Raw genomic sequence first — 57,097 nt, forward strand, 5'->3', positions numbered from 1 at the left:
GCTGGTCCCCCGCGGGGGTGGGCGACCCCCGCCCTGTCTTGCGCCCCCCCCCCCCCCCCCCCCCCCCCCACCCCCCCCCGCCACAGCAAGCTCCTCTCCACAGCAAGCTCCCTGCTACAGCAGCTCCCTGCCACAGCAAGCCCCCTGCCACAGGTGATTCGGTTGTCTGTTCCATTTGCTGACCATCAAGCACCAACGGTGCCATTTTTGCCTGAAAGCTGCGCGGCCACAGGCGTCATTCAGGAATGCCATAGGCCATGAGCTCGTCTTTTTCATCGTTTCGCACCTGGGATGTCCAGCACTTGCCGTCGACCCCGGCGGCCTTTGTGCGGCATTTCATCGGTCATTTCAAAGGGTGGTACCTGGCGATTCTGCTGCTGCAGATTGCCGCCGTGGTGTGTTCGATCCTGATTCCCTGGGGCCTCGGGCAGATCACCCGCACCGTCAGCAACGGGCTGGACGCGGAGCGGGCGTTTGAGGTGCTGCGCTGGCCGTTGACACTGTTTGCGGTGCTGCTGGTGTGCGAGGTGTTATTCACCCGTGCGGCGGCGGGCTGCCACATCCATGTGTTGCCGTTGCAGCGGCGCACAGTCACCCACGTGGTCTTCGCCTATCTGCAACAGCACTCCCACCGTTTTATCAGCAACGAGTTCGCCGGCGCCCTGGCGCACCGGGTGTCCGAGGTGACGCTTGGAGTAAACCAGACCCTGAGCATCCTGCTGTTCGACCTGATCCCGCTGCTGGTAACGCTGAGCCTGGCCACAGCGCTGCTGTGGACGGCTTCGCCGCTGTTGGCACTGTTCATGGCCGGCTGGTCGCTGGTGTTTATCGCCATCTGTTACCTGCTGGCGCGGCGCAGTCATCCCCTCGCTCAACAGTATTCGGCCGCCCGCAGCACCAGCACCGGCAAGGTGGTGGATGCAGTGTCCAACCTGGCCAATATCCGTCTGTTTGCCCGGCATGCGTTCGAGCACAGTTACCTGGGCACCTTCCTCGACAAAGAGGTGACCGCCGCCTACCGATCACTCGGCTACATGGAGCGCATCCGCTGGTTCCAGACCAGTTGTGGCGTGGTGCTCAAGCTGGGGCTGTTGCTGCTTGCCCTGTACCTGTGGCGCAGTCACCGCATCGATATCGCCGCGTTTGTGATGTCCACCAGCCTGTCGCTGTTGATCATCAGTGACGTGGGCAACCTGTCGCGGCGCTTTCTTGAATTCTTCGAAGCCACCGGCAATATCGCCAACGGTGTGCGCACCCTGATTCGCCCCCATGAAGTCATCGACCAACCCGGTGCCAAGGCGTTGCAGGTCAAGCGCGGGGATATCGAGTTTCGCGACGTGGGCTTCAGCTATGGCACTGGCCGGCCGATTTTCGAGCAGTTGAATATCGTGATCCCCGCCGGCCAGAAAGTCGGCCTGGTGGGCGCTTCGGGCTCCGGCAAGTCGACGCTGCTGAGCCTGCTGCTGCGCCTCTACGACGTGCAGCAAGGCCAGGTGCTGGTGGATGGCAAGGACGTGCGCGATGTGACCCAGCATTCGCTGCACCAGCAGATCGGCCTGATTCCCCAGGAGCCCGGCCTGTTCCACCGCAGCATTCGCGAAAATATTCATTACGGCCGCCTGGATGCCTCGATGGACGAAGTTGCCGAGGCCATTCACCGCGCCGGCGCCAGTGAATTTATCGACAGCATGGAACACGGCTACGAGTCCTTGGTGGGCGAGCGCGGGGTCAAGTTGTCCGGCGGCCAGCGCCAGCGCATTGCGATCGCCCGGGTGTTGCTGAAGAACGCGCCGATTCTGGTGATGGATGAAGCCACCTCGAGCCTGGACTCCATCACCGAGCGCTTTATCCAGGACAAACTCGACGAAATCATGGAAGACAAGACCGTGCTGGTGGTCGCCCACCGGCTGTCCACCGTGGCCCATCTGGACCGGATCCTGGTGTTCGACAATGGTCGGGTGGTCGAGGACGGCAGCCACGAACAACTGCTGCGCCAGGGCGGGCAATACGCGCGGTTGTGGAGTCGCCAGTTCAGCGATGCCCTGGACGAAGCGGTGCTGTGATCAGGCGGCGTACCGAGTACGCCGCCTGTGGGGTTCAGATCGACAGGTGCAGCACCCGGTCATCCTTGGTGTTGGCCAGGGGCCGGCGCTTGTTGACCTTCAGCTCACCCAGATTGATCAGTAAGGTGCGGGTCACGTTGCGGCTCAACCCCAGCAACTCGGCGGTGTGCACCTGGTTGTGGTGGCACAGCCGGTAGGCGGCGGTCAGCAGGCTGCGCTCGACCTGTTCGTGGAGGTTGTCGATCTGCTCCTCGAACAGCCGCTGGAAGGCCTGCTCGAGCAGGTCATGGGCGGTGGTGCTGTCTTCCTGGCGTTCGATACGCAGGTTGGACATGCGCAGGTCATCGGCCTGGATCACGCCGTCCCGGCAGATCAGCAAGGTGTGGTGGATGACGTTTTCCAGTTCGCGGATATTCCCCGGCCAGCTGTAGGTGGCCAGCCGCTGCTCGGCGTCCTTGCTCAGGATGACCTCGCCATACCCCAGGCGGCGGGTGTAGGTGTCGATGAAGTACTGCACCAGCGGCAGGATATCGCCGGGGCGGTCCCGCAATGGGCTGAGTTCCAGGTTGACCACGTTCAGGCGGTAGAACAGGTCCTCGCGAAAATGCCCGGCGTTGATGGCTTTTTCCAGCTGCACGTTGGTGGCGGCCAACACCCGCACATTGATCGGAATGCTCTTGCGCGACCCCAGGCGCACCACTTCACGTTCCTGCAATACCCGCAGCAGCTTGACCTGGATCGACATCGGCAGGTCGCCGATTTCATCGAGGAACAGCGTGCCGCCGTTGGCCTCTTCAAACCAGCCGGCCTTGGCGCCGAGGGCGCCGGTGAACGCGCCTTTCTCGTGGCCGAACAGTTCGGCCTCCACCAGGGATTCGGAGAACGCGCCGCAATTCACCGCTACGAACGGCTGTTCCTTGCGGCCGCTGAGGTTGTGGATATGCCGCGCCACCAGCTCTTTGCCGGTGCCGGTTTCGCCGATGATCAGCACGCTGGCTTCGCTCGGCGCGACTTGTTGCACATGCTTGAGCAGGGCCTTGGACCTGGGGTCTTCAAACACCTGTGCGGTGGCACGGATGGAGGTTGCAAGGGCGGGCGAGGGCGGTAAGGTCAGCAGTTGCATGGTAATCCCTATGAATAAAAAGTCGGGATGGGCGGGGTACCGTTCAGTGCCCATTCGCCCAGTTCATGAAGCTTGTAGTCCAGCGGGTCATGCAGGCTCTGGGTGCGCAGGTTGCGCCAGTGCCTGTCGAGGGCCACCGAGGCGTTGGTCGCCCGTGCACCGGTAACCTCGAAGACCTTGCTACACAACTCCAGGCCGTTGCGGCTGGCAGCGACTTTGGCGGTGGCGATGGCAATGGCCGCTTCCCCGCGTTCCTCGCTGGTCAGTGCCGGCCCCTTGGCCCATGCCGCGTCCAGCACCTGGCCGGCGCGCTCCACCAACAGGCGGGTGCTTTGCAGCGCCACCCAGAAGTCGCCGTAATGGCTGAGGATGTAAGGGTCCTGGGTGCTGTGGCTGGCACTGGAGCGGAACCACGGGCGGGCTTCTTCCAGGGTGTATTGGCGCGCCTCTTCGAACGCGCCTTCGGCGATGCCGAGGAAGATATTCGCGAAGTGCAGTTGCGCAATCAGCGGGCGCAGGCAGGCAAATGGTGTGCTCAGCGGGCCCGGGTCCAGCAGCAGGTCGGACTCTTCCACACGTACGCGCTTGAAGGTCACGCTGCCGCTGTCGGTCTGGCGCTGGCCCATGTTGTTCCAGTCGTTGTGCAGGATGATCCCGCTGCGGGCACTGGGAATGGCCGCGATCAGCAACTTGCCGCCGGCGCTTTCGTCGATGGCCGAGGCGATCAGCATTTCCGAGTCGTTGGCCCCGGAGCAGAAGTTCTTCTGCCCCGAGAATTCCCGCCAGCCGGTGTGGCGCTTGACCACCGTGCGGGTGTCCAGCGGGTTCAGGGTGTTGCCCCAGAACCAGTTGTTGCTGGCCGTCAGGCTGAACCAGGTTTGCCACTGTGCGGGCGTGGCGAACAACCGGACGGTGGCGAGCATCAGGTGATGAAAGCCGAATACGTGGGCGATGGAGCTGTCGACCCGGGCGAATTCGCGCACCACTTCGAAGGTTTCCGACCAGTTGGCGTCCAGCCCGCCGAATTGCCCGGGAATGCTCAGGGACAACAGGCCGCTGCCGCGCAGCTTGTCGCGCTCGGCTTTGGGCGTGCCGCCGCTGGCGTCGCGGTCGACGGCGGTGCGGGCGAATTCGCTCGCCAGGTCACGGGCAATCTCCAGCGGCGTCCTGCGGGTGCAGAGTAAGTTGGCCGTCACGTGAATACCCCATTTAATTAATTTCCCTGAATGTTGGATGGAGCAAGACTCATACCAAGTAATAGTGGGCCGATAACTTGCGCTTTCTTATGGGTGTGCAAGAACGAAGAGTGTCGGATATGCAACTTTTGTTGGTCCGCTGTTGGGATTTGCACAGTTGTGCCCGAGGCTTGTAGGACGGGGCTTTGGTTATGCTTTTATCGATTAAACATATAATTGAATGTGTTTTTTAAGCGTTGTTGTGAATCGAACATTTCACCAGCAAAGTGTTGCGCCAATGGCGGTTAAATTAAGCGCTGGGCCAGCATTTATTGATGTTTTGACGTGGCACGAACCCTGCAAAGTTGAAAACAGAGCGCGACTATACGAATAGATGCTCCAACTAATTAGAGACCCCAGGAGTATTGAGTCCATGCGGCAACTGTTTGAACCACGCGCTCGTCGTTTTGAGTCACTGGCCACCGCGTCCAGCCTTGGCGTGCTGTTGATGCTGATACACGGTGCGGCTGTTGCCGCCCAGACAGACCCCACCCTGGCCACGGTGGTGGTCACCGGCGCCGAAGCCACTGAAGCGCAAAAAGCCGAGAAGCAACTGGCCAAGGTGCCCGGTAAAACCGCGGTGATCGACAACCGCAAGATCGAACAGGGCCGGGCGGCGAATGCCGAAGACGTGCTGGCGTTGCAGCCGGGAGTCTTCGCCCAGGCCACCAGCGGCTCGGGCGCCAACAAGATTTCGATCCGTGGTTCGGGCCTCAATACCTTCTACCAAGGCTATGTGCTGGGGATCAAATTCCTCTATGACGGCCTGCCGTTGACCGGCCCGGGCGGCACCCAGGAAGACATGCTGGACATGGCCTCCGTGGACCACACCGAGGTGCTCTATGGCGCCAACGCCTTCCGTTATTCGGCGTTGTCACTGGGTGGTGCGATCAACTTCGTGAGCAAGACCGGCCGCACCGATCCGGGCAACTACGCACGCTTCGAAGCCGGCAGTTTCGGCTATCGCAAGCAGCAACTGAGCACCGGTGGCGTGGACGGCGACAACGACTACTACGTCAGCATCCAGCACAACGAGCGTGACGGTTATCAGGACAACACGCCGAACAAAGGGCAGGGGATCGTCGCCAACTTCGGCCACGTGTTCAGCCCGCAACTGGAGACGCGCTTCTACATTCGCTACAAGGAAGAAACCCTCAGCCAGGGCAACACCCTGACCAAATACCAGCTCAAGCACGACCCCACGAGCAACCTCGTGCCCATCGGGCGCAAGAAGGACGGCTCGACCCTGCTGGGCAGCACCACCACCTACACCTTTGACGACAACGCCAAGCTCGAAGTCGGCCTGGGCTACAACGACTACCCGCTGGACAACGGCTGGCGTTATTCGCCAACGCCCCAGGAATGGCGCTCCCAGGACGTCAACCTGACCCTGCGCTACCTGCGCACCGCCGACACCTTCTTCGGCCTGCGCAGCGACAGCAGCGTGACCTTCAGCAACACCCTGGCGTACCTGGCCGATGTGAAATCCCACAGCAAGGCCACCGGCATCACCCAGCAGAAAACCAACTACACCGGCTCCCGGGACACGGTGTTTTCCCTCGGCAACGAACTGCAACTTAATGACCGTACGTGGCTGTCCACCGGGCTGTCGCTGATTGATATCAAGCGCAAGGCACAGATCGAATACAGCACCAGCACCAATACCAGCGCGTTCCCCAGTGGCGTGGAATACGACGAGACCGACGTCGCGCCGCGCATCGGCCTGCGTTATCAGCTGACCCCGGAATTCGAAGTGTTCGGCAACGTCAGCCGCTCGGTGGACCCACCGGTGACCTGGCAGTTGGGCAGCACCGGCACGCCGTATATCCGCGATGTGCGGCCACAAAAAGCCAACACCGTGGAGTTCGGGATTCGCGGTAGCCACGGTATTTTCGACGGGAGCCTGACGGTCTACCGTTCGTGGGTGCAGAAAGAATTGCTGTCGGTGGTGGTGCGCCAGGCAACCGCTACCCAGGACCAACTGGTGGCCACCTCCAACGGCAGCGCGACCATTCACCAGGGCATCGAAGCCGGCTTGAATGCGCAGCTGTGGGACGGCGGCAATGGCGACACCGTGACGCTGCGCCAGGCCTACACCTTCAACGACTTCCACTACCGCAATGACTCGGTGTTCGGTGACAACCAACTGCCGGGCCTGCCACGGCAGGTCTACCAGGCTGAATTGGAATATCGCCAGGGCAGCGGTTTCTATGCGCAGCTCAACGCCCGGGCGGCGTCCAGCTATTACGTCGATTTTGCCAACTCGCTGAGTGCGCCGTCTTACACGTTGTGGGGCGCGAAGGTGGGCTATGAGGCACCGAGCAAGAAGTGGGAAGTGTTCGTCGATGCGCGCAACCTGACCAACAAGCGCTATGCCACGGCCACCAACACCGCGTATGACGCCAAGGGCCAGGATTCGGCCAACTTCTATGTGGGGGATGCGTTCAACGTGACCACGGGGGTCGCGTTTCACTTCTGACCGCAGGCCGGCGCTCTAACGAACAAAGGAAATCCTGTGGGAGCTGTCGAGCTTTAGCGAGGCTGCGATGGCGTCAGCACAGTCAACATGGCTGTTGCCTGGCCCACCGCTATCGCAGCCTCGCTAAAGCTCGACAGCTCCCACATTTGATTTTTGTTGCGTCCAGAAACCTAGTTCTGCGGCCGTTGCTTGGTTGAGTCCAGCTCGGCCTTTTTACCGGTGCTGATCTCGGTGATCTGCGCCGACTTGGCAATCGCAAAATCGAAGGTGTCCTGCATCTTGGCGATCGCATCGGTGGCCGTGCCGTTCAGGCCACCGTTGGCCGCCCAGTCGAAGTTCCATACGCCGGAGAGGTTATCGGCACCCGCCACGTCATGGGTTTCGATGGCGGTGAACACGTCGGGGTGGCGCTCCATATACTGGGCCGCAGCGCTCACATCGGCGGGCACCTTGCCCGAGGCATTGCTGGCCAGTTGCGAAAGCTCTTGCTTGGTAATCGCCGACTTGCCCGACTGGCGCATGTAATCAGCGATCACCTTGCTCGACTTGGAAATATTCAACTTGTCGTCGAATACCGACGTCGAGGCTTTTTGAGTAGTCGGTCCGCCACCGGCGGGTGTTACGGTAGTAGACATCGGCGCTGCTCCCTCAATGGAATGGATGACATCGGCGCCGACGTTAGCATGGGCAATTGGCCATTTATCGCCGGCTTCACAACAATTCGCAGCGGCCGGAAAATTTCACAGGGTTTCGCACAGGGAAGCGATGGTGTTCAGGACGAAGCAGGGGACACACCGGTTTGCCGGGTTTTTCATCAGCCGCAATTTTTCATTGTTATGGCTGGGCCAGGCGCTCTCGTCCTTCGGCGAGTTTGTGTTGGAGAGCACGGTCATCGTCTGGCTGGTGACCGACCTGTTCCGTGACAGCGCCTTTGTGCCGAGCGCCGTTGGCCTGGCGGTGGCGGCATCGGCGCTTCCGCGGGTGCTGGTGGCACCCTTGGCGGGCGCCTGGGTCGATCGCCTGCCTGCGCTCTACGTGATGATCACGGCTGATGCGATCCGGGTGATCAACTTCCTGATCTTTATCCTGATCTATTCGCTGTCCGGACCGGACCCGATGCAGGTATTCGCCGGTGTACTGCTGTTGCTGGTGCTGAACAGCAGCGCCGCGCAGTTCTTCAACCCATCCCGCCAGGCGATCATGCAAGTGATCATTCCCGTTGAGCGTCGGGTGGAAGCGTCGGCCAAGACGATGTTTTCCCTGACCGGCATTTCGGTGCTTTCAGCCTCCGTGGGCCCGGCCCTGTTTGTGTGGGTGGGGCCGATCTGGGCGTTGCTGATCAATGTGCTGGCGTTCAGCTGTTCGGCGCTGTGTATCGTGGCCACCCGGGGCTTGCGCGCCGCATTACCGGTCGAGCGCGCCTCATTCTGGCGTGGACTGTTGGACGGCCTGCGGTTTTGCTGGGGGCACCCGTCGATTCGGACCCTGCTGACCGGTGTGGCGTTGTACGGGGTTTCCCTCGGCATCAACAACGTCGTCCTGTCGTTGTATGCCTTCAAAACGTTGGGCCTGAGCCCGCGTGAATATGGCCTGGTGCTCGCCGCGTTCCCCGTCGGCGGGCTGGTGGCGGCCTTGCTGGTGCGGCCGTTGTTGAGGGCCTTGAGCATTCGCCGGGCGTTTACCGTGGCGCTGCTGTGCCTGGGGTTGAGCTACCTGGGCTACGCGTTGCATCCGCCGTTTTACCTGGCCTGGGCGCTGATGTTCTGCTGCGGGCTGTGCTTTTCGGTGTTTGCCATGGTGCAGGGGCCGATGCTGCAAGAGGCCGTGCCGGCGGGGTATATGGGCCGGGTGTCGGCGACGGTGACGCCGGTGCTGGCCATTGCTTCGTTGACCGGCACCCTGGCGTGTTCCCAGACGCTCAACCTCGTGCAAGGCGCGGATGTGTACGGTGACTACATTGTTATCGCGGCGGGCCTACTGCTCACAGGCGGTGGGTTGATGCTGCTCGGTGAGCGGGCCGGGAAACAGCGGGTCACCCTGTCAGAGTGATTCACCCGCATCCAGCTTGGCCAGCAACCTCTGGCCCCGGTTCCAGAGCGCGTCCTGTTTGGATTCAGGCATGCGATCGAGATTTTTATACAGCATGGCCATGCGTTGATTGCCCCGCAGCCGGTCGCCGTGGCGCATCAGGAAGTGCCAGTAAAGCGAATTGAACGGGCAGGCATTCTCAGCGGTGCTTTCAGTGACTTTGTAGGCACAGTCGCGGCAGTAGTCCGACATGCGCTTTATATATTGGCCGCTCGCGCAATACGGTTTGGACCCGAGGTAGCCGCCATCGGCATGCATCACCATGCCCAATGTGTTGGGCAGTTCGACCCAGTCGAAAGCGTCCATGTAGATCGCCAGGTACCACTCGCATATCTGGCTGGGCACGATGCCGGCCAGCAGGGCGAAATTGCCGGTGACCATCAGCCGCTGGATGTGATGGGCGTAGGCGTGTTTCAGGCTTTGGCCGATCGCCTGGCGCATGCAGTTCATTTGCGTCTCGCCCGTCCAGTAGAACTCCGGCAGCGGGCGGCTGTTGCCGAAGGCATTGCCGGCGGCGTAGTCCGGCATCTTCAGCCAGTAGACGCCGCGCACGTATTCACGCCAGCCAATCAGTTGGCGGATAAAACCTTCGGCGGCATTCAGTCCGATGCTGCCCGACCAATAGGCCGCTTCCACATCGCTGCACAGCTGGCGCAGGTCCAGCAGGCCGATGTTCAGCGCCGCGCTGATACGGGCGTGAAACAGAAACGGCTCGTCGCTGGCCATGGCGTCCTGGTAGTCGCCGAAGCCCGCCAGGCCGTAATCCAGGAAGTAATCCCAGAGTGCCTGGGCATCGGCGTGGGTTACCGGGTAATCGAAAGTGTCGAGAGCGCCGTAGTGGCTGCTGAAGTGTTCAGCCACCAGCGCCAACACGTCCTGGGTGATCGAGTCCGAGCTGAAGCGCGCCGGGTAGGGCGCCTTGGTTCCCTTGGGCAGGGCCTTGCGGTTGTCTGCATCAAAGTTCCAGGCGCCGCCGACCGGCGTCCCGTCACCGTTGAGCAACAGCCGGCTCTTGCGGCGCATCTCCCGGTAGAAGAACTCCATGCGCAGCTGTTTTTTGCCGCTTGCCCAGGCAGCGAACTCGTCGCGGCTGCACAGGAACCGGCTGTCGGCGTGCCACTGGAGCGCTAAGCCGCAGTCTTTCAGGGATTGCTCCAGGCGCCAGTCGCCGCATTCGGTCAGGTGCACTTCACGTGCTTGCATCAGCGATTGCCAGCGCCTTAACTCGCCCGGTACCGAGCCGGTGTTTTGCGGGTCATCCAGGGTGACGTACTGCACCCGAATGCCGCGCTGCTGCAACGCCTGGGCAAAGTGGCGCATGGCGCTGAAGATCAGGACGATTTTCTGCGGATGGTGGGGCACATGGCTGGCTTCCTCCATCACCTCGACCATCAAGACCGCGTCGCGCTGATTGTCCAGCCCCTTCAACGAGGCCAGGTCAAACGACAACTGGTCGCCCAGCACCAGGCACAGATTTCGAACTGGAGGGATCACCAGGGCACTTCCAGGGAAAACGGTGTGCGCAGTGGCTCGATTGGCCCTTCACGCCGGCCGCACATTTCATCATGGACGCACTGATGCACCAGGGTGCAGGGGAATGCCGGGACTGATTGCAACACGTCACGCAGGTGATTGACGGAGCGAAAGTGCATGGGCTTTGCGGCGGCGTCCAGCAGCGTGAACTGGCCGTGGTCCAGCCGGACGCGCGCCAGATAGAAACCGCCTTCCAGGGAGAGCAGTTCCATCTCACGTACCTTGCCGTCAGTGGCCAGTTTGGTCAGGGCATGCAGGTTCACGGTTCACTCCAATAGACGGATCATTGCGTTCTCCCTGTACGGGCGTGATACAGCGGACGCTATACCTGATACTTGTACACAAAATTAATTTTGTACAGGTATTTTGAGAAGCCTCCCGGCTGCTCCTGCTACTGACCTGCACATTTATGGCGCGCTCCCTGGGCCATTTGGTAGCAGCTTCCTGCGATGCACCGTTTGCGCATCGTGAAATGGCGCCCTCCAACTCCATCTGAATCAATCACTTAAACCTTTAACCGCCAATCTGGCACGCAAACTGCTTTTTTGCATCCGTGGATAATTGGATACAAAAATTCAAAAGGTGCCGCCCATGCAATTCGCTCCCGCTTATGTTGACCGCCAGCCGCTGACCGCCGAGGAGGAGGCCTACGCCTTTTTGTTGGACGCGATTTGCAGTGGTCGCTACCGCAAGGGCGACCGGTTGATCGCCGAAGACATTGCCAGCGAGATCGGCATGAGCCGCATGCCGGTGCGCGAAGCCTTTCGCCGCCTGGATGCCCAGGGCTTGGTCACCTTGCGGCCCAACCGGGGCGCCATCGTCAGTGGCCTGGATATCGACGAATTACACGAAGTCTTCGAGATGCGCAGCGCGCTCGAGGGCCTCGCGGTGCGCGTGGCGGTCGGGCGCATCGGCGAGCGCCAGTTGGCCGCGCTGGAGCGACTGCTGGACGAGATGGACGACTACCGCGATGAAAGCGCCGAGTGGGTCAGCCGGCACCGTGCCTTTCACGAATACCTGTGCAGCCTCAGCGGCCGCCCGCGCCTGATGAAGCAGATCTCGGCGCTGTACTCCCTGGTAGAGGCGCCAATGCGTCTGTGGCTGCAACACGGCGAGAAACCCCTGAGTGCTCGCCAGGAACACGCGGTGATCCTCGATGCGATCCGTGCCGGTGACGCCGACCGCGCCGAAGCCGTGGTGCGCGAACACATCGAAGGCACCGTGCCGGCGCTGATTCAGTTCCTGCAAACGGAAAAATAGAAGCGGGTTTCAACCCGCCCGTGTTTTGACTTTGAGTCCTGCCCCCGTTGTTCAACGAAGTGGAGTGTCTGGTCATGCATAAACGCCGCGCCTTGCTGGTCGCTGTCTCCCTGGGCCTTTGCACACAATGGGCCACTGCTGCGCCCCAGGTGCCGGAGCGCCTGCAAAAGGTCGACAAACTGGTGTATTGCTCAGGGATGGATTCACCGCCCCTGGTGTCCTTCGACGAAGCCCAGAAACCCCGGGGACTGACCGTCGACCTGGGCCTGGGAATCGCCAAGCGCCTGGGGAACAAGCAGGTGCAGTGGCGGGTGATTCCGTTCTCCGGGCTGGTACCGGCGCTGCTGGCCCAGCAGTGCGACATGATCGTCGACCAGCTGTTCGACAAGCCCGAGCGGCGGCAAGTGATCGACATCGTCAACTACATGTATTCCAGCCAGTCGGTGGTGGTGCCCAAGGGCAACCCCAAGGGCATCCAGGCGCTGGATGACCTGTCCGGGCACAAGGTGGCGGTGCTTAACGGCTCCACCATCAAGACCCTGCTCGACGCCCAGAACGACAGCCTGGCCAAGGCCGGCAAGCCACCGATGAAACTGGTGGTGTACAACACCGACACCGATGCCTTCCAGGCCCTGCGCATCAACCAGGTGGACGCCTATGGCACCACCGTGGAGACCGCCGGTTACTACGCCGCGATGGCCCCGGAGCTGTTCCAGGAAGGCGTGCCGGCGTTCAGCCGGATCCTCACAGGCTTGGGCATCCGCAAGGATGACCCGCAGCTCAGCGCCGCGGTGCAGCAAGTGGTGAGCGACATGCGCAGCGACGGCAGTTACGTCCAGTTGCTGAACAAGTGGCATGTCAGCAGCGACACACTCGACTGAGGCAAACCCGCGATGAACTTCAATTGGGATGTGTTCTGGCAGTACCTGCTGCAGCCCAGCGGGGTGTACCTCACCGGGCTCTGGCTGACCTGCCTGATCGCGGTGTCGGCGATGCTGCTGGGCTGTGCGTTGGGGCTGGCGGCGGCGTTGTTGCGGCTGTCGAAGAACCCGCTGCTGCACCTGCCGGTACGCTTTTATGTGTGGCTGATGCGCGGCACGCCGTTGCTGGTGCAGATCGTGTTTTTGTACACGGCGCTGGCGGCGGGCGGGATTTTCCGTTTCGAGGATATCGACCTGTTCGGCCTGGTCATTCCCGGGAATATCCAGGCGGCGATCATCGCTCTGGGCCTGAACGAAGGCGCCTATATGGCCGAGATCATCCGGGCGGGCATCGGCGCGGTGGACAAGGGCCAGTACGAAGCCGGACGTTCCCTGGGCATGGGCTTCGCCAAGCTGATGCGCCGCATCGTGCTGCCCCAGGCGTTCCGGGTGATCGTCCCGCCGCTGGGCAACGAGTTCAACGTGATGCTCAAGAACACCACTCTGGTGAGTGTGATCGGCGTGCAGGAGTTGTTGCTCAGTACCCAGATGGTCACCTCGGCCACCTTCCGGGTGTTCGAGTTGTACCTGGTGGTCGCCATCTACTTCCTGTTGCTGACCACGCTCTGGGGCTTTTTCCAGCGTTGGCTGGAGGCGCGTTTCGGCCAGTCGGATCGGCCCTCATCACCGCCGCCGGCGTCCAGCCGGATGTTCGGTCGCAGCACCCTGAAATTGCTGAGGGGACGCTAACCATGGCGCACAAAAGTGAAGAGTTGATCATCGAGGCGCTGGATGTGCACAAGTCCTTCGGCCGGTTGCAGATCCTCAAGGGCATTTCCCTGCAAGTGCGCCGGGGCGAAGTGGTGGTGCTGATCGGCGCCTCGGGCTCCGGCAAGACCACCTTTATCCGCTGCATCAATCTGCTGGAAGACATCCAGGGCGGGCGCATCCGCGTCAACGGCCGGGCCATGGGCTATCGCGAACGCGCCGACGGCAGCCTGGTGCGGGACTCGGAACGCAACATCGCCCGCCAGCGCCGGGACATCGGCATGGTGCTCCAGCGCTTCAACCTGTTCCCCCATATGACTGCCCTTGAGAACATCATCGAGGCACCGATCCAGGTGCTCGGGGTGCCGCGTGCCGCCGCGCTGGAGCAAGCCCGCGGCCTGCTGGAGCGTGTAGGCCTGGCAGACAAGGCCGACCACTATCCGTCGATGCTCTCGGGTGGGCAGCAGCAACGGGTGGCGATCGCCCGGGCGCTGGCCATGAAGCCCCAGGCCATGTTGTTCGACGAGCCCACCAGCGCCCTCGACCCGGAAACCGTGGGCGAAGTGCTGCAAGTGATGAAAGAGCTGGCCGAGGAGGGCATGACCATGGTGGTCGTGACCCACGAAATGGGCTTTGCCCGTGAAGTGGCCGACCGCGTGGTGGTGCTCGACCAGGGCGAACTCATCGAACAAGGACCGCCGGAACAGATTTTCAGCCGTCCCAGCCATCCCCGTACCCGGGCCTTTCTCAGCCGTGTGCTATGACCCTTCCAAGGAAATTCACCATGCGCTTATCGAGCTTGTTCGCGGCCCTGTGCTGCGCTGCGATTGTCCCTATGACCCAGGCTGCCGACCCGGTGGTGAAGGTCTATAACTGGTCCGACTACATCGGGCCCGATACCTTGAAAAACTTCGAGAAAGACAGCGCCATCAAGGTCCAGTACGACATCTTCGACACCAACGAGATGCTCGAAGCCAAGCTGCTCTCCGGGCACTCGGGGTATGACGTGGTGGTGCCGTCCAGCCAGTTCCTGTCCAAGCAGATTCGCGCCGGGGCCTACCAGCCGCTGCAACGCTCCTTGCTGGATAACTGGAAGCACCTCGACCCGCGGCTGATGCAACGCCTGGAAGCCGCCGACCCCGGCAACCGCTACGCCGTGCCGTATATGTGGGGCACCGTGGGCATCGGCTACAACGAGGAAAAAGTCCGTGCGGTGCTGGGCAAGGATGCGCTGCTGGACTCCTGGTCGATGGTGTTCGAACCCGGCAACCTGGCCAAGCTCAAAAGCTGCGGTGTGGCGTTTCTCGATGCGCCGGTGAAGATCATTCCCCAGGTGATGCTCTACCTCGGCCTGGACCCCAACAGCGTCAAGCCCGACGACTACAAGCAAGCCTCGAAACGCCTGATGGAGCTGCGACCGTCGGTGACCTACTTCAACTCGTCGAAGTACACCGCCGACCTGGCCAACGGTGATATCTGCGTGGCCATCGGTTATTCCGGCGACGTGATGCAGGCCCGGAGCCGGGCCAAGGAAGCGGGCAAGAATATCGACATCCGCTACCTGATTCCCAAGGAAGGCGTGAACCTGTGGTTCGACATGCTGGCGATCCCCAAGGACGCCGGCAACGTGGCCAACGCCCATGCCCTGATCAACTACCTGCTGCGCCCCGACGTGATCGCGCCCATCAGCGACTACGTGGGCTACGCCAACCCCAACAAAGACGCCACTGCGCTGATGGACCCGAAAGTCAGCGGCAACCCGGGCATCTATCCCGGTGACGACGTGATCAGCCACACCTTCGTTTCCGCCGACCTGCCGGAAGCCATCCAGCGCCTGATGACCCGGGAATGGAACCGGGTCAAATCCGGCCAATGAATCCTTGTTTTGAAGAGCCTTTGCCATGTTGAAAATGTCTGCCCATGAATACCCTTATCCCTCCCAGCGCCAGAGCGTATTTGCCCGGCGCGGCATGGTCGCCGCCTCGCAGCCCTTGGCTGCCCAGGCCGGCATCGAGATCATGCAAAAGGGCGGCAATGCCATCGACGCCGCCATCGCCACGGCGGCGGCGCTGACGGTGGTGGAGCCCACCGGCTGCGGCCTGGGGGGCGATGCGTTTGCGCTGGTGTGGTGCAAGGGCCAGTTGCATGGCCTGAACGGAAACGGGCACGCGCCGGCGGCGGTGTCGATCGAGGCGGTCAAGGCCGCCGGCCATGCCCAGATGCCGCTGTATGGCTGGACCCCGGTGACGGTGCCGGGCTGCCCGTCGGCGTGGGCCGAGTTGTCGCAGCGATTTGGCAAACTGCCGTTTGCCGAGTTGCTGCAACCGGCCATCAGCCTGGCGCGGGACGGCTTTCCGTTGTCGCCGGTGGTTGCCCATCAATGGCAGGTCGCTCTGGAGGAATTCACGCCCCACCGCGACCCGGTGCTGGAGGCGTGGTTCGACACCTTCCTGATCGACGGCCGAGCGCCACAGGCCGGCGAGCTTTTCCGCAACCCGGCCCAGGCCAGAACCCTTGAAGAACTGGCCGCCACCCGCTGCGAAAGCCTGTACCGCGGCGCCCTGGCCGAGCGCCTGGATGCACATTCCCGGGCCACCGGCGGCTACCTGCGGGCCAGCGACCTCAGCGGCTACCGCGCACAGTGGGTGGAGCCGATCCATATCAATTATCGCGGCGTGGACGTCTGGGAAATCCCGCCGAGCGGGCAGGGCCTGGTGGCGCTGATGGCCCTGAAGATTCTCGAAGGCTTCAGCTTCGATCACCGTGACAGCCAGCAAACCTGGCACCGCCAACTGGAGGCGATGAAACTCGCCTACAGCGACGGCCTGCACTACATCACCGACCCGGCGCACATGCGCGTGGCGGTGGCCGACCTGCTCAGCGATGACTACAGCACCCGGCGTCGCAGCCAGATCGGCGAACAGGCCCAACCGCCCAAGCCCGGCGACCCCCACGCCAGCGGCACCGTGTACCTGGCCACCGCCGATGCGGAAGGCAACATGGTCTCGTTTATCCAGAGCAACTACCACGGCTTCGGCTCCGGTGTGGTACTGCCCGACAGCGGCATCGCGCTGCAGAACCGTGGGCAGGAGTTCAGCCTTGATCCGACCCACGCCAACTGCCTGGCGCCGGGTAAAAAGACCTTCCATACCATCATCCCTGGGTTCCTTACCCAGAATGGCCAGGCCCTCGGGCCGTTTGGCGTGATGGGCGGCTACATGCAGCCCCAGGGCCATGTGCAAATGGTGATGAACCTGGTGGACTTCGGCCTCAACCCCCAGGCGGCCCTCGACGCACCGCGCTGGCAATGGCTGGGAGACATGAAGGTCGGCATCGAGCAGGGCGCGTCCCGGGACCTGGCCAACGCCCTGGCCCGGCGCGGGCATCAGGTGCAGATCGCCAGCGACCTGACGGACTTTGGACGCGGGCAGATCATCCTGCGGGACCCGGCCAGCGGTGTGCTGTGGGGCGGTACCGAGCCGCGGGCGGATTCGCATATTGCGGTGTGGTAGGCGCATCCGATTTTCTGTGGGCGCTGGCTTGCCTGCGATGGCATCACCTCGGGTTATCTGAAAAACCGAGTTGTCTGCATCGCAGGCAAGCCAGCTCCTACAGGGGATGGTGTTCAGGCCCCAGACGAATGCCGGTCAGTAGCGAATCATCACCGACTTGAGCTCGGTGTAGTCCTCGATAAAGGCCCCGCCAAACTCACGGCCCACTCCCGAAGACTTGTTGCCGCCAAACGGCACCGCCGGGTCGAGCATCGTGTGCATGTTCACCCACACCGTGCCCGCGTTGATCGCCGGTACCATGCGCAGGGCCTTGCTCAAGTCGTTGGTCCAGAGGCTGGCGCTCAGGCCGTAAGGTGTGTTGTTCATCAGTTCCAGCAGTTCTTCCTCGGTGTCGTAGGGGAAGAACGTGGCGATCGGGCCGAAGGTTTCTTCGTTGAGCAGGGTGTCGTTGATAGTGTTGGCGAGAATCACGGTGGGCTCCACATAGCAGCCCGGGCGGTCGATCAGCTTGCCGCCGTGGACAATCGTGTTGTGCTCGGCGCGGGCCTTGGCAAAAAACCATTCGAGTTTCTGTTGGTGCTGGCGGTTGGTCACCGGGCCGAATTCAGTGCGCTCATCCAGGGGCGAGCCGATGTTCAGCTGGCTCAGGCGTTGCGCCAGCTTGTCCATGATCGGCTCGATCTGTGAGCGATGGGCGAAGAAGCGTTCGGCCGCCGCGCAGATTTGGCCGGAGTGCAGGAAGCCGGCTTCGATGATGCCGTTGACCGCCTTGTCCAGGTCCATATCCCGCAGGAACCCGGCGGAATTCTTGCCCCCCAGTTCCAGGGTCGCCCGGGTCAACCCGGAGCCCATGGCGCTGCGGCCCACGGCGATGCCGGTGGGCACCGAGCCGGTAAACGAGACCTTGTCGGTGCCCGCGTGCTCCACCAGGCCTTTGCCCACGTGGCCGCCGCCGGTCAACACGTTCAGCACGCCCGCCGGCAGGCCGGCGTCGATGGCCAGTTCGGCGATGCGCAGGATGGTCAGCGGGGTGAACTCGCTGGGCTTGATGATGATGCTGCAACCGGTCACCAGCGCCGAGGCGAGTTTCCAGATGGCGATCATGGTCGAGAAATTCCACGGCACGATGCCCACCACCACGCCCACCGGTTCGCGCAGGGTGAACGCGGTGTAGCGTTCGCCGGCAAAGGAGGGCAGCGACGGGGTGATGGTCTGGCCGTTGATCTTGGTGGCCCAGCCGGCGTAGTAGCGCAGGAAGTGCGCGGCCTGGTCCACTTCAAAGGCCCGGGAAATCTGGATGATCTTGCCCGACTGGCAGGTTTCGATCTGGGCCAGTTCTTCGCGGTGTTGCTCCAGCAGGTCGGCGAGTTTCAGCAGCACGTTGCCGCGTGTCGCCGGTGCGGCTTGGGACCATTGGCGGAAGCCGCGCCGGGCGGACTCCACCGCCGCGTCGATATCGGCAAGGTCGGCGTCAGCCACCTGGGCGATCACTTCGCCGGTGGCCGGGTTGATCACGTCCAGGGTCTGGCTGGAGTGGCTTGGCACGTAGCCGCCGTCGATAAACAAGGCATGGTTTCGACGGAGGAAGGCGTGGACTTCAGGCAGCAGCGCAATATCGCTCATGGGATGTTCCTGCTCGCAAAAGCCCGAGGTTAACCAGCCTGGGCGAGCCGGGCTTGTCTGTGCCTGCCGGGCGATATGTCTGTGGCTGCCAGGCCTGTGGAAAGTGCAATCTTGGCTGTGGAAGGTGCATTTTCCGCGGGTGTTGCCCGCTCCATACTGGCCCCACATCCAGCGCCGTTCGTTGAGTTTGAACGCCAGCCGGACATCCAATAATAAGCAGGGCCGTCCATGAAAAAGCCAAACCCGCTCCTCGAAGACCTCAAGGCGATTCTGCCGACCATCGCTGCCAACGCCTTCCAGGCCGAGCAGGACCGCAAAGTCCCCGACGAGAACATTGCGCTGCTCAAGAGCATCGGCATGCACCGTGCTTTTCAACCCAAACCCTTTGGCGGCATGGAAATCTCCCTGCCGCAATTTGCCGACTGCATTGCCTTGCTGGCCGGCGCCTGTGCCAGCACCGCCTGGGCCATGAGCCTGTTGTGCACCCACAGCCATCAACTGGCGCTGTTTCCCGCCAAGCTGCAGCAGGAAGTCTGGGGCGATAACCCGAATGCCACCGCCAGCAGCAGCATCGCGCCGTTTGGCCGTACCGAAGAGGTTGAAGGCGGTGTGCTGTTCAGCGGTGAAATGGGCTGGAGCAGCGGTTGCGATCACGCCGAGTGGGCGATTGTCGGCTTCCGTCGCAAAAACGCCGAGGGCACCCAGGACTATTGCTTCGCGGTCCTGCCCCGCAGCGACTATCAGATTCGCGATGACTGGTTCGCTGCCGGCATGAAAGGCAGCGGCACCAAGACCCTGATCATCGACAACGTGCTGGTGCCCGAACACCGCATCCAGAAAGCCCGGGACATGATGGAAGGCAAGTCCGCCGGCTTTGGTTTGTACCCCGACAGCAAGATTTTCTACTCGCCGTACCGGCCGTATTTCGCCAGTGGTTTCTCCACCGTCAGCCTGGGCGTGGCCGAGCGCATGCTTGAGGTGTTCCGCGAAAAAACCAAGACCCGCGTGCGTGCCTACACCGGTGCGGCGGTGGGCGCCGCGACCCCGGCGTTGATGCGCCTGGCCGAGTCGACACACCAGGTGGCCGCTGCCCGGGCGTTCCTGGAAAAGACCTGGCAGGAACACGCCGAACACAGCGAACAGCACCGTTACCCGAGCCGCGAGACCCTGGCGTTCTGGCGCACCAACCAGGCGTACGCCACCAAGATGTGCATCCAGGCGGTGGACCGCTTGTTCGAGGCCGCCGGTGGCAATGCGTGGTTCGAGCACAACGAGATGCAGCGCCTGTTCCGCGATTCCCATATGACCGGCGCCCACGCCTACACCGACTACGACGTGTGCGCGCAGATTCTTGGCCGCGAGCTGATGGGGCTTGAGCCTGATCCGAGCATGATTTGACGCCGACCCGGCCATCACAACAATCAGGACTGCGCGTTGATGCAGTCCGGGAGTCTTGCATGTCTGATAACAGTTTCGACCCACGTGCCTTTCGCCGGGCCCTGGGCAACTTTGCCACTGGCGTCACCGTGGTCACTGCCGCTGATGCCAGCGGGCGCAAGGTCGGCGTTACCGCCAACAGCTTCAACTCGGTGTCCCTGGACCCGCCGCTGGTGTTGTGGAGCATCGACAAACGCTCCAACAGCCACGAGGTGTTCGAGCAGGCCAGCCATTTTGCGGTCAACGTGCTGGCGGCCGACCAGATCCACCTGTCGAACAACTTTGCCCGGCCCAGGGATGATCGTTTTGCCGAAATCGAATTCGAACCGGGGGAGGGCGGTTCGCCGGTCTTCGCCGATTGCTCGGCGCGGTTTCACTGCGAGAAGTACCAGCAGGTGGATGGCGGCGATCACTGGATCATGATCGGCAAGGTGGTGGCGTTTGATGATTTTGGTCGTGCGCCGTTGCTTTATCACCAGGGGGCGTATGCGCGGATCGAAGAGCGGCAACCGTAGGGCGAGCGCCTCTCTAGAGGACTGACGCCGCTTGAATGTGGGAGCTGGCTTGCCTGCGATGCAGACACCTCGGTACATCAGAGACACCGCGGTGATGCCATCGCAGGCAAGCCAGCTCCTACATTTGATCTTCATCAGCCCATTGGATTTGCGCTAGAACGGCACGGCCACGGTGACTTGGCTATAGAGATTGGTGCCATTGCCACCCACCTGATTACCACCGTTGCTCTCATCCTTGTTCGGCTTGTACAACCCCAGCAGCGGCGTGACGATCAGGTGTTCATTCACCGCCCATTCGGCGTACAGGTCCAACTCGCGCCCGTCGAGATTCAGCATTCCGCCCTTGCTCAAGGTCTTGTAGTCGAAGAACAGCGCGCCGACGGTCACGCTGTCCAGCGGCTTGACCTTCAACGCCACGTGTTGCACCTCGGTGTTGGTATTGAACGGCCCCGAGTAATTGCCCGCCACTTCACCCTGCACCCAGGTGCCGTAGCCACGGTTGAAGCCCGAGAACATCGCGTCCCAGTTCTTCGAGTAGCGGCTGTAGCGGTAGGTCAGGTCCGGTGACCAGGGCAGTGCGGCGAAGGTATAACCGCCCTCGGTGTACCAGGCTTTCTCCGGGCCGGCGTCCTTGTCCTGCCAGGCGTATTCAAAGGAAAAGTGCGCGTTCTCGATCCCGGCATTACCGGCGCCCCGCAGGCTGTAGATGTTCATCCCGGCGCGCTGTTTTTGCAGGTCATTGGCATAACGGTCGTCAACGCTGATGCCATGGATATAGGTCAACCCCAGGGTGCCGGGCGCGGCGGTGTAGTCCAGGGTGCCGGCGGCCATTTCGGTGTTGGCCTGGGCGCGGTTGTCGGACTTGATCCACATCACGCTGCCATGCACGCCGTCCTTGCCGCCCAGGCGTAGCACGGCAGTTTGATCGAAGGCATGGCGCGCGGCGATGTAGTAGGCGCCGCCACGGTTGAACTTGCCGTCGTCCACGCCCTTGCCGAGGTTCGGGCCGTCGTCGTTGATGATGAAACCGTCGCCGAGCATGATGACCTGGCGGCCGAACGACAGGTCCACACCCTCCTTGCCCAATGCCGGAAACAGCTCCCCCGAGCGCCAGCCGGCGAAGGCTTCGTCGAACTTGGTGGTGCGCTCGCTGCCGGTGGTCACGCCGGACGCATCGCCGTCGCCCCAGGTACCGGAGCTGACCAGATTGGCGGTGCCATACACGCTGCCCAGGGCGCCGAAGCGCTGGTCGATGCTCAAGCCATACTTGATGAAACCTTCGCGCCAAGTGGAACCGCCGATGGTGCCGTCGTAGTTCTTGCGGCTGTTGAACAGGCCGTACACCGCCAGGAAGTTGCCGGTGACGTGGGTGTCGTCATCGGCATACAGCTCGAAGGCCTGGGCCGATGACTCGATGAGTGTCAGGGCGATGCCCAGGCTGATGGCCCTGTACAGGTGACGGATTTGTTGTGTGTGTTGCATTGTTATAGTCCCCAGCAAGGTGAATTGAGGGAGCATTAGGGCGAGCGCCGCCGGGCCAAGTCTTTCCCCTGCGTGCCAGGCAATTGTCCCAGGCCGCCAGCGGCGGGGCGGTGGCAGGCAGCAACAAAACCGGCGGCAGCCAGGAGCAAGACGATCAGCCAGGGCGGGGCGCAGAGTGCCAATACTTCTAAAAATCCGCTTCTTGAGGATCCGCACCATGTCGATCAACGACCGGCTCACCGAACACCTGAAACGCGGCACGGTGGGCTTTCCCACGGCGCTGGCGAGCACCATCGGCCTGATCATGGCCAGCCCGGTGATCCTCACCGCGACCATGGGGTTTGGCATCGGCGGCAGCGCCTTCGCGGTGGCGATGCTGATCGCGGTGGTAATGATGCTGGCCCAGGCGACCACTTTCGCCGAAGCCGCCTCGATCCTGCCCACCACCGGTTCGGTCTACGACTACATCAACTGCGGCATGGGCCGGTTCTTCGCGATCACCGGCACCTTGTCGGCGTACCTGATCGTGCATGTGTTTGCCGGCACCGCCGAAACCATCCTGTCCGGGGTGATGGCGCTGGTGAACTTCGAGCACCTCAACACCCTGGCGGAATCCGCCGGCGGTTCGTGGTTGCTGGGAGTGGGTTTCGTGATCGTGTTCGGGGTACTGAATGCGTTTGGTGTCAGTGCGTTCGGCCGGGCGGAGATCATCCTCACGTTCGGCATGTGGACCACCTTGATGGTGTTCGGCGTGCTGGGCCTGATCGCGGCCCCGGCGGTGCAACTGGACGGCTGGTTCGGTGAGTCCCTGGTGGGCACCGACCTGATCACCATCCTGTCGCTGGTGGGCATGGCGATGTTCATGTTCGTTGGCTGCGAATTCGTCACGCCGCTGGCGCCGGACCTGCGCAACTCGGCCAAGGTCATGCCCAGGGCGATGGTGCTGGGGCTGCTGGGCGTCGCCACGTGCATGTTCATCTACGGCGCCGCGATGAAGCGCCAGGTGGAAAACGTATTGATCGACGCGGCGGGCGGCGTGCACCTGCTGGACACGCCGATGGCCATCCCGAAATTCGCCGAGCAGGTGATGGGCAGCATCGGCCCGATGTGGCTGGGCATCGGCTTTCTGTTTGCCGGCGCTGCGACCATCAACACCCTGATGGCCGGCGTGCCCCGGATTCTGTATGGCATGGCGGTCGACGGCGCGTTGCCCAAGGTCTTCACCTACCTGCACCCGCGCTTCAAGACGCCGCTGCTGTGCATCCTGGTGGCGATGCTGATCCCGTGCCTGCACGCGCTGTACCTGGGGGGCAACACCGACAACATCATGCACCTGGTGCTGGCGGCGGTGTGTGCCTGGAGTTTTGCTTACCTGCTGGTGACGCTGTCGGTGGTGATTTTGCGGATTCGCCGGCCGGATCTGCCTCGCGCTTATCGTTCGCCGTTCTTCCCGCTGCCGCAGATTCTGTCGAGCATCGGCATCCTGCTGGGCATGTGGTTTATCACCCCGCCGGGCATGAACCCTGCCGACATCTACATCCCCTTTGGCGTGATGCTCGGGTGCACGGCGGCGTACGCGCTGTTCTGGACCCTGGTGGTGCAGAAGGTCAATCCATTCAAGCCCGCCTCGGTGGAGGAGGTGTTGGCCAAGGAGTTCGCCCATGAGCCGGGTCCGTCCCACAACGGGTATGTCAGCCATGCTGCAAAAACTGTCTGAGCTGTTCAGCGCCCGGCGCGCGCCTGCCGGGTATCGGCCCGGGGTTACGCTGGAGCACTTGCGACGTAACCTTGGCCTGGCCGGTTATGAGGTGTGCGGCCCGACCACGGCCCGGGTTGCCCTGGGCGACCTCGGGTTGCAATTGGAGATCGTGGAGCGCACCGAATCCCAGCTGTTGATGCACCTGGTGATGACCGAATTCGTGCTGCGCATCCCTGCCTCGCAGCAGGGCACGGCGAGCTTCGAACTGCACCACACCGGGGCCGTTCGACGCACCGGAATCCGCTGTCGGCAGCGGTCGGGAGACAAGGCGCTACTAAGCATTCTGCAAACTGAATTGCAGGAGGGCAGTGCATTGCATCGCGCCCTGATGCCGCTGGATTTCAAGCGCCTGCGCATCGACCTGCAGGATCACCAGTGGTGCGTGCGGCTTGAGCATATGGGCGGCAGCGAGGTGGTCAACCGCATGCCGGCGTTCCGGCGCTATATCGCCTTGAGCAGCATCCAGCGCGCCTGGTTGCTGGACGCTCTGAGCGGTTTCCAGCGCGCATTACAGGCCCACTGACCGCAGGATTTGGCATCAATAGTGCAACCACCTTGGCAGACACGTACTTGTTGCGCGCATATAGATAACATGTTAACTATTGCCCGACAAAAACAAAAAGCCAAGGTGGAAACAACCATGAGCATGCAACAGATAGGGCAAGACGGGCTGGATCGCTGGACCCGGGATCTGCGCGCGGTTTGCGGTCACTTCGACACAGAGCTGGCCTTCAACCGCTCGCTGTTCATCGGCAGCATCACCACCTTTTCCCGCGGCGGTTTGCCTTTGGCCAACCTGCGCACCAACGCGGGCCTGATCAAACGCCCCAAAACCCGCGCCGACCACGATGACGACCAGAACTGCTTCCTCGTCAGCCAGCGCAGCGGCTACTGCCAGATCAGCCAAAACGGCCAGAGCGTACAACTGGCTCCCGGCGAATTGTTATTGATGGACTCGGTGGGCTCCATCGACATCACCCCGTTCGGGCTGATCGAACACGCGTCCCTGTCGTTGTCTCGCGCGGAGGTGTGCAAACAGCTTGGCAGCCAGCCCAAGACCTTCGGCAAAATCTCCTCGAGCAAAGCCTGCGGGCGCATGTTGCACGTGTTGATGGACCAACTCTGCAAGGACGCGCTGAACGGCGAAGGCGCGGTGGGTGAGGGACAGGCGTTGCAGTCGGCGTTTGTCTCGCTGCTGGGCTCGGCGTTTGAGCAAGAGGATGATGAACGCGATGATTGTGGCGGGTTGCAGGGCAGCAATCTGCGCAGCTATGTGCAGAAAGTGATTGATGAATCGTTGACCCAGCCAGGGCTGAGCCCGGTGGGGTTGGCGAGTCGGTTGAACATCTCGGTGCGGCATTTGTACCGGTTGTTTGAGGAACAGGATGACAGCGTGTGCCGGTACATCCAGCGAGCGCGGTTGAAGCGCAGTGCGGATGATTTGACCAACCCGTTTTTGCGCAGCGAGTCGATTACGTCGATTGCGTATAAGTGGGGGTTTACGGATTCGGCGCACTTTAGCCGGTCGTTCAAGAAGCAGTTTGAAGTGTCGCCGAAGGATTTTCGGGCTGGGCGGTTGCAGCAGGTGGGGTGAAATTTTAGGGGGGATGCGAGAGAGGAAGGGAGTGCTTTATGAAAGTCCCCCCCCTTTGCTGTTGTCCGCGTTAATGGCTTCTGACTATTTAATACTTTCCGTGGCTTCTGCCTGGTATCGGATCAAACACCCGAGTAAAACCCTCATAAATTGGCGCTGGTCGGAAATTTCGTCATCGAAGTATGTGCCAAATAGGTAGAAGACGGAGTCGAAAGTTTCGCCAGTGTTCAGGAAGTAATCGAGTGTGTCGATATACCATTGCCGTTCTTCATTGTCATATAGGATGTATTCAGGTTTGGTTAGCTCGTCAAATAACTCCGCAAGTTGTTTGTCGTCATTGATGTCCTTGGAGACTATTATCTCCTCCCGCTCGAGGTCCTTAGTGTTTTCGATGTTGTAGGTGAATAGTAAGCTTCTAATGATCGAAAGTTTGGGTTTTAATTTCATTTTTAAAAGTCCGTGTAAGCGGTTTAGGGTTCCTGATTTTTTAGCATAAATGATAAATTTTCTTTGTTGTCATTAATGTTACATATCTTTTGTCTTTTCCGATAATTCCCCTGCCTCTGTTGAGTCGTGGGGTATGCCTATGTATAGTTTTCGGCGCATTTAGTCAGCGGTTTGAAGTGCCGCTGAAGAATTTTCTGGAAACGAGGTGGGAGCAGATAGTGTGTGGGCGGTACAGGGGACCATTTATTCTCTCAATCTTTCCTCCTTTTTCCGTTCTTTCAGTCAGTGCCGCGTCGAGCTTTCTTATGACATGCTCAAGCCACAGTTGCCCTGATGTCCACTCGTGGAGGTAGTGGTAGTAACAGTACTGTTCGCAGAACAGGTTTTGTTGAAGGTCTATCTCTGTATTTTGAACGGCTAGGAGTTCAATGATTTCCTGTCTTACTTGACATAATGTCTCGGGGGCTGATTCGTTTATAAAAGAGTCAATTACTTCATCTGCGGAGTCATGCTCGTAGACCCAGTCCTGGTTAAAATAGCCACCTAAAAATTGTTGCAATATAGTTAATGCAGGGCTCATTGTTTGGTCTTGTTCAGTTTTTACCAAGAGGACTAATTTCATAGGGTTGACTTAAGTAGGGCATTCCTCGTTTTTATTGTTGTCAAGATTGAAAGGCGGTTAAGCAGTGGTTTGGACGAGTGAGGTTGCCACTGTTTTTCTACCCCATAGGTTTGTCTGCAATGCCTTATGTAGGTGGTCTTTCAGTAAACTCAACTTGGTAGCGCACAAGGCACTGGAGCAAGGTTCTCATAAACTGTTTTCTGTCAATTATTTCGTCTTCAAAGTAAGTGTCGAAAAGATAGAATACGGAATCGAAGCTATCATTGGTTTTTAAGAAGTATTTGAGTGTGTCTATATGCCACTGCCTTTCATCGACTTTGTATGAAAAAAATACAGGCTTTGTAAGTTTGTCAAAAAGTTCAGAGAGTTCTCCGTCGTCATTGACGTTTTTTGAGACGATGAAGTCTTCTCTTTCTATGTCGTCCGAGTTTTCGATGCAATAGGTAAATAGCAGATTTCTGGTGATTTGGAGGTCTGGTGAAAACTTCATTTAAAACTCCGTGTAAGCAGTGATGGGTTGTCCGTGCGGGTCTAGTATTACTCTTGCTTTTGTCTGTTTTCCATACTCGAAGCCGTCTTTTTTATATCCCTCACCAATAATTTTTTTCATGTCCATCGGTTTGCTGGATGTCGATATGTTAGTGAGTTTGAATATGAGTTGTGCGCGGTGAATTGCATTTAGTTGGTCTCTATGGCTAACAAAATGAGTCGCGGCGCTAGGAAGTCTTGGTTGCCCCCTATTCGAACCTCTAACGTATCTCTCAATGTCACCAGTAGTAGGGTTTCTAGCTGTCATTACACGTTCCAACTGGGAAGCTAGCGACGTCTGCGCCCCATGCTTTTCCAGAAAATGCGCTCCGGGTGTTGCTTGTTCAAGTTCATCAAGACGGCGGTATGCATTCGCCTCGCCAAGCTCATCAATTCGTGCGCGTCGTTCGGCCTGTGTCAGACGAGGTAAAGCAGGCTGGCCTTCGTTAACCGTAGCTTTTTCGGTCGGACCCCCAACCCCGACATCCGGTTTACAACCGTTCGCCCCCGGACATGTATTCAACCCCAACGGATCCACCCACCCCGTTGGGTTGGGCACGTATTGGTATCCGTTCAATCCTCCCGCCAGTTTCACGGGATCAGGCGTCAGATAGCGTCCAACGTCCGGATTGTAGTAGCGATGGCGGTTGTAGTGCAGCCCGCTTTCGGGGTCGAAGTATTGGCCCTGGAAGCGCAACGGGTTGGTGACGGTGTTGACGTCCAGCTTCGCGAGTTGGCCGTAGGCGCGGTAGTGGGCGGACCAAACGATTTCGCCGTCGGGTGCGGTGAGTTCCTGCGGGGTGCCGAGGTGGTCGAGTTGGTAGTGGAAGGGTTTTACGTCTTCCGGGCCGTAGCCTTGTAGCAGTGCTAACGGGCGGAAGCTATTGGGTTCGTAGAGGTAGCTCTGGTGGTGATCGGCGCTGTGCTCGGCGACCAATAGGTCGCCTTGCCAGAAAAACTCGGTGGTTTGGCCTTTTATCGTTTTGGCGATGCGCCGGCCGAACGGGTCGTAGCGGTAGCTGGCGTGGGTGCCGTCGGGTTGGCTGACTGCGATCAGTCGGTGTTGGCAGTCGTAGCGGTATTCGGTGACCAACTGCTGGGCACGGCCCCGACGTTCGCGCAGGAGGTTGCCGAAGGCGTCGTAGTCGTAATGACGGTCGCCTTGCATCAACAGGCGGTTGCCTTTGACCACACTCGGCCCGACGCGGTCTTGCATCAGCAGGTTGCCCGCCGGGTCGTGGACGAAGCGTTCCTGCAGGTCGTGCAAATGGTCGGCGCGGGTCAGACGGTCGAGCGGGTCGTAGTGGTAGTCGTGCTGGCCTTTGCGGGTGTCGAGGATGCGGGTCAGGTTGCCGCGTTTGTCGTAGTCGTATTGGCGGCGTTGGTGGCGTTGTTCCTGTTGGGTGATGGCATGGGCGTGCAGCCGGCCCTGATCGTCGTAGTGGTAGTGGCTGAGGAGCTGACCTTGCTGGCGCTGGTGCTCTCGGCCGGATCTGAACAGGTGTGAAGTGAGCGGGTCGCCATTCAGTTCGACGGTGGCAAGGTCGCCGCCTTTGTCGTGGTGGAAGGCCACGCGGTTGTTATCGGGCAGGCGCAGATAGTTGAGCTGCCCGCATTCGTCATAGCCATAGCGCAAGGTGCCCCAGCCCTGATGTTCGGCGGTGAGGCGGTTTTGCAGGTCGTATTCGTAGTGGAGCGGCCAGTGGCCGTCGTCGACGCTGAGGAGATTGCCGAGGCGGTCGTAGGTGTAATCGACGATGCTCCGGTCGGGCAGGGTTTTTCGTACAAGGCGGCCGGCGCTGTCTCGCTGATAACCGGTAACCAGTTGACTGCCATCGTCGCCGTACTCGGTCTTTTCCAGCAGATACCCGGCGAGGTCGTAGACATAAGCCGTGCGGCGCCCATCAAACCCGGTTTCCTGCTGGATCAATCCGTTGGCGTGGTAGTCGAGCCGATAGGTTTCGCCAACCTCGTTTTCAATCTCGGTCAGTAACAACCGGACATTGTCGTAACGGTATTTGAGCTGTGTGCCGTCGGGATTAATCCGACGGCTGATCAGGTGCAGGCCGTCGGCATACTCGTATCGGGTAACCCGACCCAGTTCATCGCGCTCGGCAGTGATTTTTCCGTACGGGTTGTAGCTGAATTCGCGAGTGGCACCGCCCGGCTGAATCACCTTCAGCAAACGACCTACGGCGTCCCACTGATACTGGGTCAGCGCACCATGCTCATCCTCGCAGGCTACCTGCCGCCCCAGGTCGTCATAGCGATAGCGCCGCACGCCGCCATTCGCCAATTTCTCTTCGGTGAGCTGGCCACGTTCATTCCAGATAAAGCGCTGACTGCTGTTGTCCGGGTGCCAGACGCCGCTGAGCTTGCCGTGTTTGGTGTAGGTGTATTCGGTGTAGTTACCGCCCGGATCGGTCTTGCGGGTGATATCGCCCTGGTCATTACGCTGGTATTTCCAGACCGCGTCGCCGCGACGTACTACGCGAACGAACCCGTTGTCATGCTCGTAGGACGTGGGTGCATCGTCCCCGGGAAACAGCGCAATCAACCGACCGGCTTCGTCGTACTGATACGCCGTCACCGCGCCCAGTGGATCTTGTTCGACCGTCAGCCGGCCTTTTTCATCGTAGGATTTGAAGTGCTCGGCGCCATCTGGATCAATCCGCTGCACCAGCCGTGCGCGCTGGTCGTGGACGTAGACTTCCTGGCTGCCATCGACGTTGTGCACGGTGACGCTGCCGTTGTCATCCCACACATACCGCGTGTCCATCTGCGAAAAACTGGCCCAGTGCCGGACGCAGCGTGCAGCTTTGCCTGACCGTTCCCACTCCCAGAAGAAACTCGCCCCACCGGCCAGTTGCCGCTCCAGAATCACCTGCTGATCGTCGTACCGATAACGTTCGCTTTCGCCTACAGCATTGGTCGCCTCAACCAATCGCCATGCGTCGTCGTACTTGTAGGAAACAACGTTCTGCTCGGTAACCCAGTCCAGTTCCCGCTGCACCTGATAGTCGACCGCAACGATGTGCCCTCGGTCATACCGCAACAGCAATCCTTGGCCGACGTGGTTATCAATCCGCTGAATCCGCCCGGAGTAGTCTCGGGAAATACGCAGCCGGTTGTCATACGCGTCGCTGATCGACGTCAGTACACCGTCACGGAAGTGGTAGAAAAGGGACGCCTGAGCCAGCACCAACTCATCAGGCAAAGCGCCCAGATAAATCGCTGCTTCCGCCAGGCTATTGGTGATGGCTGGCCGCGTAGCAGAGGGCAGGGGAAACGTCGTGCTGCGGTTTTCGTGATCGGTCCAGACCACCGTTTCACCGCTAACCACCAACCGCTGAGCCAGCGAATGGCTCCAGCCAAACCCCAACCCGCAATCCACTTCCACCGCACTGCTGCGATACAACCGCGTCCAGGCAAACGGCAACACACCATCCAACGAGCCGTCGGTGAGAGTCAGCAGTTCCTCACCGGTAACCATCGACACCGGGCAGCCATTGGTTGCGGTTTTGTCTGCGGGAGCGGCCGCATCACCGCCAGGGTTCTTGGCAGAGGCGGGCACATCATCCACAAGCTCCTGCTTCACCAGTGCCGTGCGCGCCGTCTTCGGCTCCCGCACCAGAGCCGCCGGGTTCGAAACCTGATCTGGACCCACCTTCAACGGCACCGCCGCTGCCTTCACTGGCACGGCATGACTCTGAAGCGCTACCGGCTTAAGCACTTCGGCATGCCCATCCATCCGGGCCGTGCCGCCCAGCGTGGCCATCTGCTCCAGCCATTCCCGTGCCCGCTCGGACTTGACCTTGCCCAGCACCTGCGCACCCAGGCGCACGGCCACACCCATGCCGCCGGTGGCCCATAGCAACAGCAGGTTGAGCAAGACTTCGGTGGTGATTTCCCCCAGCAACTCAAACATGTAATGCGGCGGCAGCATGCGCATCCAACTGACCATCGCGGACAGGTAGATAAACAGCAGCGGCTCATCGCTGAGGATCAACAACCCTTTGGCAATCGCCTCGTTACTGAGCTTCAGCAGCGCCGCAAGCTCGGCCTGGGAGATGTACTGCAGCAGCTTTTCGCTGTTGGGCTTGATGTCTGCTAACCATTGGTACAGTTGCGCAATACCGTCCCAAAGACCGTAAAGCACGTTGCCAAACCCTTGCGCATAGGCCACTTGCAGCGAGGTATACCGATCGACATAACCGGCCTTGGAATAGCTCTCCCATATCGGCTTGAACGTGCTCGTCCACTCGCCACGCAGGCGACCTTCCAGCGAGCTGATCTCGGACTGGTAGGAGGCATACAGCGCCTTGACGTGGTCCTTGGAAACGTTGGGATAAAAGCTGACCCGGTACTGCCGGTCGACGGTGCACTCGGTGACTTCGAGAATGCCGCTGGGGCCGATGGTTTTATGGAGGGGGGCGCCGAGCGGGCCGCCGTCTTGCCCGATTTCCTGGAGCATGACCGGCGTATTGCCGATGGGCACGAACCGTGTGCTCTGGAACATGTGCACCAGGGTCAACGGTGAGTTGGCCTTGCAGGTCGCGACGGTGCTGCTGGGGTAAAGAGAACGGGTGATGGGCGCGACCAGCGACACCTCATCGCCGACCTTGAACACCTGCTCGACATCCAGTGCCGAAAAGCTCCAGAAGCTCTCGGCCCATGCGTCGTAGGTGTTCAGGCAGTGTGTGAAGTCGTTGAGAGCCGCATTGACGTCGCGCGTCTTCGGGTCCATCGCCGCCACGACGAAAAAGCCAATGGCGGGAATCAAGAGGCAGCCCCACTGGGCAGAGCAGTAATCGAAAAAGACATCGGCGTTCCCTCGCGCTGTGTGATCAGGCGAGGGACTTTGCAGCGGTTCTCAAGGCGGGGGAGTAGAGGTTATCTGGCCGTTCGGTAGGACGTTTCGTTAAACCTCCGGCAAGGTCGAACCGCCATCCACCACCAAGGTCTGCCCGGTGATATAGCCCGCCAGGTCCGACGCCAGAAACAGCATCGCCCCGGCAATATCCGCCGGCGCACCCAGCCGTCCCAGCGGCACCCGGCTGGCGATCTGTGCGTTCACCTGGTCATCCCCCAGATTGCCCATGGCCGGCGTGGCGATCATGCCGGGCTCCACGCCATTGACCCGCACATTCAGCCCGGCCAGTTCCAGCGCGGCATTGCGGATGAACCCGTTGACCCCGGCCTTCGACGCTGCATAGTGACTCAACCCTGGAAATGCGACCCTCGGCCCGGTGACTGAAGACGTGACCAGCACGCAGCCCCGGCCCTGGCGACGAAACATCGGCAGCGCCGCCTGGGTCAGCCAGAACAGCGCCGATAAATTTACCGCCAGGGTGCGATCGAGTATCGCGGGGGTGATGTCGGCAAAGGGCGTCAGCGGAAAATACCCGGCGTTATGCACCAGAATGTCCAGCCGGCCCCACCCTTGCTCCAACCCCTCAATCAGTTTGAATACCGCTTCGGCCTCCGCCAGATCCACGGCCACCGCTTCCACCTGGCAGCCGCGTCCGCACAGCTCCACTGCCAGCGCTTCGGCCAGTTGCAGGTCGGCGATCATCACTCGCGCACCTCGCAGGGCAAACGCCTCGACGATGGCCCGACCGATGCCCTGGGCGCCCCCCGTTACCACTACGCTGCGGCCAGTGAAATCCAGGTCTTCATCCATGACCCACCTCCATATGCGCATACGCCAGCGTGGGCACATCGACGATGCTCGAACCCCCATCCGCCACCAGCGTCGCCCCGGTAATGATCGACGCCTCACTGGACGCCAAAAAACGGCACACCCTGGCGATTTCCTCGGCGCTGGCCGGGCGGCGCAACGGTACGTCGGCGCACACCCGGTCATAGGCGTGTTGCAGCGTCTCGCCATGAAAGTCCATCAGCGGACGCATCTCCTCATCCGCCATCGGTGTGCGCACCCAGCCCGGGCACACCGCGTTCACCCGCACGCCACGCGGGCCGTAATCCCGAGCCAGTGAGCGGTTGAGGCCAAGCAACGCATGCTTGGCCGTGGTGTAGCCGCACACTTCAGGCCCGGCGGCCAGGGAGGCAATCGACCCCATCAGCACAATATTCCCGGCGCTCTCCAGCAGCAGCGGCAAACACGCCCGGGCACTGTAGAAGGCGCTGTCGAGGTTGCTGCGCATTGCCGCTTCCCAGGTTTGCGGGCTGGTGTCGGTGGCGCTGCCAACCCCATGCCCGCCTGCACAGGCCAGCAGCACGTCGATCCGCCCATAGCGCTGGCGAATCTGTGCGACGAACCCTTCCCACGTTTGCGGGCAGGCCGCATCACCCACCAGCACAAGGCCGCCGGTTTCCCGGGCAACCTGCTCCAGCGGTTCGCGACGACGGCCGATCAGTACCAACTGTGCACCGTCGGCGGCGTACAGCCGGGCGCAGGCGGCGCCGATGCCCGTGCCGGCACCGGTGATCACAAGGGTGCGCGGCTCAGTCATCAGGATGCTCCGTGCGGTTGAGCACCTGGCAGTAGGAGCTGATGGGGAAGTTCGACAACTCATCGAAGGAGGCGTCGGCATAGCCAAAGATCTTGCCGTCGCTGCGGTGCTGCTGCAGGTCGATCAGCACCAGGCCGAGGGTGGGGATGATTTTTTCGCGCCACACGAACAGGTACAGCTGGTCGGCGATCTTGTAGTAGTCGCAGCGGTCGGTGTCGCACAGGCCTTGCTCGACGCCCTTGAGGCACTGCCAGGCGTAGAACTGGTGATTGAGGTAGATGTGCTCGTAGACCTCGCTCGGGCTGTAGCGGTACTGGTTGCGCAGGCCGGTCAGTTCGGTGGTGCGGGCGTGAGGGCATTGACCGGCCTGCCAGGGGCGGTCGAGGCTGCCGTGGAGGAATTCCACTTCCACCGAGGTCAGCGGCTTGCCGGCGAGGGCGCGGCTGTAGAGGCCTTCGCGGGTTTGTTCCTGGGTGGGCATGCGTCCGAGCACGGCGGTGAACGAGGCGCTGGCGGTGTCGAGCACCAGGCTCACCGACCAGGCGTGCGCACCGTCGCGCTTGATGAAATCCACCAGGTACAGGCCGGGGCGCACCGAGGTTGCGCGGTAGCTCGCGCTGCCGCTGGAGTGGCCGTCGGCGGCGACCCAGGCCAGGCTGTCGCGCTCGAAACGGTGCTCGATCTGCCAGCCATTGGCGAAGTACAGCGTGAAGGTTTTGCCGCTCAGGTCGGCCAGGTTCGGCAGGATGAAGGCCTCGGGGGCGAAGCCGTCGGCCAGGGCGCCCACGGTGATCCAGTCAGAAGGGGTGGTCATTGCGATGCTCCGGTTGGGTGGATGAACACCACGGATCATCGCGCCCGGGAGCAGGCCCGACCATCAACCGGATGGTTGAGGCCGGCTACAGGAACAGACTGCCCACCAGCTCGGTACGGCTGCTGACGCCGGTCTTGCGAAACAGGTTGATCAGGTGGGTCTTGATGGTGGGCAGGCCGACGTCCAGCTCCTGGGCCAGCTGTTTATTGCTGGCGCCCTGGCGCAACAACAGGGCGATCTGGCGTTCCTTGGGCGTCAAACCGGCCAGCGCCTCTTCGGAGGGCTGCATGTTGGCGACGGCCAGTTGCAGCAAGGTTTGCAGGGCATTCAACTGGGCCAGTTGCTCGCCGGTAAAGGCGCCTTGATCGGCAGTGCGCAGCAACGAAATGGCGGCCTGGGGCTGGCCGCCACGCTGGGCGAGGATCTCCACCACATCCACCACGCCATAGCGCCGCAGAAAATCCCCATACCGTCGGGTATCCCGCGCCGGCTGGCGGGCCATGGCAAGGCCCAGCGGCACCACGGCCAGGCCACTGGACAGGCAGTTGCGCGGTTGAAGGGGATCGAACTGGCGGTAGTTGTCCAGGTAGTCGCGGTGCATCTCGCCGCTCATGCCGTGCAACTGGAAATCCCGGGCTTGCAGCTGCCGGTCGACGCAATAGAACGCGGCCTGGCTGACCGGAATCAAGCGGGTAAAAGCCTGCAGGCACTGGCCGGCGACTTCGTGGGCGGGGAGGGTGTGCATGGGGGGCACCTGCGCCAAAGGGCTGCCGACGGGGGCCGGCAGCCGGGGCTATCACACCACGGCGAAGTAGTGTTTGACGAAACTTTCGCTGACCACTTCCCACAGTACCGGGGTGCCCTTGGTCACGAACCAGCTGTCACCGGCCTTGTAGCGCGTGCTCTGGCCGGTGGACTCGTCGGTGAGTACCACCTCGCCGGTGACCACGGTGGCCTGTTCGGCGAACGGGTAGACCATGCGGAACTTGCCCTGGGTGGTGCCGAAATAGGCACTGCTGACCGGGTCGGTGGGGGCGCCGAAGGTCATTTTGCCGAAGGCCCGGACTTCGCCTTCGAGGATGGTTGAACCGAGGTCGGCGACGGTGCCCCAGGCGTCGAGTTCGGATAGCTGGATGTCTTTCTTGAGGGTAATGAGGGTCATGGCAGTTGCTCCTGATGAGAAAAAATAGGCGGCAATGTGGGCGCTGGCGTCCTGGATGAACGCGGCGCCCTTAGGTTTTTCGCGAGCAAGCTCGCTCCTACAGGTGTCAGGTGTCAGGTGTTGGGTTTTAGCGGCGGCCGTTCCAGTAACCGGAGAGCTGGTGCCAGGACTTGCCGGCGGTGAGCAGCAGCGGGCGGATCGCGTCTTTGCCGAGGATGGTCGGGCGATGGATCGAGCTGACCAGGTCATACCGCGCCGAGCCTTCGCTCATGCCCTCGGCCAGCACCTTGCAGATGATGTGGCTCGGGGTCACGCCGAAGCCTGAATAGCCCTGCACATAGAACGCGTTGCTGCGCCCGGGCAGGGTGCCGATCTGCGGGAACAGGTTCGGGCTGCAAGCCATCGGGCCGCCCCAGGCCAGGTCGATCTTCACGTCCTTGAGGTACGGGAAAATCTTCAGCATCAGGTTGCGGTTCCAGGCTTTCAGATCGCCGGGAATGTGCTCCACCAAAGGCGTGGCGGCACCGAACAGCAGGCGGTTTTCGTTGGTGACGCGGTAGTAGTCGATCACCGGGCGGATGTCGCTGTAAGCCCCGCGAATCGGGCTGATGCGCTTGATCAGCTCTTCAGACAATGGCTCGGTCATCATCTGGAACGCATAGGTGTTGATGGTCGATCGGTGCAGTTCCGGTTCCAGCTTGTTGAGGAAGCTGTCGCAGGCCCACAGCAGTTTGCTGGCCTTGACCGAACCGCGGCCGGTGCGCACGGTGATGCGTTCGCCATAGCTGACTTCCAGCGCCGGGCTGTTCTCGAAAATCCGCACACCGTGGCCGGCCAGGGCCTTGGCTTCGCCCAGCAGCAGGTTCAACGAGTGCACATGCCCGCCGCCCATGTGCAGCAGGGCGCTGCTGTAGGCGTCGGAGCCGATGATCTGCTTCACATCGGAGCCGCCGAGGAAGCGGATCTCGTGTTGGGTGTTGATGGATTTGAAGTCCTTTTCCCAGGCGCGCAGGGTCTTTTCCTGGCGGGCGTTGAAGCCCATGTAACCGTAGCCGTGGCAGAAGTCGGCATCGATGTCGTACTTGGCGATGCGATTTTTGATGATGTCGGCGCCCAGGTCGCTGATCTCGAAGATCTGGCGCAGGCCGTCTTCACCCACCTCCTTCTTGATCTTCTCCAGGTCGTGGCCGATGCCGGCCATGATCTGCCCACCGTTGCGCCCGGTGCCGCCAAAACCCAGGTAACGCGCTTCCAGCACGACGATGTTGGTGATGCCTTTTTCGGCGAGTTCCAGGGCGGTGTTGATCCCGGAAAACCCGCCGCCGATGATCACCACGTCGGCTTCCACGTCCTGTTCCAGGGTGGGGAAGCTGAGGTTGTATTTCTTGGTCGCCGTGTAATAGGTAGGCGTTTCGATATTGATCATTGCGCTGCCTGACAGTGAAGAGCTAATGAGTGTATTAAGGCCGTTGGCGCGCTGGATGTCTTGATTCTGTGTGCCGGGCTTTTTGATCCTGCGCGCCAGAGCCTTCGCCTGCCTCACAAGTTATAGCGTGAGGCGCGGAGGAGAGTGGTAGAGTTTCGTTAAAACATTAACTAAATCTATCGTGACCCTGAGCCTATGTTGAAACCCAGACAATCCCTGACCTTGACCCTGTTGCAGGCCCGTGAAGCGGCCATGAGTTTTTTCCGGCCTTCGTTGAATGAGCACGGGCTGACCGAACAGCAATGGCGGGTTATCCGAATTCTCAGCCAGCATGACGAGCTGGAGATTTACCAACTGGCGGAACTGGCGTGCATTCTCAAGCCGAGCATGACCGGCGTGCTGGTGCGCATGGAAGCGGCGGGGATGGTGCACCGGCGCAAGGCCGAGCAGGATCAGCGGCGGGTGCTGGTGACGCTGGCGGAGAAGGGCAAGGCGAGTTTCGAGTCGATGAGCCAGTGCATGGAAGAGAATTACCAGCGCTTGCAGGGGCAGTTCGGGGAGGAGAAGTTGCAGGTGTTGCTGGGGTTGCTGGATGAGTTGAAGACCATCAAACGTTGAAACACCGCTTCAGGTACATCGCGTAGCAGCTGTCGAGCCCCAGCGAGGCTGCGTCTGCGGTGTACCTGACACACCGCAGACGCAGCCTCGCTGGGGCTCGACAGCTGCTACGGAGGAAGTCAGTACACGCCGCCGGTAATGGCCGGTGCTGCGGTGTCCTTGAACTTCGCAGCCAACCCCTGCAACCCGCGCATCAACACCGTCGTATCCACCCCGACCGCCACAAACGCCGCCCCCAGCTCGATATACCGCCGCGCCAGCTTTTCATCCGCACTCAAGATCCCCGCCGCCTTGCCGGCTTTTTGAATCCGCACAATCGCGTCCTCAATCGCCGCCTGCACCTGCGGATGCCCGGGATTGCCCCGATGCCCCATGGCCGCACTCAAATCCGCCGGCCCGATAAACACCCCGTCCACCCCTTCAACCGCCGCAATCGCGTCGAGGTTCTCCAGGCCTTCGCGGTTCTCGATCTGCACCAGCAGGCACATCTGCGCATCGGCCTCATCCAGATAACCGGGAATGCTGTTCCAGCGCGACGCTCGCGCCAGCGCACTGCCCACGCCACGTACGCCAAGGGGCGGATAACGCATCGCCCGCACCAGCTGCCGCGCCTGATCAGCCGTCTCCACCATCGGCACCAGCAGCGTCTGCACGCCGATATCCAACACCTGCTTGATCAACGCTGTATCGCCGATCACCGGGCGAATTACCGGCTGGCTGTCATAAGGCGCAACCGCCTGCAGTTGGCCAAGCATGCCGCGCAGGTCGTTGGGCGCGTGCTCGCCGTCGATCAGCAGCCAGTCGAACCCGGCATTCGCCGCCAGTTCGGCGCAGTAGGCGTCGGCCAGACCGAGCCACAGGCCAATCTGGGTTTCGCCCCGTTGCAGGCGCTGCTTGAAGCGGTTGATGGGCATGTCCATGAAACAGTCCTCCAGTATTCAGACAAAGCGGCAGGAGATGGAGCCCAGCATGTCGTAGTCGACATGGAAGGTGTCACCCGGATTCGCCGCCACCGGGCGGGTAAAGGAGCCGCCGAGGATGATCTGGCCGGGTTGCAAGGTGACGTCGTACGGCGCCAGCTTGTTCGCCAGCCAGGCCACGCCCTTGGCCGGGTGGTTGAGCACGGCGGCCGACACCCCGGATTCCTCGATCACGCCGTTGCGGTACAACACCGCCGGCACCTTGCGCAGGTCGATCTCGGTAGGGCGCACGGCGCGGCCGCCCATGACGACACCAGCGTTGGCGGCGTTGTCGGAGATGGTGTCGAACACCTTGCGTGTGGCGTTGGTGTGCGGGTCCACCTGCTGGATGCGGGCGTCGATGATTTCCAGCGCAGGGATCACCCATTCAGTGGCATCGAGCACGTCAAAGATCGTGCAGTTCGGGCCCTTCAGCGGCTTGCCGAGGATGAACGCCAGTTCCACTTCCACCCGGGGCACGATGAAGCGCTCGAACGGGATGTCGGTGCCTTCGTCGAAGAACATGTCATCGAGCAGGGCGCCGTAGTCCGGCTCGGTGATGTTCGACGACACCTGCATCGCCCGCGACGTCAGGCCGATCTTGTGCCCGACCAGCTTGCGCCCGTCCTTGATTTTCTGGGCCACCCAGGCGCGCTGGATGGCATAGGCGTCGTCGATGGTGATGTTCGGGTGCTCCAGGGAAAACTGGCGCACCTGCTCACGGGAGCGTTCGGCCTGGTCGAGGCGGGCGGCGGCTTGCTGGATAAGGGCTTGATCAAGCATCACAAAATCTCTACTGGGGATTGACGATGGCCGCATGGGTGCGCAGCACCAGCAGGCCGCCGAGGGCGATAAGCAGCGCCAGCACGTACAGGGCCAGGCTCGCGCTATGGGTGGTGTCGCGCATCCAGCCGATCAGGTACGGCGCGAGGAACGACGCGATGCTGCCGAACGAGCTGATCAGCGCGATGCCGGCCGCCTGGGTGCTGTTGGACAGGAACGCCGGCGGCAGTTGCCAGAACATCGGCAACGCGGCGCTGGCGCCCATGCCGGCCAGGATCAGGCCGCCGAGCACCAGGGTCGGGTTGGTGGGCGAGAGCCCGGCCACCGCAATACCGATGGCCGACATCAGCAACGGCACGCACAGGTGCCAGCGGCGTTCGCGGTTGCGGTCGGATGAGCGCCCGCAGCCGATCATGAAGAAGCACCCGGCCAGGTACGGCACGGCGCTCAGCAGGCCCACCTGGCTGTCGCGGCCGATGCCGGCGCCGTGGATCAGGGTGGGCATCCAGAACGCCAGGGTGTTTACCGCCAGCATCACCGCGAAGTACACCGCCACCAGCAGCCACACCTGCGGGTCACGCAGGATGCCGCCAAAGGAGGTGATGGATTTGCGCTGTTCTTCAGTGCTCAGTTGCTCGCGCAGTTGCTGCTTTTGCGCGGGCGCCAGCCACTTCACGGTTTCGAAGCTGTCGGGCAGGTATTTCAGGACGACCAGGCCGAGCAGTACTACCGGCGCGCCTTCGATCAGGAACATCCACTGCCAGCCTCGCAGCCCGCCGAAATCATGGAAGTTTTCCAGGATGGCCCCGGACAGCGGGCCGCCGACCACTCCGGCCATCGGCACGGCAATCGCAAACAGCGCGGTGACCTGGGCCCGGCGCCGGGCCGGGTACCAGCGGTTGAGAAACACCAGGATCCCCGGGAAGAAGCCGGCTTCGGCCACCCCCAGCAAAAAGCGCAGCACGTAGAAACCGGTGGAGCTTTCGATCCACAGCATGCTGGTGGACAGCACGCCCCAGACCACCATCAGGCAGGCGATCCAGCGCCGTGGGCCGACCCGGTCCAGGGCCATGTTGCTCGGCACGCCGAACAGCGCGTAGGCGATGAAAAACAGGCCGGCCCCGAGGCCGTACACCGTGTCGCTGAAGTGCAGGTCGGTACTCATCTGCATCTTGGCGAAGCCGATGTTGATCCGGTCCAGGTGGGCAAACAGGTAGCAGATCAGCAACAACGGCATCAGTCGCCAGGTGACGATGCTGTGGGTGCGCTGATGTTCGATCAGGGTGGTGCTGTCGGCGGTATTGGCTGTGCTCATGATGTTGTTCTTTTTGGTTTGAGTGCCATGGGCGGAAAGCGGGCTGTGCTCAGCCCGCCTGGTTCTTCAGGAATGCGTGCACGTTGTTCTGCTTGAAATTCAGCTCGGGGTGCAGCTCGATCATCTCGAACGACAACGCCAGCAGCCGCTGGGATTGCAGCTCGGCGAAGTGCTCGGTGATGACCTTGAACAGGGCTTCGGCGACGGTCTTGCGGGTTTCCAGGTCCCGTCCGTGGCCGACCTTGAGGGTCATGTGGACGAAGGCGTAGTCATGCTTGCCGTCGGCCATGCGCCAGGTGTCCAGGCGCACCGCGCGACTGCGAATGCCCCCCAGGGGAAACACGCCGCTGTCGCCCAGCACGGCGTGAACCCGTTCGAACAGGGCCGGCAGGTTGGCCTGCTGTTCGAGGTTGTCGGTGTATTCGGCGATGAAGTGCGGCATGTGTGTCTCCTTTAGCTTGAGGCGCTGTTGATTCCTGTGGGAGCTGGCTTGCCTGCGATGGCATCAACTTGGTGAGCCAGATACACCGAGGTGCCTGCATCGCAGGCAAGCCAGCTCCCACATTGATCCTCGCCAAGGCTCATAATGGGAAAATGGCATTGATCTGCCCGGTGCCCGAGCTGCCGAACGGCGGGGTGATGATCTCGGCCGGCTGGTTGTAGTCCGGCCCGCCCAGCAGCCCCAGGAGCATCGCGGTGTCGTGCATCTTGCCCTCGCCGAAGCAGTGCTCGGCGTAGTCCGGGAGCATCGCGCAGAACTCCTTGAAGCGGCCTTGCTTCCACATTTCCACCACGTGCAGGTCCATCTGCTTGTCGAATTCACGGGTCCAGTTGTGGATGTTGGCTTCGGCTTCGCGGTCGTCCGAGAAACGGTGGGAGAGGGAGCCCGAAGCGAGTACCAGCACCTTGCGGTCGCTCTTCTCGATGGCCCGGCGCACGGCGGCGCCAAACGCGAAGCTGTCTTCCAGGCGGTGCCAGGCGCACCACGCGGCAATCGAGATCACGTCGAATTTTTGCTCATCCGGTACGCCCATGTGCATGTAGCGCATTGGTACCAGGGTGCCGTATTCCAGTTCCAGGCTCGGGATGTTGTGGGCCATGGTGCGCACGCCGGCCAGGTTGGCCTCGGCGGCGATCAACTCGCCCAGCTCCGGGCAGCCCGGGTACTCGTACTCCATGTTCTTGATGAAGTGCGGCAGCTCGTTGCTGGTGTAGGTGCCCTTGAAATGCTCACCGCAGTTGACGTGATACCCGCTGTTGACCAGCCAGTGCACGTCGAACACCACGGCGGTGTCGGCCCCCAGTTCACGGGCGCGCCGCCCGATTTCCTTGTGCCCGGCGATGGCGGCCTCGCGGCAACCGTGGTGCTTGCCGGGCAGTTCCGACAGGTACATCGAGGGAACGTGGCAGATCTTTGCTGCCAGGACGACTTCGCCCATGATGATTCTCCTGAATAATTGTTTTTGTCTTGGAAGCGTGTTGTCAAAGATCAAATGGGGGCACTCACACACCCCAGCGCGGGATGTGGTGACTGCCCATGGAAATGCACACGTTCTTGATCTCGGCGAACACTTCGAAGCTGTACTGGCCGCCTTCACGGCCGGTGCCGGAACCTTTTACCCCACCGAACGGCTGGCGCAAGTCCCGCACGTTCTGGCTGTTGATGAACACCATGCCGGCTTCGATGCCGTAGGCCAGACGATGCGCCTTGCCGATGTCCTGGGTCCAGATATACGACGCCAGGCCGTACTCAGTATCGTTGGCCAGTTGCAGCGCCTCGGCTTCGTCCTTGAACGGGATCAGGCACACCACCGGGCCAAAGATTTCTTCCTGGGCGATGCGCATCTTGTTGTTCACATCGGCAAACACCGTCGGCTGGATAAACTGCCCGCGGCTCAGGTGCGCCGGCAGGTTGGCCGGGCGTTCCAGGCCGCCGGCCAGCAGGGTGGCGCCTTCTTCCAGGCCAATCTTGATGTAGCCGGTGACCTTGTCATAGTGGGCTTGGGTGATCATCGAGCCGACCTGGGTTTTCGGGTCTTGCGGGTCGCCGACGATCAGGCGCTTGGCGCGGGCCGCGAACTCGGCGACGAACTGCGGGTAGACGCTCTCCTGGATGAAAATCCGGCTGCCGGCGGTGCAGCGTTCGCCGTTCAGCGAGAAGATGGTGAACAACGCCGCGTCGAGGGCGCGGTCCAGGTCGGCATCTTCAAAAATCAGCACCGGCGACTTGCCGCCCAGTTCCATCGAATACTTTTTCAGGCCGGCGGTCTGCATGATTTTCTTGCCGGTGGCGGTGCCGCCGGTGAAGGAAATCGCCCGCACGTCCGGGTGGCGCACCAGTGCGTCACCGGCCGTGGCGCCGTAGCCCTGGATCACGTTCAGAACGCCCTTGGGAATGCCGGCCTCGACCGCCAGGCGCCCCAGTTCATTGGCGGTCAGCGGCGACAGCTCGGACATTTTCAACACGGCGGTATTACCCAGCGCCAGGCACGGCGCGGTCTTCCAGGTGGCGGTCATGAACGGCACGTTCCACGGCGACACCAACGCGCACACACCCACCGGCTGGTACAGGGTGTAGTTGAGCATCTGGTCGTCCACCGGGTAGCTGTGGCCGTCCATGCGGGTGCAGACTTCGGCGAAGAAGTCGAAGTTGTGGGACGCCCGGGGAATCAACACGTTTTTGGTCTGGTGGATCGGCAGGCCGGTGTCGAGGGTTTCCAGTTCGGCCAGGTGCGGCACGTTCTGTTCGATCAGCTCGCCGAGCTTGCGCATCAGGCGGGCACGTTCCTTGGCCGGTGTTCCGGCCCATTTCGGAAAGGCTTCCTTGGCCGCCGCTACCGCCTGCGCCACTTCCTCGGCGCCGCCGCTGGCGACTTCACCGATGGCTTCGCCGGTGGCCGGGTTGTAGTTGATGAAGGTGTCTTTGCTTTCGACCTCACGGCCGTTGATCCAGTGTTTGATCATGTTGCTCAAGCCTCTTTGCGGGCGGCGAAAAAGTCCGCCTCGCTGACAATTCGATTTACCAGGCGACCAACGCCTTCCACTTCCACGACCACTTCATCCCCCGGCACCACATCGGCCAGGCCCTCGGGCGTGCCGGTGGCGATCATGTCGCCGGGTTGCAGGGTCATGAAGCTGGACAGGTATTCGATCAGGTACGGGATGTCGAAAATCATGTCTTTCGTGCTGCCTTCCTGGCGCAGTTCACCGTTGATCCAGGTGCGCAGCTTCAGGTTGCTCGGGTCGGGTACGTCAGCGACATCCACGATCCACGGGCCCACAGGCGTGGTGGCGTCGCGGTTTTTTACCCGCAGGTTGGGGCGGTAGTAGTTTTCCAGGTAGTCGCGGATCGCGTAGTCGTTGCACACTGTGTAGCCGGCCAGATACTCCAGGGCGTTCTCGCGCTTGACGTTGCGCGCCGGCTTGCCGATGACCGCCACCAGTTCGCACTCGTAGTGCATGTAGGCGACGTTGTCCGGGCGCCAGGTCACCTGGTTGTGGCCGGTGTAGGTGCCGGGGGACTTGATGAACGCCAGTGGTTCGGTGGGCGGCTTGAAGGCCAGTTCGGCGGCGTGGTCGGCGTAGTTCAGGCCGAGGGCGAACATGCTGCCGCTGGCCGGTGGCAGCCACTCCACCTGGTCTTCGGCCAGCAGGCGGCCGTCGGCCAGGCGCACGGCATTTTCAGCCTCGACCAGAACCTGGTGGACTTCACCTTCAAAGCGAATACGGGCGTGTTTCATGACAGCTCCTCTGCCTTGATGTGGTTGACCAGGCGGCCCAGGCCGCTGATCTCGACTTCCACCGTGTCGCCGGGTTGCACATCCACCCGGCCTTCGGGCGTGCCGGTGATCAGCACATCGCCTTCGTGCAGGGTCATGAACTCGCTGATCTCGGCGATCAACTGCGGCAGGCTGCGCACGAAATTGGCGGTGGAGTTTTGCTGGCGCAGTTCACCGTTGACGAACAGCTTCACGCTCAGTTGGTGCGGGTTGGCAACCTGGTCACGGGCCACCAGTTCCGGGCCCAATGCGCAGAAGCCGTCCCGGCACTTGGCTTTCACCGCCGGGCGGTAGTAGCTGTCTTCCGGCAGGCTGAACTCGTTGACGATGGTGTAGCCCGCCACATGTTCCAGGGCGTTTTCGACGCTGACCCGGCTGGCGGTCTTGCCAATCACCACGCCGAGGGCCGGGCCCGGTTGCAGGCGTTCACCCTGGGGGTGCAGCACCGCACCGTCGTGGCCATTGCGGGTGTTGGGCGTCTTGATGAACAGCACCGGCTTCACCGGTGGCTTCTGGTAAGGCGCTTGTTCGAATTCGGCGAGACGTTGGTTCAGCAACCCCTGGTAGTTCAGCGCAACGCCGAACAGGGTGCCGTTCGCAACATCATGCAGGGCACGGCTCATGCTTTTCTCCTGGCAGTGGCGGGGCAGATTCGGACCTGCTCCGTGGAATATTCGTTAACCTGTTAACGTTATAATTAAGATGTTAACTATCGTCAAGCGTGGCAATATTTCAGGGCAGTCAAAACAACAAAGAGAATCCAGTGATGAGCGATCGTCAGCCGATCCCCAACATCAACATCGGGCAGGTCTACGACCAGCGTTACAGCGATGCCGAGGTGCACTACGACAGGCTCGGCAACCTGGCGGGTTTTTTTGGTCGCAACATGCCGGTGCACCGCCACGACCGGTTTTTCCAGGTGCATTACGTCAAGACGGGCGCAGTGCGGGTCTATCTGGATGACCAGCAGTACCTCGAATCCGGGCCGATGTTTTTCCTCACACCGCCGACGGTGGCGCATTCCTTCGTCACTGAAGCCGACGCCGACGGCCATGTGCTGACGGTGCGCCAGCAACTGGTGTGGGCGTTGATCGACGCCGACCCGAGCCTGGCGCCCGGCGCGCAATTGCCGGCGGCCTGTGTGGCGCTGGCGCGACTGGCGCCGGAGTTTCATCCCGAGGTGCGCCGCCTGGAATTCCTCTTCGACGAGTTGTGCAGCGAAATCAACGCCCAGGCCAGCGGACGCGGCTCGGCCCTGGACAGCCTGACGCGCCTGATCATGATCAGCCTGCTCAGGCTCTGCGCCAATTCCCTGGAAGCCCGCCCGGCGCGGCACGAAGACCTGCGGATCTTCCACCGCTTCAACGAACTGATCGAAGACCACTACCTGCAACACTGGCCGCTGTCGCGCTACGCCGACGGTGTGGGCGTCACCGAAGCGCGGCTCAACGAGGTATGCCGACGCATCGCCGACCTGCCGTCCAAACGCCTGATCCTCGAACGGCTGATGCAGGAAGCCCGGCGCCTGCTGCTGTTTACCGGCAGTTCGGCGAATGAAATCTGCTACCAGCTGGGGTTCAAGGACCCGGCGTATTTCAGCCGGTTTTTCCAGCGTTATGCGCAGATGACGCCGGGGGAGTACCGCCAGCGCCAATCGGGGTTGCGTTGAGGCGCCCGGCGTTACCACAGGGCCACGGTGTAGCCGATGATCACCCGGCTTTCGTCGATGTCGCTGGTCAGGCCGTTGCTCGAGCGTAGCGTCGCGTTACGCAGCCGCACGTTGACGTTCTTCAGCGGGCCGCTTTGCACGGTGTAGACCAGGTCGGTGTCGCGCTCCCATTCCCGGCCGTTGCGCACCGTGGCGGTTTGCGCGTGGCTGCCGTCGACGTAGCGGGTCATGAAGGTCAGGCCCGGCAGGCCGAGGGCGGCGAAGTTGTAGTCGTAGCGCGCCTGCCACGCATCGGTGTTGGCCTTGGTGAAGATATTGATGGTCACCAGGTTGACCGAGTACGGGTCTTGCCCCGGGAAGGCAAAGTCGCCGTCACCGGAAAGGTTCTGGAAGCCCAGGCCGAATTTGTGCGCGCCCACCGACAGGCTGAACATGCCGTTGAAAAAGCGGTTGTCGATCCGCCCGCCGTCCACCCGGGTAGGGCTGCGCAGCAGGGCGCTGCCTTGCTCGCGGGTGTCGAAGTAGCGCAGGTCGGTGCGCAGGTTCACGCCTTCGGCCAGCGGCAGGTCATGCACCAGGCCGATAAAGTTCTGGCGGTAGATGTCCTGCATCTGGGCGTAGTAATAGGTCGCGGCCAGGTGCGGATTGATTGCGTAGGTGCCGCCGGCCAGGTCCAGGTGGCTGCTGGTGACGCCGCCGTAGCTCATGGATTCGTTGTTGGAGGAGTCCCGCAGGTTTTGCTTTTCCAGGCGGCCGACGTTCAAGGTCAGGCCGTCGATGTCCTGGGAAGTCACCAGCTCGCCGTTGTAGGTCGACGGCAGCAAGCGGGTGTCGTTGTAGGCGGCCACCGGCAATATCGGTTGCAGGGTGCCGAGCTTGAGCACGGTTTTCGACAGGCGCAATTTGGCTGTCAGGCCGAGTTCGCTGTAGCTGTCGGCCGGCTCGCCGCTGGCGTCGGATGGCAACAGCCCAGTGCCCCGGCGGTCGCGGCTGGAGTCGAGCTTCAGGCCCATTTCACCCAGGGCGTCCACGCCAAAACCCACCACGCCTTCGGTGTAGCCCGACTCCAGGCGCAGCACAAAGCCCTGGGCCCACTCATCGGCCTTGTTCTGCGGCGCGTTGGCCTGGCGAAAATCGCGGTTCATGTAGAAGTTGCGCAGGTCCAGGCTGGCTTTACTGTCCTGGATAAAGTCGGCGTGGGCGACCAGAGGGGTAAACGCGGCGCACAGGCCAGCGCTTGCCGCCGTGCGAAAGAGGCACGAATGCATGAGGGGCGTTCCTTTTGTTGTTTTTGTTGGTAGAGCCCGGCACCGGGGCAGGGGCGGGCATATTGTTAACATGTTATCTTTAAGCTGAATAGCCGGATTCAGAGGTTTTTGCTAATTCATTTCGAAATTAACGATTTGCCGCGTGCCTTGGGTTGCGCACCCGGGGCACCGACTCTAAGCTTCGACGCTTCGACCTCTACTGCGCGTGAACCATGCCCACCCCCAGACCGTCCCTTACGCTCACCTTGCTCCAGGCCCGCGAAGCGACCATGGCGTTCTTCCGGCCTTTGCTCAATGAACATGACCTGACCGAACAGCAGTGGCGGGTGATCCGCATCCTGCGCCAGCAAGGTGAACTGGAAAGCCACCAACTGGCGCACCTGGCGTGCATCCTCAAGCCAAGCATGACCGGCGTATTGGGGCGGCTGGAGCGTGACGGCATCGTGCGCCGGCGCAAATCCGCCGAAGACCAGCGCCGGGTGTTCGTCGCCCTGACCGAGCAGGGGCAGCAGTGTTTTGTCGACATGAGCGCCGGGATGGAAAGCAACTACCTGAAGATTCAGGAGCAGTTCGGCGAGGAATCCCTGGAGCAATTGATGGAGCTGCTGCAAAAGCTGAAAGGCATCAAACCCTGATTTCAAAAAATATTGGCTGAAGCCTGTCCCCTTTTTTCACCTGGCTGGTCATTCCAGGTAAGTGAACAAAATCGAGAGCTTTTGCCAATGCCCGCCCTACGTCCGTTGCTGAATTTCAGCCTCATGCTGAGCCTGAGCGCCAGCCCGTTGTTCGTCCCCATCAGTTACGCCGAAGACGGCGCGTCCCGGCGCAGTTACCAGGTGCCGGCCGGCAGCCTGAGTGCCGCGTTGACTCGTTTCGCCGGGCTGGCCGGGGTCAACCTGTCGGTGGACCCGGCGCTGGTCAGCGGCCGCAACAGCAGCGGGTTGTCGGGCGAATACGGCGTCGAAGAAGGTTTCGCGCGCCTGCTGCAAGGCTCCGGCCTGCAGCTGCAGCCCATGGGCGAGCAGGCCTACATGCTGACCCCGATTCCCGAAGGTGGCAGCCTGCAACTGGCGCCCACTTCGATTCTCGGCACCACCAGTGATGCCGGCAGCGAGTCCTACGCCGGTGGCCAGGTGGCGCGCCGTGGTTCCCAGGGTTTGCTGGGCTCGCGGGACTTCATGGACACCCCGTTCAGCATGACCACCTACACCAGCGAGGCGGTCAAGAACCAGCAGGCGCGCACCCTCGGCGACCTGATCGCCAGCGACCCCTCGGTGCGCGCCACCAACCCGGCGGGCGGGCGCTATGAGCAATTCACCATTCGCGGCTTCAGCCTGTTCAACAGTGATGTCGCCTACAACGGTCTCTACGGCGTCCTGCCGACCTACACCATCGACATGGAAATGGCCGAGCGCGTCGACATCATCAAAGGCCCCAGCCAGTTGATCAACGGCATCTCGCCCCGGGGCAGCGTGGGCGGCGGGATCAACGTGGTGCCCAAGCGCGCCACCGACAAACCCATCACCTCGTTCACCGGCAGCTGGGCCTCCGACAGCCAGGCGGGTGGCGCCGTGGATATCGGCCGGCGCTTTGGTGAAGACAACAAGTTCGGCCTGCGTTTCAACGGCGTGAAGCAGTCCGGCGACACCACCTGGGATCACCAGAGCGTCGACCGCGAAATGGCCGTACTCGGCCTGGATTTTCGCGGCGACCGCCTGCGGCTCTCCACCGACATCGGCCGCACCGAGCGCGACACCGACGCCCCGCAAGAGCGCGTGCAGGTCGGCCCCAAGGCCAATGTGCCGAGCGCCAACGACGTGCGTCACAACTACGCGCAGCCCTGGAGCAAGGCCAGCACCAACGACACCTTCGGCACGGTCAACGGTGAGTTCGACCTCAGCGACAACGTGATGCTCTACGGCGGCGTCGGCGCGCGCAAAAGCAATCACGATTTCCTGCGCCATGCGGTATCGGTGACCAACAACGCCGGTGATTTCAGCGTGCAGCCCCGGGACTTCACCCGCGACGAAAACGTGCGCACCGCCACGGCAGGCGTGCGCAACTGGTTCCATACCGGCCCGGTGAGCCATGAGCTCAACCTGGCGGCCAGCTACTTCTACATGGACTTCGAAAACGGTGGGGCGCGGTATGCGTCCGGGACGAGCAATCTCTACAACCCGGTGCAAACCCCCGCACCCGGCATGCCGACGCGACTCGACTCGAAGGTCTACACCGAGAACCGCTTCAGCGGCGTGGCGTTGTCCGACACACTGGGCTTCTTCGACGACCGGCTGCTGCTGACCCTCGGTGCGCGCTGGCAGCGGGTCAAGGTGGATGACTGGACCGATGACGTCAAAGGCAAAACCGCCTACGACGAAGAAAAGATTTCACCCTCGGGCGGCATCCTGTTCAAGGCCACCGACAAGCTGTCGCTGTACGCCAACTACATGGAAGGCCTGAGCCAGGGCAAGGTTGCACCGTCGACCTCGGTCAACGATGACGAAATCTTCCCGCCGTTCATCAGTCGCCAGGTCGAAGTCGGCGCCAAGTACGACGCCGGGGCGTTCGCGGTGACGGCGGCGGTGTTCCGGATCAAGCAGCCGGCCTACGAGACCAATGCCACCACCCTGGTGTTCGGCCCCAATGGCAAGCGCCAGAACGACGGCGTGGAACTCAGCGTGTTCGGCGAGCCGCTCAAGGGCTTCCGCCTGCTGGGCGGGGTGATGTACATCGACAGCGAATTGACCAACACCACCAACGGCACCTACGACGGCAACCGCGCGCCGGCCACGCCCAAGTACAACGTCAACCTCGGCGCCGAGTGGGATGTGCCGACCGTTGAAGGCCTGACCCTCACCAGCCGCGGGATCTATTCCAGCACGCAGTACCTGGACCAGTCCAACGTCAAGGAAATCGACGCCTGGACCCGCCTCGACGTGGGTGCACGCTACGCCTTCAAGGTCGACGACAAGCACATCACCCTGCGGGCCAATGTCGAGAACGTGGCCAACCGGCGCTACTGGAGTTCGGCCGGTGCCTCGGATGACAGCGAGCCGGGGCTGACCTTGTCGACGCCGCGCACTTACTTGCTGTCGGCCACGGTCGACTTCTGATTCGATGCGTCGGCGGCCTGCCACACCGCTTTGCTGACTTGCACCGGCTTGGGCAGCAGGCGGTTCTGGAAAAACAGGTCCGCCGTCTGTTGCTGCGCCTCAATGATGTGCTCGTCAATCGGCAGGATCGGCGATGGCGGCCGGTTGTCGACATACCGCGCAATCACCCCGGCCGGCAAACCCATGAAACGGGTCAGCACCTGCAGGCTGTCTTCGCGCTGGATGCGGGTCAGGGCTTCGGCGGCGCTGAGTTCATCGAGCAGCGCGTGGATGAACGGACCATTGGCCTCGGCGTAGGCACGGCGCGCGGTATAGATCGGCCCGGACAGGTTCAAGCCTTCACCGTTGGCAAGCACGCGGCTGGGGCTCTGGCTCAGGGCCAGTGACGAGTAGGGCTCCCAGATGGCCCAGGCATCGACACTGCCCTGTTCGAAGGCCGCGCGGGCGTCGGCCGGTGGCAGGTAAACCGGCTGGATGTCCTTGTAGCTCAGGCCGGCCTTGTTCAGTGCCCGCAGGATCAGGTTGTGGGAGCTGGAGCCTTTCTGGAAGGCGACTTTCTTGCCCTTGAGATCGGCAATGGTATGCAGCGGGCTGTCGGCCTGCACCAGGATGGTTTCCGCCGTCGGCTTGGGCGGTTCGGCGCCGATGTACACCAGGTCGGCACCTGCCGCCTGGGCGAACAGCGGCGGGATATCACCGGTGGACGCGACGTCCAGCGCGCCCACATTCAAGGCTTCGAGCATCTGCGGGCCGGCGGGGAATTCGATCCATTGCACCTTGGTCTGGTCGAAGCGTTTTTCCAGCAGGCCATGTTCCTTGGCCAGCACCAGGGCGATCGAGCCTTTCTGGTAGCCGATCCTCAGGCTCACCGGGTCGGCGGCCAGCGCGGTTTGCGTCAGGGCAAGCAGCGCCAACAGCAGCGCGGAAATCTTCATGGCTGTTTCTCCGTAAAGCGATTGCCTGGCCGCGCCAGTCCAAGGTGTTCACGCAGCGTGGTGCCGGCGTATTCGGTACGGAACAGGCCGCGCCGTTGCAGTTCCGGTACCACCCATTGGGCGAAATCCTCCAGCCCGCCCGGCAGGTGCGGCACCAGCACATTGAAGCCATCGGCGGCGCCGTTTTCGAACCAGTGTTGCAGCTCATCAGCGATCTGCGCGGGCGTGCCAACCAGGCTGTAGTGCCCGCGTCCACCGGCAATTCGGCGGCCCAGTTGCGCCAGACTCAGGTGTTCGCGGCCCGCCAGTTCGGTCAGCAGTTGCTGGCGGCTGCGCTGGCCGCTGTCGGTCAATGGCAGCTCCGGCAGCGGGCCGTCCAGCGGGTAGCCCGACAAGTCGAAATTGCCCAGCATGCGCCCCAGCAAGGCGACGCCCACTTCGGGTTCGACCAACTGTTGGAAGGCTTCGAACTTTTCCTGCGCCTGCGCTTGCGTTTGCCCGACCACCACAAACACCCCCGGCATGATCTTCAGCGCGTCCGGCTCCCGCCCGTATTGGGCCAGGCGACCCTTGAGGTCGGCATAGAACGCCTGGGCACTGGCCAATGAAGTCTGGGCGGTGAACACCACTTCGGCGGTTTGTGCGGCCAACTCACGGCCTGCCTCCGAAGAACCGGCCTGGACAATCACCGGTTGGCCCTGAGGTGAGCGCGCTACGTTCAACGGGCCCTTGACCCGAAAGTGTTCGCCGACATGGTCGAGCACATGCAGCTTCGCCGGGTCGTAGTAGGCGCCACTGGCCTTGTCGCGCACAAAGGCATCGTCTTCCCAGCTGTCCCACAAGCCCGTCACCACCTGATGAAACTCCCGGGCACGGCTGTAGCGTTCGCCGTGGCCGAGGTGTTCGTCTCGCCCGAAATTCCGGGCTTCGGCGGCGTTGTCCGAGGTCACCAGGTTCCAGCCGGCGCGCCCGCCGGACAAGTGATCCAGGGAGGCGAATTTGCGCGCCACATGGTAAGGCTCGTTGTAGCTGGTGGTGGCCGTGGCGATCAGGCCGATGTGTTCGGTCACCGCGCTCAACGCCGACAGCAACGTCAGTGGCTCGAAATGGTCCGAGCGCGCCATGCGACTGGCGATCTCGCCAGTGGCGGCGGCAATGCTGTCGGCCACGAACACGGCATCGAATTTCGCCGCCTCGGCGATCTGCGCCAGGCGTTTGTAGTGGGCGAAGTCCAGCCCCGCATTGGCCGGCACATCGGGATGGCGCCAGGCGGCCACGTGGTGCCCGGTGGCCATCAGGAACGCGCCGAGTTTCAGTTGACGGGGCATGCTCAGAAATCCTTGCGCAGTTGCACGCCGAAGTAACGTTCATCGTCACGGGGTACGGCGCGGTAGATGTAGTTGCCGCCGCTGGTCAGCAGCGGTGAGTAGGACTTGTCCGCGAGGTTCTTCGCCAGCAGCGCCACGCGCCAGCCGTTGTTGTAGTCGGCGAGGGCGACGCTGGCGTTCCAGATGCCGTAGGCGCCTTGCTTGGTGTCGACGTTCTGGCTGATGTCGTACTGCACTTCGCTCTGCCAGCTGTAGTCGGTGCCCAGTTCGATATCCAGGCCGTTATCCAGCGGGATGCTGTAGTCGGCACGCACGTAGCTTTTCCAGTCGGGGCTGAAGGGCAGCGGCTTGCCGTTGACGTTGCACGACGCCGCCGCGCCCGGCGGGCAGGCGAACTCATCGATACGTGCCCGGGTGTAGGCCAGCGCACCGGAGAGCTTGAGTTGTTGGGTAGCCTGCAAGGTGTAGTCGAGTTCGACCCCTTCGGTGCTGACGCTGCCGGCGTTGATCAGGCGCGTCACCACTTGCCCGGCGACGGTGTCGAAGAAGTTCGCCTGGTAGTTATCGTAGTCGCTGTGGAAGATCGCCAGGTTGGTGGTCAGGCGGTTGTTCCAGCTGGTGGCCTTGATCCCGACTTCCCAGGTGTTGGAAGTTTCCGGCTTCAGCGCGTCGGTGTCCCGTGGCTGCATGTTGAAGAACACGTTGTAGGCCGGGCCCTTGTAGCCGCGCGAGTAGGTCAGGTAGCTGGTGACGGTGTCGCTCAGGTCGTACTGCACTCCCAGCCGGCCGGACCAGCCGTCTTCATCCACTGAGCCGGAACTGCTGGTGGCCGGTTGAATGCCGCTGACGGTGGTGGCCGAGGTGGACACGCGGCGGTGATCGTATTCCAGGTCGTCGTGGGTATAGCGCAGGCCGGCGATGCCGCGAAAATTCGAGGTGAAATTCAGCGTGGTCTCGCCGAACACCGCGTAGCTGTCGCTGGTGGTGCCGTAGTCGGCGATGCCAAGGTCGGTGCGTGTGGTGGTGGTCAGGGTGCGCTGGTAGGTTTCCTGGTCCTTGCCGTGCATGTAGAACAGGCCGCCGACGTATTCGAGGAATTCGCCTTTGGGCGAGGCCAGGCGCAGCTCCTGGGAGTATTGGTCGAACGCCAGTTGGCCCTTGTCGGCGGTGCCGGGGAAGGCGGCGGTCACGGTGCCCAGGCGGTCGCCGTCCTGGTATTGGGTGTTGTCCCAGCCGCGCCAGGCGGTGATCGAGGTCAGGGTGTAGTCGCCCAGGTTCCAGTCCAGTTGGGCAGACAGGCCTTTGTTGGTGTCCTCCACATGGCTGCGGGTGTCGGTGTTGATGTCGCGGTTGTCGCTGGAGCCGCGCACCGGGTTCAATGCATTGGCGAACGCCGGGGTCAGGGATTTGCTCACGACGCCATTCGGCGCGTCGTCGTGGGACTGCATGTAGTCGGCAATCAGGGTCAGTTTCACGTCGTCGTTGGGGGTGAACTCCAGCTTGCCGCGCACGCCCTGGTGGTTGTAGCCGTTGACTTCCTGGCCGTTGTGCTTGTTGTCGACGTTGCCGTCGTAGGTGCCGAACAGCCCGCTGATGGAGCCCTTGAGCGTGCCGGGAATCAGGCTGCCGCCAAGGCCGAAGCGGGTGCGGCTCTCATTGCCGCTGTAGTAGGACTGGTCGATATAGCCGTGGGTCTCGGCCGTCGGCGCCTTGCTGGTGATATTGAGCACGCCGGCCGAAGCATTCTTGCCGAACAGCGTGCCCTGGGGCCCGCGCAGGACTTCGACGCGCTCCAGGTCCAGCAGGTCGAGGGTGGCCTGGCCGGGGCGTGCGTACACCACGCCGTCAATCACCGTCGCCACGGTGGGTTCAACCCCGGGCGAGGTGGAAATGGTGCCCACACCGCGTACGAACAACGAGGTGTCCTTGTTCGACGCACCGGTACGGAAGTTCAGCGACGGCACTTGCTGCACGATACTGGCCACGCCATTGCGATTGTCACGCTCCAGCTGTTCGCCATCGAGCACCGAGACCGCCACCGGGACTTTTTGCAGCGACTCTTCGCGGCGGGTGGCCGTGACCGTGACCGGCTTGAGGGTGGGTTCCTGCTCGTCGGCGGCAAATGCACCGGGCACGGGCAGGGCGGCGAGCCCCGCGAGTAACCAGCCCAGATGGGCGCGGCGCCCGGTGGCGGCGCGTATGGATTGCGATAGTTTTTGAGGTTGCCCCGAATGTGTGTGCATGCTCTGCCCGCTCGAAATATGCCCTGAACCGCTGCCGTTCTGCGACGACAGCGCCGTTGAATCTGTCTTGGGCATTCGCTCGAGCGAGTAGCAGACAAAACGCTTTGGTAGCGCTAACATCGGCATTATTGGTAGGTGTGGCATAGAGCGTCAAATACTAAAAAATTAGTTTTATATTCTTTTCGGTTTTAAACAGGATCGTCCCTTGAGCGAAGACAAACCCCGGAAACGCCGTGGTGCCGGCCGTGTCACCTTGAACACCGTGGCGCGCCAGGCCGGTGTGTCAGCGATTACCGTGTCGCGCTATTTCAACCAGCCGGAGCAGGTTTCGCCTGAACGCCGTGAGCGCATCGCGGCGGTGGTCGCCGAGTTGGGCTACGTGCCCAACCTGGTGGCGGGTGGGTTGGCATCGGCGCGGGGCAGAATCGTCGCCATGGTGATTCCGAACATCTCCGGGCCGATCTTCGCCAATACCATCCAGGGCTTCAGCGACACCCTCAGCCGCCATGGCTATCAACTGCTGCTGGCATCCAGCTACTTCAGCGCCGAGCAGGAAGAAAATGCGGTGCGCGCGTTTCTCGGTTGGTCGCCGGCGGCGCTGGTGCTCACCAGCCGTTTCCATAGTGCGGGCACCGAGAAGATGATCGCCGAGGCCGATATCCCGGTGGTTGAAACCTGGGATTACCAACCCGAGCGCGAGCCGTTGCAGATCGGCTTCTCCCATTACGAGGTGGGCGTGACGGCCGCGCGCTACCTGCATGGCAAGGGGTATCGGCGCATCGCCTTTGTGCAGAACAGCGCGCCGGGGGACTTCAGTGCCCTGGAACGCCGGGACGGCTACAGCGCCACCCTGCTGGAGTTGGGTGTGCAGCCCTGGGTGTTTGCCCCGGACGCCGACCGCGCGCCCTTCGAGGCGGGCAAGCAAGCCATGCAAGCATTGATGAGCGCCGCCGTGCCGCCCGACGCAATCATCTTCGCCAATGACAACCTGGCCGCCGGCGGCTTGCTGGCCGGGCAGCGGGCCGGGCTGAAAATCCCCGAGGAGTGTGCCGTGCTTGGCTTTGGTGATTACCCGTTTGCCGAAATGCTCTTGCCGAGTCTGAGCACCATCAAGCCGCCCGCCCTGGAAATTGGCGTGCTGGCGGCCACGCGGGTCCTGGAAAGCCTGGGCGTGTTGCCGATCGAGGAGGAGGTGCAGCGTTTGAACCTGCTGGCATGCCGCTTGATCGAGCGCGAGAGCGCCTGAGGTTTATTTGCGGCTCCGGGGCATTTTGGATACGGTGCAGGCCTGCCCAAAGGACCTGCCAATGACCGAGCCGCAACCCGCTACCGCGCCCAAATCCCGCCGTGCGCCCAAAGGTGAAAAACGCCGGGAAGAACTGCTGGACGCCGCATTGCAGGTGTTTTCCCTGGAAGGTTACAGCGGTGCCTCGATGGCGCAGGTGGCGGCGATCGTCGGCATCTCGGTGGCCGGCCTGCTGCATCACTTTCCCAGCAAGATTTCGTTGTTGATGGGCGTGCTGCAACGCCGGGACGAGGTCAATCAGCGGATTGCCGATGAGGTCCGGGCCGAGAAGTCATTGTCCGGCTTGCTGGGCAGCCTGCGGGCGATCAACCGCTCCAACGCGACTGCGCCGGGGGTGGTGCGGGCTTTTACGATTCTGAATGCGGAAAGCCTGCTGGACACCCACCCGGCCTGGGGTTGGTTCCAGGAGCGTTATGCGGGCATTCATCGGCGCCTGCACGGGCAGTTTGCCGACCTTGTGGCCATGGGCGAGGTGCGTGCTGACGTGGACATTGCCGGGCTGGTGGAGGAGATCCTGGCCATGATGGACGGCTTGCAGATCCAGTGGCTGCGCTTTCCCGATCAGGTGGACCTGGTGGCGCGTTTCGATACCTACATCGCGCGGGTCGATGCGGCCATACGAGCGTGAATGTAGGAGCGAGCTTGCTCGCGAAGGACGTCAACGATAACGCGGGCATCCTGGATTAACGCGGTGTCTTTGCGTTTTTCGCGAGCAAGCTCGCTCCTACAGGGTTTTATCAGTTGCCAGTCGAGCTGCCCTGGCTGCTGTCATCCGAGGTGTCGTAGCCGTCACCGTCGCTGGTGCCGGTGTCACCCTGGTTCTGATGCAGCACACCACCGGTCTTGACCGTTGGCGACTCACGCAGCGTGGAGTTGAGCGCCGAGCGCGGCAGCGGGTTGCTGGTGGTGGTCGAC

General features: G+C 61.9%; 49 protein-coding genes and 1 pseudogene (1 of these 50 cut by a window edge). 20 read left to right on the forward strand and 30 right to left on the reverse strand.

Features of this window, described 5'->3' with window-relative positions:
- Nucleotides 1–257: 257 nt before the first annotated feature.
- Nucleotides 258–2,063 carry an ABC transporter ATP-binding protein gene (locus tag M2400_RS24690; RefSeq protein WP_177078364.1) on the forward strand — a complete coding sequence of 602 codons (1,806 nt, stop codon included), beginning with the start codon at nt 258–260 and terminating at the stop codon, nt 2,061–2,063.
- Between the two features lie 34 nt (nt 2,064–2,097).
- Here the strand turns inward: M2400_RS24690 and M2400_RS24695 are convergent, their stop codons facing one another.
- A complete protein-coding gene (locus M2400_RS24695) occupies nt 2,098–3,186 on the reverse strand; it encodes a sigma-54-dependent Fis family transcriptional regulator (protein ID WP_177078362.1) in 1,089 nt (362 codons plus the stop codon).
- A gap of 8 nt (nt 3,187–3,194) precedes the next feature.
- Complete coding sequence (locus tag M2400_RS24700; protein WP_177078360.1) at nt 3,195–4,382, reverse strand: acyl-CoA dehydrogenase family protein; 1,188 nt, start codon at nt 4,380–4,382, stop codon at nt 3,195–3,197.
- Between the two features lie 412 nt (nt 4,383–4,794).
- Between M2400_RS24700 and M2400_RS24705 the strand changes: the two genes are divergently transcribed.
- On the forward strand, nt 4,795–6,900 hold the full coding sequence (locus M2400_RS24705) for a TonB-dependent receptor domain-containing protein (protein WP_177048681.1): 2,106 nt from the start codon (nt 4,795–4,797) through the stop codon (nt 6,898–6,900).
- Between the two features lie 170 nt (nt 6,901–7,070).
- On the opposite strand, the gene M2400_RS24710 is transcribed toward M2400_RS24705, so the two are convergent.
- Nucleotides 7,071–7,535, reverse strand: coding sequence for a hypothetical protein (locus M2400_RS24710; RefSeq protein WP_177078356.1), 465 nt, complete (start codon nt 7,533–7,535; stop codon nt 7,071–7,073).
- Between the two features lie 133 nt (nt 7,536–7,668).
- On the opposite strand from M2400_RS24710, the gene M2400_RS24715 reads away from it, so the two are divergent.
- Nucleotides 7,669–8,949, forward strand: coding sequence for an MFS transporter (locus M2400_RS24715; protein ID WP_259198435.1), 1,281 nt, complete (start codon nt 7,669–7,671; stop codon nt 8,947–8,949).
- Here M2400_RS24715 and M2400_RS24720 read toward each other — a convergent pair.
- Together M2400_RS24720 and M2400_RS24725 are read right to left on the reverse strand one after the other, a co-directional pair.
- The gene (locus tag M2400_RS24720) at nt 8,941–10,482 is read right to left on the reverse strand and encodes a cryptochrome/photolyase family protein (protein ID WP_259198436.1); all 1,542 of its coding nucleotides are present in this window, start codon (nt 10,480–10,482) and stop codon (nt 8,941–8,943) included. The two genes, M2400_RS24715 and M2400_RS24720, sit on opposite strands and share 9 nt — an antisense overlap.
- Nucleotides 10,479–10,784 (reverse strand): DUF6482 family protein, encoded by a 306-nt coding sequence (locus tag M2400_RS24725; RefSeq protein WP_177078350.1) that lies wholly within the window; start codon nt 10,782–10,784, stop codon nt 10,479–10,481. Before M2400_RS24725 ends, M2400_RS24720 begins: the two co-directional genes overlap by 4 nt.
- Before the next feature lie 328 nt (nt 10,785–11,112).
- Here M2400_RS24725 and M2400_RS24730 point away from each other — a divergent pair, with 328 nt between their 5' ends.
- The 6 genes from M2400_RS24730 to M2400_RS24755 all read left to right on the forward strand — a co-directional run bounded on the left by M2400_RS24730 (nt 11,113) and on the right by M2400_RS24755 (nt 16,981).
- Nucleotides 11,113–11,781 (forward strand): GntR family transcriptional regulator, encoded by a 669-nt coding sequence (locus M2400_RS24730; RefSeq protein ID WP_177078348.1) that lies wholly within the window; start codon nt 11,113–11,115, stop codon nt 11,779–11,781.
- Nucleotides 11,782–11,855: 74 nt separating this feature from the next.
- Entirely contained in the window at nt 11,856–12,662 is an 807-nt protein-coding gene (locus M2400_RS24735) for an ABC transporter substrate-binding protein (protein ID WP_259198437.1), read from the forward strand.
- Between the two features lie 12 nt (nt 12,663–12,674).
- A complete protein-coding gene (locus tag M2400_RS24740; RefSeq protein WP_177115499.1) occupies nt 12,675–13,451 on the forward strand; it encodes an amino acid ABC transporter permease in 777 nt (258 codons plus the stop codon).
- Nucleotides 13,452–13,453: 2 nt separating this feature from the next.
- Nucleotides 13,454–14,233, forward strand: a complete 780-nt coding sequence (locus M2400_RS24745; protein WP_259198438.1) for an amino acid ABC transporter ATP-binding protein — start codon at nt 13,454–13,456, stop codon at nt 14,231–14,233.
- A gap of 20 nt (nt 14,234–14,253) precedes the next feature.
- Entirely contained in the window at nt 14,254–15,345 is a 1,092-nt protein-coding gene (locus M2400_RS24750) for a polyamine ABC transporter substrate-binding protein (RefSeq protein ID WP_259198439.1), read from the forward strand.
- 25 nt (nt 15,346–15,370) lie between these two features.
- Nucleotides 15,371–16,981, forward strand: a complete 1,611-nt coding sequence (locus tag M2400_RS24755) for a gamma-glutamyltransferase family protein (RefSeq protein WP_259198440.1) — start codon at nt 15,371–15,373, stop codon at nt 16,979–16,981.
- Between the two features lie 135 nt (nt 16,982–17,116).
- Here the strand turns inward: M2400_RS24755 and M2400_RS24760 are convergent, their stop codons facing one another.
- The gene (locus tag M2400_RS24760; RefSeq protein ID WP_259198441.1) at nt 17,117–18,604 is read right to left on the reverse strand and encodes an aldehyde dehydrogenase family protein; all 1,488 of its coding nucleotides are present in this window, start codon (nt 18,602–18,604) and stop codon (nt 17,117–17,119) included.
- Between the two features lie 228 nt (nt 18,605–18,832).
- On the opposite strand from M2400_RS24760, the gene M2400_RS24765 reads away from it, so the two are divergent.
- Nucleotides 18,833–20,002 (forward strand): p-hydroxyphenylacetate 3-hydroxylase oxygenase component, encoded by a 1,170-nt coding sequence (locus M2400_RS24765; protein WP_177048697.1) that lies wholly within the window; start codon nt 18,833–18,835, stop codon nt 20,000–20,002.
- 59 nt (nt 20,003–20,061) lie between these two features.
- Nucleotides 20,062–20,538, forward strand: a pseudogene (locus tag M2400_RS24770) (flavin reductase family protein); the annotation flags it as partial.
- A gap of 171 nt (nt 20,539–20,709) precedes the next feature.
- Here the strand turns inward: M2400_RS24770 and M2400_RS24775 are convergent.
- The gene (locus tag M2400_RS24775; RefSeq protein WP_259198442.1) at nt 20,710–22,038 is read right to left on the reverse strand and encodes an alginate export family protein; all 1,329 of its coding nucleotides are present in this window, start codon (nt 22,036–22,038) and stop codon (nt 20,710–20,712) included.
- 217 nt (nt 22,039–22,255) lie between these two features.
- Here M2400_RS24775 and M2400_RS24780 point away from each other — a divergent pair, with 217 nt between their 5' ends.
- The 3 genes from M2400_RS24780 (at nt 22,256) to feaR (ending at nt 25,391) form a co-directional block, all read left to right on the forward strand.
- Complete coding sequence (locus tag M2400_RS24780; RefSeq protein WP_177122028.1) at nt 22,256–23,755, forward strand: APC family permease; 1,500 nt, start codon at nt 22,256–22,258, stop codon at nt 23,753–23,755.
- On the forward strand, nt 23,736–24,320 hold the full coding sequence (locus M2400_RS24785; protein WP_259198506.1) for a DUF3156 family protein: 585 nt from the start codon (nt 23,736–23,738) through the stop codon (nt 24,318–24,320). Before M2400_RS24780 ends, M2400_RS24785 begins: the two co-directional genes overlap by 20 nt.
- Nucleotides 24,321–24,437: 117 nt before the next feature.
- The gene (gene feaR, locus M2400_RS24790) at nt 24,438–25,391 is read left to right on the forward strand and encodes a transcriptional regulator FeaR (RefSeq protein WP_259198443.1); all 954 of its coding nucleotides are present in this window, start codon (nt 24,438–24,440) and stop codon (nt 25,389–25,391) included.
- An 84-nt stretch (nt 25,392–25,475) separates the two neighbouring features.
- Here feaR and M2400_RS24795 read toward each other — a convergent pair whose 3' ends face one another.
- From M2400_RS24795 to M2400_RS24840, 10 genes are all read right to left on the reverse strand, one after another.
- Nucleotides 25,476–25,838 carry a hypothetical protein gene (locus M2400_RS24795; protein ID WP_259198444.1) on the reverse strand — a complete coding sequence of 121 codons (363 nt, stop codon included), beginning with the start codon at nt 25,836–25,838 and terminating at the stop codon, nt 25,476–25,478.
- Between the two features lie 163 nt (nt 25,839–26,001).
- Nucleotides 26,002–26,418 (reverse strand): contact-dependent growth inhibition system immunity protein, encoded by a 417-nt coding sequence (locus tag M2400_RS24800; protein ID WP_310503561.1) that lies wholly within the window; start codon nt 26,416–26,418, stop codon nt 26,002–26,004.
- Between the two features lie 166 nt (nt 26,419–26,584).
- Entirely contained in the window at nt 26,585–26,950 is a 366-nt protein-coding gene (locus M2400_RS24805; protein ID WP_259198445.1) for a hypothetical protein, read from the reverse strand.
- Complete coding sequence (locus M2400_RS24810; protein WP_259198508.1) at nt 26,951–31,735, reverse strand: RHS repeat-associated core domain-containing protein; 4,785 nt, start codon at nt 31,733–31,735, stop codon at nt 26,951–26,953.
- Nucleotides 31,736–31,909: 174 nt separating this feature from the next.
- Nucleotides 31,910–32,671 carry an SDR family oxidoreductase gene (locus M2400_RS24815; protein WP_177114922.1) on the reverse strand — a complete coding sequence of 254 codons (762 nt, stop codon included), beginning with the start codon at nt 32,669–32,671 and terminating at the stop codon, nt 31,910–31,912.
- Complete coding sequence (locus M2400_RS24820; protein WP_177122062.1) at nt 32,664–33,464, reverse strand: SDR family NAD(P)-dependent oxidoreductase; 801 nt, start codon at nt 33,462–33,464, stop codon at nt 32,664–32,666. Before M2400_RS24820 ends, M2400_RS24815 begins: the two co-directional genes overlap by 8 nt.
- Entirely contained in the window at nt 33,457–34,278 is an 822-nt protein-coding gene (locus M2400_RS24825; protein ID WP_259198446.1) for a molybdenum cofactor biosynthesis F family protein, read from the reverse strand. Before M2400_RS24825 ends, M2400_RS24820 begins: the two co-directional genes overlap by 8 nt.
- Before the next feature lie 85 nt (nt 34,279–34,363).
- A complete protein-coding gene (locus M2400_RS24830; RefSeq protein ID WP_177079390.1) occupies nt 34,364–35,023 on the reverse strand; it encodes a LuxR C-terminal-related transcriptional regulator in 660 nt (219 codons plus the stop codon).
- A gap of 51 nt (nt 35,024–35,074) precedes the next feature.
- Nucleotides 35,075–35,440 carry a cupin domain-containing protein gene (locus tag M2400_RS24835; RefSeq protein WP_088424805.1) on the reverse strand — a complete coding sequence of 122 codons (366 nt, stop codon included), beginning with the start codon at nt 35,438–35,440 and terminating at the stop codon, nt 35,075–35,077.
- Between the two features lie 127 nt (nt 35,441–35,567).
- The gene (locus M2400_RS24840) at nt 35,568–36,866 is read right to left on the reverse strand and encodes an FAD-binding oxidoreductase (protein WP_177047983.1); all 1,299 of its coding nucleotides are present in this window, start codon (nt 36,864–36,866) and stop codon (nt 35,568–35,570) included.
- A gap of 195 nt (nt 36,867–37,061) precedes the next feature.
- Between M2400_RS24840 and hpaR (M2400_RS24845) the strand changes: the two genes are divergently transcribed.
- Nucleotides 37,062–37,484 (forward strand): homoprotocatechuate degradation operon regulator HpaR, encoded by a 423-nt coding sequence (gene hpaR / locus M2400_RS24845; protein ID WP_010175444.1) that lies wholly within the window; start codon nt 37,062–37,064, stop codon nt 37,482–37,484.
- A 119-nt stretch (nt 37,485–37,603) separates the two neighbouring features.
- Here hpaR (M2400_RS24845) and hpaI read toward each other — a convergent pair whose 3' ends face one another.
- The 8 genes from hpaI to M2400_RS24885 all read right to left on the reverse strand — a co-directional run bounded on the left by hpaI (nt 37,604) and on the right by M2400_RS24885 (nt 44,943).
- Complete coding sequence (hpaI, locus tag M2400_RS24850; protein ID WP_177047981.1) at nt 37,604–38,404, reverse strand: 4-hydroxy-2-oxoheptanedioate aldolase; 801 nt, start codon at nt 38,402–38,404, stop codon at nt 37,604–37,606.
- Nucleotides 38,405–38,422: 18 nt separating this feature from the next.
- The gene (gene hpaH / locus M2400_RS24855) at nt 38,423–39,226 is read right to left on the reverse strand and encodes a 2-oxo-hept-4-ene-1,7-dioate hydratase (RefSeq protein WP_177079387.1); all 804 of its coding nucleotides are present in this window, start codon (nt 39,224–39,226) and stop codon (nt 38,423–38,425) included.
- A 10-nt stretch (nt 39,227–39,236) separates the two neighbouring features.
- Nucleotides 39,237–40,541 (reverse strand): MFS transporter, encoded by a 1,305-nt coding sequence (locus tag M2400_RS24860; protein ID WP_177047977.1) that lies wholly within the window; start codon nt 40,539–40,541, stop codon nt 39,237–39,239.
- 49 nt (nt 40,542–40,590) lie between these two features.
- A complete protein-coding gene (locus tag M2400_RS24865; RefSeq protein ID WP_177122066.1) occupies nt 40,591–40,983 on the reverse strand; it encodes a 5-carboxymethyl-2-hydroxymuconate Delta-isomerase in 393 nt (130 codons plus the stop codon).
- A gap of 139 nt (nt 40,984–41,122) precedes the next feature.
- Nucleotides 41,123–41,980 carry a 3,4-dihydroxyphenylacetate 2,3-dioxygenase gene (gene hpaD, locus M2400_RS24870; protein WP_122513623.1) on the reverse strand — a complete coding sequence of 286 codons (858 nt, stop codon included), beginning with the start codon at nt 41,978–41,980 and terminating at the stop codon, nt 41,123–41,125.
- 64 nt (nt 41,981–42,044) lie between these two features.
- Entirely contained in the window at nt 42,045–43,505 is a 1,461-nt protein-coding gene (gene hpaE / locus M2400_RS24875; RefSeq protein WP_088424818.1) for a 5-carboxymethyl-2-hydroxymuconate semialdehyde dehydrogenase, read from the reverse strand.
- Nucleotides 43,506–43,510: 5 nt separating this feature from the next.
- On the reverse strand, nt 43,511–44,281 hold the full coding sequence (locus tag M2400_RS24880; RefSeq protein WP_259198462.1) for a fumarylacetoacetate hydrolase family protein: 771 nt from the start codon (nt 44,279–44,281) through the stop codon (nt 43,511–43,513).
- Nucleotides 44,278–44,943, reverse strand: a complete 666-nt coding sequence (locus M2400_RS24885) for a fumarylacetoacetate hydrolase family protein (RefSeq protein WP_259198465.1) — start codon at nt 44,941–44,943, stop codon at nt 44,278–44,280. Before M2400_RS24885 ends, M2400_RS24880 begins: the two co-directional genes overlap by 4 nt.
- A 143-nt stretch (nt 44,944–45,086) precedes the next feature.
- On the opposite strand from M2400_RS24885, the gene hpaA reads away from it, so the two are divergent.
- Complete coding sequence (gene hpaA, locus M2400_RS24890; protein WP_177047956.1) at nt 45,087–45,989, forward strand: 4-hydroxyphenylacetate catabolism regulatory protein HpaA; 903 nt, start codon at nt 45,087–45,089, stop codon at nt 45,987–45,989.
- An 11-nt stretch (nt 45,990–46,000) separates the two neighbouring features.
- Here hpaA and M2400_RS24895 read toward each other — a convergent pair whose 3' ends face one another.
- Entirely contained in the window at nt 46,001–47,257 is a 1,257-nt protein-coding gene (locus M2400_RS24895) for an OprD family porin (RefSeq protein ID WP_259198468.1), read from the reverse strand.
- 212 nt (nt 47,258–47,469) lie between these two features.
- On the opposite strand from M2400_RS24895, the gene hpaR (M2400_RS24900) reads away from it, so the two are divergent.
- Entirely contained in the window at nt 47,470–47,892 is a 423-nt protein-coding gene (hpaR, locus tag M2400_RS24900) for a homoprotocatechuate degradation operon regulator HpaR (protein ID WP_008437189.1), read from the forward strand.
- An 87-nt stretch (nt 47,893–47,979) separates the two neighbouring features.
- Nucleotides 47,980–50,370 (forward strand): TonB-dependent receptor, encoded by a 2,391-nt coding sequence (locus tag M2400_RS24905; RefSeq protein WP_259198471.1) that lies wholly within the window; start codon nt 47,980–47,982, stop codon nt 50,368–50,370.
- On the opposite strand, the gene M2400_RS24910 is transcribed toward M2400_RS24905, so the two are convergent.
- From M2400_RS24910 to M2400_RS24920, 3 genes are read right to left on the reverse strand one after another with little or no spacing between them, the layout of a single operon-like run.
- Entirely contained in the window at nt 50,340–51,305 is a 966-nt protein-coding gene (locus M2400_RS24910) for a sulfonate ABC transporter substrate-binding protein (protein WP_259198473.1), read from the reverse strand. The two genes, M2400_RS24905 and M2400_RS24910, sit on opposite strands and share 31 nt — an antisense overlap.
- On the reverse strand, nt 51,302–52,633 hold the full coding sequence (locus tag M2400_RS24915; protein WP_259198475.1) for an LLM class flavin-dependent oxidoreductase: 1,332 nt from the start codon (nt 52,631–52,633) through the stop codon (nt 51,302–51,304). Before M2400_RS24915 ends, M2400_RS24910 begins: the two co-directional genes overlap by 4 nt.
- 2 nt (nt 52,634–52,635) lie before the next feature.
- Nucleotides 52,636–54,876: a TonB-dependent receptor gene (locus M2400_RS24920; protein ID WP_259198509.1), complete on the reverse strand. Its 2,241-nt coding sequence runs from the start codon at nt 54,874–54,876 to the stop codon at nt 52,636–52,638.
- A gap of 205 nt (nt 54,877–55,081) precedes the next feature.
- Here M2400_RS24920 and M2400_RS24925 point away from each other — a divergent pair, with 205 nt between their 5' ends.
- Nucleotides 55,082–56,122 (forward strand): LacI family DNA-binding transcriptional regulator, encoded by a 1,041-nt coding sequence (locus tag M2400_RS24925; protein ID WP_177122071.1) that lies wholly within the window; start codon nt 55,082–55,084, stop codon nt 56,120–56,122.
- A 61-nt stretch (nt 56,123–56,183) separates the two neighbouring features.
- A complete protein-coding gene (locus M2400_RS24930; protein ID WP_177047944.1) occupies nt 56,184–56,810 on the forward strand; it encodes a TetR/AcrR family transcriptional regulator in 627 nt (208 codons plus the stop codon).
- A 109-nt stretch (nt 56,811–56,919) separates the two neighbouring features.
- Here the strand turns inward: M2400_RS24930 and M2400_RS24935 are convergent, their stop codons facing one another.
- Nucleotides 56,920–57,097, reverse strand: partial view of a glycoside hydrolase family 3 protein gene (locus tag M2400_RS24935; RefSeq protein WP_177122073.1) — the end only. Its footprint extends 2,576 nt past the window's final position; only the last 178 of its 2,754 coding nucleotides appear in the window; the start codon falls outside the window, past its right edge — the gene reads right to left on this strand; the stop codon is at nt 56,920–56,922.

The organism is Pseudomonas sp. BIGb0558 (genome assembly GCF_024807515.1).
Taxonomy (GTDB): domain Bacteria; phylum Pseudomonadota; class Gammaproteobacteria; order Pseudomonadales; family Pseudomonadaceae; genus Aquipseudomonas; species Aquipseudomonas yamanorum_A.

What these genes read in the sequence shown, in the direction of transcription:
- M2400_RS24690 (WP_177078364.1), top strand. Translation starts at nt 258, where the DNA reads ATGAGCTCGTCTTTTTCATCGTTTCGCACCTGGGATGTCCAGCACTTG.
- M2400_RS24695 (WP_177078362.1), bottom strand. Translation starts at nt 3,186, where the DNA reads ATGCAACTGCTGACCTTACCGCCCTCGCCCGCCCTTGCAACCTCCATC.
- M2400_RS24705 (WP_177048681.1), top strand. Translation starts at nt 4,795, where the DNA reads ATGCGGCAACTGTTTGAACCACGCGCTCGTCGTTTTGAGTCACTGGCC.
- M2400_RS24710 (WP_177078356.1), bottom strand. Translation starts at nt 7,535, where the DNA reads ATGTCTACTACCGTAACACCCGCCGGTGGCGGACCGACTACTCAAAAA.
- M2400_RS24730 (WP_177078348.1), top strand. Translation starts at nt 11,113, where the DNA reads ATGCAATTCGCTCCCGCTTATGTTGACCGCCAGCCGCTGACCGCCGAG.
- M2400_RS24735 (WP_259198437.1), top strand. Translation starts at nt 11,856, where the DNA reads ATGCATAAACGCCGCGCCTTGCTGGTCGCTGTCTCCCTGGGCCTTTGC.
- M2400_RS24740 (WP_177115499.1), top strand. Translation starts at nt 12,675, where the DNA reads ATGAACTTCAATTGGGATGTGTTCTGGCAGTACCTGCTGCAGCCCAGC.
- M2400_RS24745 (WP_259198438.1), top strand. Translation starts at nt 13,454, where the DNA reads ATGGCGCACAAAAGTGAAGAGTTGATCATCGAGGCGCTGGATGTGCAC.
- M2400_RS24750 (WP_259198439.1), top strand. Translation starts at nt 14,254, where the DNA reads ATGCGCTTATCGAGCTTGTTCGCGGCCCTGTGCTGCGCTGCGATTGTC.
- M2400_RS24755 (WP_259198440.1), top strand. Translation starts at nt 15,371, where the DNA reads ATGTTGAAAATGTCTGCCCATGAATACCCTTATCCCTCCCAGCGCCAG.
- M2400_RS24760 (WP_259198441.1), bottom strand. Translation starts at nt 18,604, where the DNA reads ATGAGCGATATTGCGCTGCTGCCTGAAGTCCACGCCTTCCTCCGTCGA.
- M2400_RS24765 (WP_177048697.1), top strand. Translation starts at nt 18,833, where the DNA reads ATGAAAAAGCCAAACCCGCTCCTCGAAGACCTCAAGGCGATTCTGCCG.
- M2400_RS24775 (WP_259198442.1), bottom strand. Translation starts at nt 22,038, where the DNA reads ATGCAACACACACAACAAATCCGTCACCTGTACAGGGCCATCAGCCTG.
- M2400_RS24780 (WP_177122028.1), top strand. Translation starts at nt 22,256, where the DNA reads ATGTCGATCAACGACCGGCTCACCGAACACCTGAAACGCGGCACGGTG.
- M2400_RS24785 (WP_259198506.1), top strand. Translation starts at nt 23,736, where the DNA reads ATGCTGCAAAAACTGTCTGAGCTGTTCAGCGCCCGGCGCGCGCCTGCC.
- feaR (WP_259198443.1), top strand. Translation starts at nt 24,438, where the DNA reads ATGAGCATGCAACAGATAGGGCAAGACGGGCTGGATCGCTGGACCCGG.
- M2400_RS24795 (WP_259198444.1), bottom strand. Translation starts at nt 25,838, where the DNA reads ATGAAATTAAAACCCAAACTTTCGATCATTAGAAGCTTACTATTCACC.
- M2400_RS24800 (WP_310503561.1), bottom strand. Translation starts at nt 26,418, where the DNA reads ATGAGCCCTGCATTAACTATATTGCAACAATTTTTAGGTGGCTATTTT.
- M2400_RS24805 (WP_259198445.1), bottom strand. Translation starts at nt 26,950, where the DNA reads ATGAAGTTTTCACCAGACCTCCAAATCACCAGAAATCTGCTATTTACC.
- M2400_RS24810 (WP_259198508.1), bottom strand. Translation starts at nt 31,735, where the DNA reads ATGGACCCGAAGACGCGCGACGTCAATGCGGCTCTCAACGACTTCACA.
- M2400_RS24815 (WP_177114922.1), bottom strand. Translation starts at nt 32,671, where the DNA reads ATGGATGAAGACCTGGATTTCACTGGCCGCAGCGTAGTGGTAACGGGG.
- M2400_RS24820 (WP_177122062.1), bottom strand. Translation starts at nt 33,464, where the DNA reads ATGACTGAGCCGCGCACCCTTGTGATCACCGGTGCCGGCACGGGCATC.
- M2400_RS24825 (WP_259198446.1), bottom strand. Translation starts at nt 34,278, where the DNA reads ATGACCACCCCTTCTGACTGGATCACCGTGGGCGCCCTGGCCGACGGC.
- M2400_RS24830 (WP_177079390.1), bottom strand. Translation starts at nt 35,023, where the DNA reads ATGCACACCCTCCCCGCCCACGAAGTCGCCGGCCAGTGCCTGCAGGCT.
- M2400_RS24835 (WP_088424805.1), bottom strand. Translation starts at nt 35,440, where the DNA reads ATGACCCTCATTACCCTCAAGAAAGACATCCAGCTATCCGAACTCGAC.
- M2400_RS24840 (WP_177047983.1), bottom strand. Translation starts at nt 36,866, where the DNA reads ATGATCAATATCGAAACGCCTACCTATTACACGGCGACCAAGAAATAC.
- hpaR (WP_010175444.1), top strand. Translation starts at nt 37,062, where the DNA reads ATGTTGAAACCCAGACAATCCCTGACCTTGACCCTGTTGCAGGCCCGT.
- hpaI (WP_177047981.1), bottom strand. Translation starts at nt 38,404, where the DNA reads ATGGACATGCCCATCAACCGCTTCAAGCAGCGCCTGCAACGGGGCGAA.
- hpaH (WP_177079387.1), bottom strand. Translation starts at nt 39,226, where the DNA reads ATGCTTGATCAAGCCCTTATCCAGCAAGCCGCCGCCCGCCTCGACCAG.
- M2400_RS24860 (WP_177047977.1), bottom strand. Translation starts at nt 40,541, where the DNA reads ATGAGCACAGCCAATACCGCCGACAGCACCACCCTGATCGAACATCAG.
- M2400_RS24865 (WP_177122066.1), bottom strand. Translation starts at nt 40,983, where the DNA reads ATGCCGCACTTCATCGCCGAATACACCGACAACCTCGAACAGCAGGCC.
- hpaD (WP_122513623.1), bottom strand. Translation starts at nt 41,980, where the DNA reads ATGGGCGAAGTCGTCCTGGCAGCAAAGATCTGCCACGTTCCCTCGATG.
- hpaE (WP_088424818.1), bottom strand. Translation starts at nt 43,505, where the DNA reads ATGATCAAACACTGGATCAACGGCCGTGAGGTCGAAAGCAAAGACACC.
- M2400_RS24880 (WP_259198462.1), bottom strand. Translation starts at nt 44,281, where the DNA reads ATGAAACACGCCCGTATTCGCTTTGAAGGTGAAGTCCACCAGGTTCTG.
- M2400_RS24885 (WP_259198465.1), bottom strand. Translation starts at nt 44,943, where the DNA reads ATGAGCCGTGCCCTGCATGATGTTGCGAACGGCACCCTGTTCGGCGTT.
- hpaA (WP_177047956.1), top strand. Translation starts at nt 45,087, where the DNA reads ATGAGCGATCGTCAGCCGATCCCCAACATCAACATCGGGCAGGTCTAC.
- M2400_RS24895 (WP_259198468.1), bottom strand. Translation starts at nt 47,257, where the DNA reads ATGCATTCGTGCCTCTTTCGCACGGCGGCAAGCGCTGGCCTGTGCGCC.
- hpaR (WP_008437189.1), top strand. Translation starts at nt 47,470, where the DNA reads ATGCCCACCCCCAGACCGTCCCTTACGCTCACCTTGCTCCAGGCCCGC.
- M2400_RS24905 (WP_259198471.1), top strand. Translation starts at nt 47,980, where the DNA reads ATGCCCGCCCTACGTCCGTTGCTGAATTTCAGCCTCATGCTGAGCCTG.
- M2400_RS24910 (WP_259198473.1), bottom strand. Translation starts at nt 51,305, where the DNA reads ATGAAGATTTCCGCGCTGCTGTTGGCGCTGCTTGCCCTGACGCAAACC.
- M2400_RS24915 (WP_259198475.1), bottom strand. Translation starts at nt 52,633, where the DNA reads ATGCCCCGTCAACTGAAACTCGGCGCGTTCCTGATGGCCACCGGGCAC.
- M2400_RS24920 (WP_259198509.1), bottom strand. Translation starts at nt 54,876, where the DNA reads ATGCACACACATTCGGGGCAACCTCAAAAACTATCGCAATCCATACGC.
- M2400_RS24930 (WP_177047944.1), top strand. Translation starts at nt 56,184, where the DNA reads ATGACCGAGCCGCAACCCGCTACCGCGCCCAAATCCCGCCGTGCGCCC.